At 71.2% G+C, this 55,481-nt stretch carries 50 protein-coding genes; 30 read left to right on the forward strand and 20 right to left on the reverse strand.

The window, feature by feature from the left end; translation table 11 throughout:
• Nucleotides 1-120: 120 nt before the first annotated feature.
• The 3 genes from AC2D8W_RS20145 to AC2D8W_RS20155 form a co-directional block, all read right to left on the reverse strand.
• Nucleotides 121-1,590 carry a UdgX family uracil-DNA binding protein gene (locus tag AC2D8W_RS20145; protein ID WP_484673037.1) on the reverse strand — a complete coding sequence of 490 codons (1,470 nt, stop codon included), beginning with the start codon at nucleotides 1,588-1,590 and terminating at the stop codon, nucleotides 121-123.
• Nucleotides 1,590-2,813, reverse strand: coding sequence for a putative DNA modification/repair radical SAM protein (locus AC2D8W_RS20150; protein WP_484673038.1), 1,224 nt, complete (start codon nucleotides 2,811-2,813; stop codon nucleotides 1,590-1,592). The genes AC2D8W_RS20145 and AC2D8W_RS20150 overlap by 1 nt, the downstream gene beginning before the upstream one ends.
• Before the next feature lie 70 nt (nucleotides 2,814-2,883).
• The gene (locus AC2D8W_RS20155; protein WP_484673039.1) at nucleotides 2,884-4,497 is read right to left on the reverse strand and encodes an SUMF1/EgtB/PvdO family nonheme iron enzyme; all 1,614 of its coding nucleotides are present in this window, start codon (nucleotides 4,495-4,497) and stop codon (nucleotides 2,884-2,886) included.
• A 249-nt stretch (nucleotides 4,498-4,746) separates the two neighbouring features.
• Between AC2D8W_RS20155 and AC2D8W_RS20160 the strand changes: the two genes are divergently transcribed.
• A complete protein-coding gene (locus AC2D8W_RS20160; protein ID WP_484673040.1) occupies nucleotides 4,747-6,768 on the forward strand; it encodes a hypothetical protein in 2,022 nt (673 codons plus the stop codon).
• A 107-nt stretch (nucleotides 6,769-6,875) separates the two neighbouring features.
• Entirely contained in the window at nucleotides 6,876-10,256 is a 3,381-nt protein-coding gene (locus tag AC2D8W_RS20165) for a carboxyl transferase domain-containing protein (RefSeq protein ID WP_484673041.1), read from the forward strand.
• 7 nt (nucleotides 10,257-10,263) lie between these two features.
• Here AC2D8W_RS20165 and AC2D8W_RS20170 read toward each other — a convergent pair whose 3' ends face one another.
• Both AC2D8W_RS20170 and AC2D8W_RS20175 read right to left on the reverse strand, forming a co-directional pair.
• Nucleotides 10,264-11,280, reverse strand: coding sequence for a hypothetical protein (locus AC2D8W_RS20170; RefSeq protein ID WP_484673042.1), 1,017 nt, complete (start codon nucleotides 11,278-11,280; stop codon nucleotides 10,264-10,266).
• 80 nt (nucleotides 11,281-11,360) lie between these two features.
• Complete coding sequence (locus AC2D8W_RS20175; RefSeq protein ID WP_484673043.1) at nucleotides 11,361-11,804, reverse strand: winged helix-turn-helix transcriptional regulator; 444 nt, start codon at nucleotides 11,802-11,804, stop codon at nucleotides 11,361-11,363.
• A 70-nt stretch (nucleotides 11,805-11,874) separates the two neighbouring features.
• Here AC2D8W_RS20175 and AC2D8W_RS20180 point away from each other — a divergent pair, with 70 nt between their 5' ends.
• From AC2D8W_RS20180 to AC2D8W_RS20200, 5 genes are all read left to right on the forward strand, one after another.
• Nucleotides 11,875-12,606, forward strand: a complete 732-nt coding sequence (locus AC2D8W_RS20180; RefSeq protein WP_484673044.1) for an SDR family oxidoreductase — start codon at nucleotides 11,875-11,877, stop codon at nucleotides 12,604-12,606.
• Nucleotides 12,606-13,217 carry a DsbA family protein gene (locus tag AC2D8W_RS20185; RefSeq protein ID WP_484673045.1) on the forward strand — a complete coding sequence of 204 codons (612 nt, stop codon included), beginning with the start codon at nucleotides 12,606-12,608 and terminating at the stop codon, nucleotides 13,215-13,217. The genes AC2D8W_RS20180 and AC2D8W_RS20185 overlap by 1 nt, the downstream gene beginning before the upstream one ends.
• A gap of 105 nt (nucleotides 13,218-13,322) precedes the next feature.
• Complete coding sequence (locus tag AC2D8W_RS20190) at nucleotides 13,323-14,453, forward strand: hypothetical protein (RefSeq protein WP_484673046.1); 1,131 nt, start codon at nucleotides 13,323-13,325, stop codon at nucleotides 14,451-14,453.
• Between the two features lie 174 nt (nucleotides 14,454-14,627).
• On the forward strand, nucleotides 14,628-15,035 hold the full coding sequence (locus tag AC2D8W_RS20195) for a PAS domain-containing protein (RefSeq protein ID WP_484673047.1): 408 nt from the start codon (nucleotides 14,628-14,630) through the stop codon (nucleotides 15,033-15,035).
• On the forward strand, nucleotides 15,026-16,852 hold the full coding sequence (locus AC2D8W_RS20200) for a PAS domain-containing protein (protein WP_484673048.1): 1,827 nt from the start codon (nucleotides 15,026-15,028) through the stop codon (nucleotides 16,850-16,852). Before AC2D8W_RS20195 ends, AC2D8W_RS20200 begins: the two co-directional genes overlap by 10 nt.
• Here the strand turns inward: AC2D8W_RS20200 and AC2D8W_RS20205 are convergent.
• Entirely contained in the window at nucleotides 16,824-18,419 is a 1,596-nt protein-coding gene (locus AC2D8W_RS20205; RefSeq protein ID WP_484673049.1) for a phytoene desaturase family protein, read from the reverse strand. The two genes, AC2D8W_RS20200 and AC2D8W_RS20205, sit on opposite strands and share 29 nt — an antisense overlap.
• A gap of 79 nt (nucleotides 18,420-18,498) precedes the next feature.
• Between AC2D8W_RS20205 and AC2D8W_RS20210 the strand changes: the two genes are divergently transcribed.
• The 11 genes from AC2D8W_RS20210 (at nucleotide 18,499) to AC2D8W_RS20260 (ending at nucleotide 30,846) form a co-directional block, all read left to right on the forward strand.
• Entirely contained in the window at nucleotides 18,499-19,377 is an 879-nt protein-coding gene (locus AC2D8W_RS20210; protein WP_484673050.1) for a transglutaminase family protein, read from the forward strand.
• A 151-nt stretch (nucleotides 19,378-19,528) separates the two neighbouring features.
• On the forward strand, nucleotides 19,529-20,143 hold the full coding sequence (locus tag AC2D8W_RS20215; protein ID WP_293479195.1) for a DUF6134 family protein: 615 nt from the start codon (nucleotides 19,529-19,531) through the stop codon (nucleotides 20,141-20,143).
• Between the two features lie 208 nt (nucleotides 20,144-20,351).
• Nucleotides 20,352-21,509, forward strand: a complete 1,158-nt coding sequence (locus tag AC2D8W_RS20220) for an MFS transporter (RefSeq protein ID WP_484673051.1) — start codon at nucleotides 20,352-20,354, stop codon at nucleotides 21,507-21,509.
• A gap of 271 nt (nucleotides 21,510-21,780) precedes the next feature.
• The gene (locus AC2D8W_RS20225; RefSeq protein WP_484673052.1) at nucleotides 21,781-23,112 is read left to right on the forward strand and encodes an MFS transporter; all 1,332 of its coding nucleotides are present in this window, start codon (nucleotides 21,781-21,783) and stop codon (nucleotides 23,110-23,112) included.
• Nucleotides 23,113-23,199: 87 nt separating this feature from the next.
• Complete coding sequence (locus tag AC2D8W_RS20230; protein WP_484673053.1) at nucleotides 23,200-24,702, forward strand: DUF7125 family protein; 1,503 nt, start codon at nucleotides 23,200-23,202, stop codon at nucleotides 24,700-24,702.
• Entirely contained in the window at nucleotides 24,699-25,859 is a 1,161-nt protein-coding gene (locus tag AC2D8W_RS20235; RefSeq protein ID WP_484673054.1) for a sensor histidine kinase, read from the forward strand. The genes AC2D8W_RS20230 and AC2D8W_RS20235 overlap by 4 nt, the downstream gene beginning before the upstream one ends.
• A 31-nt stretch (nucleotides 25,860-25,890) precedes the next feature.
• A complete protein-coding gene (locus tag AC2D8W_RS20240; protein ID WP_484673055.1) occupies nucleotides 25,891-26,658 on the forward strand; it encodes a prolipoprotein diacylglyceryl transferase family protein in 768 nt (255 codons plus the stop codon).
• On the forward strand, nucleotides 26,606-28,009 hold the full coding sequence (locus tag AC2D8W_RS20245; RefSeq protein ID WP_484673056.1) for a radical SAM protein: 1,404 nt from the start codon (nucleotides 26,606-26,608) through the stop codon (nucleotides 28,007-28,009). The genes AC2D8W_RS20240 and AC2D8W_RS20245 overlap by 53 nt, the downstream gene beginning before the upstream one ends.
• A gap of 147 nt (nucleotides 28,010-28,156) precedes the next feature.
• Nucleotides 28,157-28,456, forward strand: coding sequence for a hypothetical protein (locus AC2D8W_RS20250; protein ID WP_484673057.1), 300 nt, complete (start codon nucleotides 28,157-28,159; stop codon nucleotides 28,454-28,456).
• A gap of 314 nt (nucleotides 28,457-28,770) precedes the next feature.
• Nucleotides 28,771-29,352 carry a GNAT family N-acetyltransferase gene (locus AC2D8W_RS20255; RefSeq protein WP_484673058.1) on the forward strand — a complete coding sequence of 194 codons (582 nt, stop codon included), beginning with the start codon at nucleotides 28,771-28,773 and terminating at the stop codon, nucleotides 29,350-29,352.
• Between the two features lie 186 nt (nucleotides 29,353-29,538).
• Nucleotides 29,539-30,846, forward strand: coding sequence for an ammonium transporter (locus tag AC2D8W_RS20260; RefSeq protein ID WP_484673059.1), 1,308 nt, complete (start codon nucleotides 29,539-29,541; stop codon nucleotides 30,844-30,846).
• Nucleotides 30,847-30,949: 103 nt separating this feature from the next.
• Here the strand turns inward: AC2D8W_RS20260 and AC2D8W_RS20265 are convergent, their stop codons facing one another.
• The 6 genes from AC2D8W_RS20265 to AC2D8W_RS20290 are packed head-to-tail and all read right to left on the reverse strand — an operon-like array spanning nucleotide 30,950 to nucleotide 35,535.
• The gene (locus tag AC2D8W_RS20265) at nucleotides 30,950-32,026 is read right to left on the reverse strand and encodes a Glu/Leu/Phe/Val dehydrogenase dimerization domain-containing protein (RefSeq protein WP_484673060.1); all 1,077 of its coding nucleotides are present in this window, start codon (nucleotides 32,024-32,026) and stop codon (nucleotides 30,950-30,952) included.
• Between the two features lie 60 nt (nucleotides 32,027-32,086).
• A complete protein-coding gene (locus AC2D8W_RS20270) occupies nucleotides 32,087-33,106 on the reverse strand; it encodes an alpha/beta fold hydrolase (protein ID WP_293485570.1) in 1,020 nt (339 codons plus the stop codon).
• 49 nt (nucleotides 33,107-33,155) lie between these two features.
• The gene (locus AC2D8W_RS20275; protein ID WP_484673061.1) at nucleotides 33,156-33,803 is read right to left on the reverse strand and encodes a glutathione S-transferase family protein; all 648 of its coding nucleotides are present in this window, start codon (nucleotides 33,801-33,803) and stop codon (nucleotides 33,156-33,158) included.
• Complete coding sequence (locus tag AC2D8W_RS20280; protein WP_293485566.1) at nucleotides 33,800-34,063, reverse strand: DUF3253 domain-containing protein; 264 nt, start codon at nucleotides 34,061-34,063, stop codon at nucleotides 33,800-33,802. Before AC2D8W_RS20280 ends, AC2D8W_RS20275 begins: the two co-directional genes overlap by 4 nt.
• Nucleotides 34,063-35,211 (reverse strand): acyl-CoA dehydrogenase family protein, encoded by a 1,149-nt coding sequence (locus AC2D8W_RS20285; RefSeq protein ID WP_293485564.1) that lies wholly within the window; start codon nucleotides 35,209-35,211, stop codon nucleotides 34,063-34,065. Before AC2D8W_RS20285 ends, AC2D8W_RS20280 begins: the two co-directional genes overlap by 1 nt.
• A 27-nt stretch (nucleotides 35,212-35,238) precedes the next feature.
• Nucleotides 35,239-35,535 (reverse strand): hypothetical protein, encoded by a 297-nt coding sequence (locus AC2D8W_RS20290; protein WP_293485562.1) that lies wholly within the window; start codon nucleotides 35,533-35,535, stop codon nucleotides 35,239-35,241.
• 111 nt (nucleotides 35,536-35,646) lie between these two features.
• Here AC2D8W_RS20290 and AC2D8W_RS20295 point away from each other — a divergent pair, with 111 nt between their 5' ends.
• Both AC2D8W_RS20295 and AC2D8W_RS20300 read left to right on the forward strand, forming a co-directional pair.
• A complete protein-coding gene (locus tag AC2D8W_RS20295) occupies nucleotides 35,647-36,114 on the forward strand; it encodes a PaaI family thioesterase (protein ID WP_484673062.1) in 468 nt (155 codons plus the stop codon).
• A gap of 2 nt (nucleotides 36,115-36,116) precedes the next feature.
• On the forward strand, nucleotides 36,117-37,145 hold the full coding sequence (locus AC2D8W_RS20300; protein ID WP_484673063.1) for an MsnO8 family LLM class oxidoreductase: 1,029 nt from the start codon (nucleotides 36,117-36,119) through the stop codon (nucleotides 37,143-37,145).
• Here the strand turns inward: AC2D8W_RS20300 and AC2D8W_RS20305 are convergent.
• The 5 genes from AC2D8W_RS20305 to AC2D8W_RS20325 form a co-directional block, all read right to left on the reverse strand.
• On the reverse strand, nucleotides 37,142-37,954 hold the full coding sequence (locus AC2D8W_RS20305) for a hypothetical protein (protein WP_484673064.1): 813 nt from the start codon (nucleotides 37,952-37,954) through the stop codon (nucleotides 37,142-37,144). The genes AC2D8W_RS20300 and AC2D8W_RS20305 overlap by 4 nt on opposite strands.
• Entirely contained in the window at nucleotides 37,954-38,589 is a 636-nt protein-coding gene (locus tag AC2D8W_RS20310) for a glutathione S-transferase family protein (RefSeq protein ID WP_484673065.1), read from the reverse strand. The genes AC2D8W_RS20305 and AC2D8W_RS20310 overlap by 1 nt, the downstream gene beginning before the upstream one ends.
• A gap of 2 nt (nucleotides 38,590-38,591) precedes the next feature.
• Entirely contained in the window at nucleotides 38,592-39,482 is an 891-nt protein-coding gene (locus tag AC2D8W_RS20315; RefSeq protein WP_484673066.1) for a TSUP family transporter, read from the reverse strand.
• 52 nt (nucleotides 39,483-39,534) lie between these two features.
• Complete coding sequence (locus tag AC2D8W_RS20320) at nucleotides 39,535-40,815, reverse strand: NupC/NupG family nucleoside CNT transporter (RefSeq protein ID WP_293485550.1); 1,281 nt, start codon at nucleotides 40,813-40,815, stop codon at nucleotides 39,535-39,537.
• A 181-nt stretch (nucleotides 40,816-40,996) separates the two neighbouring features.
• The gene (locus AC2D8W_RS20325) at nucleotides 40,997-41,800 is read right to left on the reverse strand and encodes a hypothetical protein (protein ID WP_484673067.1); all 804 of its coding nucleotides are present in this window, start codon (nucleotides 41,798-41,800) and stop codon (nucleotides 40,997-40,999) included.
• 255 nt (nucleotides 41,801-42,055) lie between these two features.
• On the opposite strand from AC2D8W_RS20325, the gene AC2D8W_RS20330 reads away from it, so the two are divergent.
• From AC2D8W_RS20330 to AC2D8W_RS20355, 6 genes are all read left to right on the forward strand, one after another.
• Complete coding sequence (locus tag AC2D8W_RS20330) at nucleotides 42,056-43,198, forward strand: ABC transporter permease (RefSeq protein WP_293485546.1); 1,143 nt, start codon at nucleotides 42,056-42,058, stop codon at nucleotides 43,196-43,198.
• Nucleotides 43,195-43,947 (forward strand): ABC transporter ATP-binding protein, encoded by a 753-nt coding sequence (locus AC2D8W_RS20335; RefSeq protein WP_484673068.1) that lies wholly within the window; start codon nucleotides 43,195-43,197, stop codon nucleotides 43,945-43,947. The genes AC2D8W_RS20330 and AC2D8W_RS20335 overlap by 4 nt, the downstream gene beginning before the upstream one ends.
• A gap of 5 nt (nucleotides 43,948-43,952) precedes the next feature.
• Nucleotides 43,953-44,921, forward strand: a complete 969-nt coding sequence (locus AC2D8W_RS20340) for an HlyD family secretion protein (protein ID WP_484673069.1) — start codon at nucleotides 43,953-43,955, stop codon at nucleotides 44,919-44,921.
• Between the two features lie 189 nt (nucleotides 44,922-45,110).
• Nucleotides 45,111-46,016 carry an SDR family NAD(P)-dependent oxidoreductase gene (locus AC2D8W_RS20345; protein ID WP_484673070.1) on the forward strand — a complete coding sequence of 302 codons (906 nt, stop codon included), beginning with the start codon at nucleotides 45,111-45,113 and terminating at the stop codon, nucleotides 46,014-46,016.
• Between the two features lie 203 nt (nucleotides 46,017-46,219).
• A complete protein-coding gene (locus AC2D8W_RS20350) occupies nucleotides 46,220-47,593 on the forward strand; it encodes an MFS transporter (RefSeq protein ID WP_484673071.1) in 1,374 nt (457 codons plus the stop codon).
• Nucleotides 47,594-47,603: 10 nt separating this feature from the next.
• Nucleotides 47,604-49,031, forward strand: a complete 1,428-nt coding sequence (locus tag AC2D8W_RS20355) for an MFS transporter (RefSeq protein WP_484673072.1) — start codon at nucleotides 47,604-47,606, stop codon at nucleotides 49,029-49,031.
• A gap of 4 nt (nucleotides 49,032-49,035) precedes the next feature.
• Here AC2D8W_RS20355 and AC2D8W_RS20360 read toward each other — a convergent pair whose 3' ends face one another.
• Nucleotides 49,036-50,181, reverse strand: a complete 1,146-nt coding sequence (locus tag AC2D8W_RS20360; protein WP_484673073.1) for an Mrp/NBP35 family ATP-binding protein — start codon at nucleotides 50,179-50,181, stop codon at nucleotides 49,036-49,038.
• Between the two features lie 128 nt (nucleotides 50,182-50,309).
• Between AC2D8W_RS20360 and hflK the strand changes: the two genes are divergently transcribed.
• The 3 genes from hflK (at nucleotide 50,310) to AC2D8W_RS20375 (ending at nucleotide 52,761) form a co-directional block, all read left to right on the forward strand.
• On the forward strand, nucleotides 50,310-51,473 hold the full coding sequence (gene hflK, locus AC2D8W_RS20365) for an FtsH protease activity modulator HflK (RefSeq protein WP_293485533.1): 1,164 nt from the start codon (nucleotides 50,310-50,312) through the stop codon (nucleotides 51,471-51,473).
• Nucleotides 51,470-52,381 carry a protease modulator HflC gene (gene hflC, locus AC2D8W_RS20370; protein ID WP_293485531.1) on the forward strand — a complete coding sequence of 304 codons (912 nt, stop codon included), beginning with the start codon at nucleotides 51,470-51,472 and terminating at the stop codon, nucleotides 52,379-52,381. The genes hflK and hflC overlap by 4 nt, the downstream gene beginning before the upstream one ends.
• 101 nt (nucleotides 52,382-52,482) lie before the next feature.
• A complete protein-coding gene (locus AC2D8W_RS20375) occupies nucleotides 52,483-52,761 on the forward strand; it encodes a UrcA family protein (protein ID WP_293485529.1) in 279 nt (92 codons plus the stop codon).
• Nucleotides 52,762-52,786: 25 nt separating this feature from the next.
• On the opposite strand, the gene AC2D8W_RS20380 is transcribed toward AC2D8W_RS20375, so the two are convergent.
• Both AC2D8W_RS20380 and serB read right to left on the reverse strand, forming a co-directional pair.
• Complete coding sequence (locus AC2D8W_RS20380; protein ID WP_484673074.1) at nucleotides 52,787-53,446, reverse strand: HAD family hydrolase; 660 nt, start codon at nucleotides 53,444-53,446, stop codon at nucleotides 52,787-52,789.
• 55 nt (nucleotides 53,447-53,501) lie between these two features.
• The gene (gene serB, locus AC2D8W_RS20385; protein ID WP_484673075.1) at nucleotides 53,502-54,392 is read right to left on the reverse strand and encodes a phosphoserine phosphatase SerB; all 891 of its coding nucleotides are present in this window, start codon (nucleotides 54,390-54,392) and stop codon (nucleotides 53,502-53,504) included.
• Here serB and miaA point away from each other — a divergent pair.
• The gene (gene miaA, locus AC2D8W_RS20390) at nucleotides 54,391-55,320 is read left to right on the forward strand and encodes a tRNA (adenosine(37)-N6)-dimethylallyltransferase MiaA (RefSeq protein WP_484673076.1); all 930 of its coding nucleotides are present in this window, start codon (nucleotides 54,391-54,393) and stop codon (nucleotides 55,318-55,320) included. The genes serB and miaA overlap by 2 nt on opposite strands.
• The last annotated feature ends 161 nt before the right edge of the window (nucleotides 55,321-55,481 follow it).

The following is a 55,481-nucleotide window of genomic DNA, read 5'->3' on the forward strand; positions in this document are numbered from 1 at the left end:
GCGGCTCGATCTTCGCCCACTGCTCGTCGCTGAACCAGAATTCGTTGCTCATGATCCACCTCCGCAGAGCTTGAATCACGATTTGGCAAACACCATCAACAAGCTGATCGAGTTTTCACCCTAAGCCGCCAGCGCCCAGGCGAACTTCAGGTCCTCCACGAACGCGTCGAACGCCTCCTGCTTGGCCTTCGCGTCCGGCACGCGCAGCAGGAAGGACGGGTGGTAGGTGACCACCCCCTGCGCCTGGTCGGGCAGTTGCAGCGCCTGCTGCCGCGCCTTGCCGATGGGCATGGCCTTGCCGAACACCGAGAGCACGGCGGTGGCGCCCAGGCAGACCACCACCCGCGGGCGGACGATCCGCCGTTCGGCGTCCAGCCACCAGCGGCAGGCGGTCACCTCGCCGGGGTTGGGGGTCTTGTGCAGCCGCCGCTTGCCGGTCAGCTCGTGCTTGAAGTGCTTCACGGCGTTGGTGACGTAGGTCTCGGTGCGCGGGACGCCGGCGGCGGTGAGCGCGCGGTCGAACATCTGGCCCGCAGGCCCCACGAACGGACGACCGGCGAGATCCTCCTGGTCGCCGGGCTGCTCGCCCACGAAAAACAGCCTGGCCCGTCCAGGCCCCTCCCCCGGCACGCCCTGGGTCGCGTCCTTCCACAGGTCGCAGCGGCGGCAGTGGTCGACCCCGGCGGCGATCTCCTCCAGGGTGACGGGCGCCTGGCCGTCGTACGGGGCGTCGCGGCTGGCGCGGACGGCGGCCTTCACCACGCGGCGACTGGGTTCGGTGGGCGCGGAACGGACCATGTCGCTCGTGCGGGCCTCGGCCTGGGCGATCAGTTCCGGAATGAGGGCGGCCTCGGGCAGGTTCCGCCAGTAGCGCTTGGGCATCTCCTTCTGCATCGCGGCCACCTTCAGGCGCGCCGGGTTGAAGATCGAGGCGTAGTAGGTCTTCCAGTAGTCCTCGAGCGCGTCCTCGCGCGGCGCATCAGCGGGGTCCGCGCCGGGCGTGGCGGCCAGCTGCTTCAGATCCCAGTGCACGCACACGTCCGGAGTCAGGATCGAGAAGCGCATGTTGGCGAAGCGCTTCACGAAGAACGGCGCGGTCGATTCCGTCACCCGGTGGGCCGGCTCGAACCAGGCGACATAGGCTTCCCCCTCCTCGTCGTGCACCAGCCGGAAGCGGACGAAGGCCTTCATCTTGTGCGCCGCGCGGCTCACTTCCCGCGCGTATCCGTTGGCCCGCGCCACCTCGAGGTCCGACAGGATGTGCAGGAGGTCGGGCTCGTCCTTCAACCGCCAGAGCAGGCGGTAGAGCAGGTCGAACCGCTCGTCCGACCGGTGTTGGATCACCTGCCGCGCCAGGTCGACGAAGGGCTTGGGGACAGTGAAGGCCGGCGGCGCCGCAGCCGGGGTCGGCGGTGCGGCCCCCTCGCAGACGGCCACGCCGCCGGCGGACGTCGGGGACGCGAACAGATCCGCCGCCCCGTCCACGGTCCAGATCGCCTGGGACGGCGGGACGCCCTGGGCGCGCAGGTCGCGGGCCGCCGCGCGCCAGCCGTCGAAGTCGGTCTCGTGGGCCAGCCGCACCACCGGCATCAGAACAGCTCGAGCTGCTTGGGCTCGACACGGGCGCGCAGGTTCGCGCGGTCGGTCAGGGCGCCGGGCGACCAGTCGGCGGCGACCAGGAAGGGCTTCAGCTTGGCGAGGCTGCGTGAGAGTCTGCCGATGTCGGCAAGCTCCAGCCGCTTGTAGCGGCGCACCTCGAGGATGCGGCCCACCGCCTTCACGCCCAGCCCCGGCACGCGCAGCAGGCGTTCGCGGTCGGCGGTGTTCACATCCACGGGGAAGTCGCCGCGGTGCTTGAGCGCCCACGCCAGCTTGGGGTCGATCGCCAGGTCCAGGTCTTCGTCCTCGCCCGCGATCTCCGACCGGGAGAAGCCGTAGAAGCGCATCAGCCAGTCGGCCTGGTAGAGCCGGTGCTCGCGGATCAGCGGCGGCCGCTGCAGGGGCAGCCGCGAGGTGGCGTCCGGAATGGGCGAGAAGGCGGAATAGTAGACGCGGCGCAGGCCATAGGCGCCGTACAGCCCCTCGGCCCGCTTCAGGATCGCCCCATCCGCGGCCGCGTCGGCGCCCACGATCATCTGGGTGGACTGTCCGGCCGGGGCGAACCTGGGCGCCCGCGTCCGCCGCCCCTTCTCCTTCGACGCGCTCTCCGAAACCCGCACAGCGCCCATGGCCTTCTTGATGCCGACCACGTCCTTCTCGGGCGCGAGGCTCGCCAGGCTCTCGTCCTTGGGCAGCTCGATGTTGATGGAGACGCGATCGGCGTAGAGGCCCGCCTCGTTCACGAGCGCCGGCGACGCCTCGGGGATCACCTTGAGGTGGATGTAGCCGCGGAAGTCATGGACCTCGCGCAGCGTGCGCGCCACGCGGACGATCTCCTCCATGGTGTAGTCGGCGTTGCGGATGATGCCCGACGAGAGGAACAGGCCCTCGATGTAGTTGCGCTTGTAGAAGCCGAGCGTGAGGTCGACGACCTCGTCCACCGAGAACCGCGCACGCGGCGTGTTCGAGCTGATCCGGTTCACGCAGTAGGCGCAGTCGTAGACGCAGAAGTTGGTCAGCAGGATCTTCAGCAGGCTGATGCAGCGCCCGTCCGGCGCATAGGCGTGGCAGATCCCCATCCCGCCATCGGTGGAGCCCACGCCCTTCCCGCCCATGGAGTCCCGCTTGCGGCTTCCCGACGAGGCGCAGGAGGCGTCGTACTTCGCGGCGTCGGACAGGATGGCAAGCTTGCGCTTGAGCGTCAGGGCGACCATGCCCGGACCGTAATGTTCCAGTTTTGTTCACGCAAGCGCGGCCGTGGTGTTTCTTTCGCCGGGTGCGGCGTCAGGGCAAGGCGCGGCCCTCGTCCGGGTCGAGGTCTCGGGCGACGCGCAGGCCCACGTCGGCGCGCACCTTGTCGTCCGGCACGGGGAAGCGGTTCGCAAGGCGCAGTTCGGCCGGGGCGCTTTCGAAGGAGCCGCCGCGCAGCACGCGCGCCTTGCAGCGGGCCGCCGTCTCGGGCGCGACACAGGCCGAGGTCCACTCCCACACGTTGCCCTCCATCTGGGCCAGGCCGAAGCCGTTCGCCGGATAGCCGGTCACCGCCTCCGGGTAGCCGCGGTAGGGCAGCACGGGAGAGCCGCGATAGCGGGCGGAATGATCGTAGTTCGCCTGGCTGGGCGTGATGTCGTCGCCGAAGGTGAAGGCCGACGAGGCGCCGGCGCGGGCGGCGTATTCCCACTCCTCCTCCGTCGGCAGCCGGTACGCGCGGCCCGACCGGGCCGATAGCCAGGCGACGTAGGCCTGGGCGTCCTCGTACGAGATGTGGGTCGCCGGGATCAGCGGATTGGGATTGTCCTTCGACCAGTTCGGCCGCTTGCGGCACGCGCCGTCCAGCTCGCAGGCCGCCCACTCGCTCAGGGTCAACTCGAAGACCGCCAGCGCGAACGGCTTCGCGACCCGCACGGAACGGACCAGGGGCTCGTCGCGGCCCCGGGCCTCCTCGCTGGCCGGCGAGCCCAGGAGACCGTCGCCCGCCGGCACCACGCGCATCCAGGGACAGTTGGCGCAGTCGTAGAAGCGCTGGCCATCGGCCTGCGGGCTGCAGCTGACGAAGCACGGCGGATCGCCCTGCAGACCGTAGTCGAACGTCGGCTTCTGCCAGGCCTTCGCCCCCGACCCGAGCGCCACGCGGTCCGAGACCCGCTTGAAGACGTCGGCGACGTTCTGCGACGGGCGGCGGATCTCCTCGGCCAGGATGCGGCTGAACACGCCGGAGTCGAAGGCGAGCTGATCCGGGCTGGTGGAATAGGCCACGAGGTAGCCCTGATCCGGCCGCCGCTGCGCGGGGGCGTAGCGCGTCAGGCCCTTGGAGCCCGTCGGCGCGGCCGCCGTGGCGACGTCGATGCGCAGGCCCTTGGACGCCTCGGCCTCGGCGGGCGGCGCGGCGAGCGGGCTGCGGCACATGTCCAGGATCACCACCACCGTGCGCGCGCCCGCGCCGAGGAGCTGGTCGGTGATGGCGGTGCGGGTGACGAGGCCGGGCTGGACCTCGGCCCCCTGGTCGATGGGGAGCAGCGCGCCGTTCCCGCCGCTGCCGAGGGTCACGCCGTGGCCGGAGAAGTAGACCACCCCGAAGGCCTCGTCGCCCGCGCGCGCCAGCGCCGCCGCGAAGTCGGCGAGCTCCTGGCGAAGCTGGGCGTCCGTCAGGTCGCGGCGCGGCCGCACCGCGCCGGCCCCGGAGGCGTCGACGAACTTGGCCGTCGTGAGCGCGGCGGCGATGGCGTCGCCGTCCCTGGCCGCGTTGGGCAGGGCCGGCAGGGTCCTGTAGCCGCTGTTGGCCACGACGAGGGCCAACCGGGGCGGCGCTGCGGCCTGGGCGGCGCCCGCAGCGCCGCACCATACGGCAAGCCCCATCACGAGCGACGCCAGGGCGCGCCACACCGCTTCGCAGAACATCGATCCCCCAAGTCCCCGCAGCCCCTGATCGGCCGCTCTACTTCACGTGACAAGCAACAAACAACCCTGTCGCAACGTCAACCCTTTCTGACCGCAATCATCGTTAACTTCTGAGTCACGAATACAATCATAACTCTGATATGCGAACTTCGCGCAGGTCGCTAATTTGAAGAAGACCCTACAATCGGTTATTTCAATGTCGCGCCCGTCAGTATAGCGCGTCGCCCCTCTTGCTTTGGGGGCACTCTCATGGATCTCAGTAAGCGGGCGCTTGGCGCCTGCGTCGCCGCATGCGGCCTCACCGCAGGCGGAGCGGCTCATGCGCAGTTCTTCGACCTGGACGTGAAGACCCAGCACAGCGCGTACGCGCCGGGGATGCCGCAGGTCTACTCCAGCACCGCCACCACACAGTCCAACGGCCAGCCGACGGTGTTCGGCGGCGCGGCGGTGACGCAATGGTCGCTGGAAGGCTTCTTCCTCAACGGCGCGCGGGCCAACGGCGTGACCCTCGGGCCAAACGACCCCACGATCCAGCAGGTGCTGGCGTCCGAGCCGAACGCCCGGCTTATTCCCGGCTCGCCCGGCCGCAGCCACAGCCTGGCGATCCGCGCGGAATCCGTGAGCGCCCTGACCGACGCGACCTTCGACGTCGAGAACTTCGACCTGGTCAGCCGGTGCCGCGTGAATCCCGCGTTCAACGACCGTCTCGGCCTGCCGGCGGGGGCCGTGGTCAGTCCCTGTGACTCCGTCGACTCCACGCTCAAGCTGAACGGGCTCACCTTCCGCCTCACCTCCCCGGAAAACTCGATCGCGCTCAGCTTCGCCATTCCGGAAGTAGGCTATGCGTTCACGGCCAGCCCGAACGTGGCCACCGGCCTCGACCCCTTCGTGGATCGCGCGGATTCGCGGCGCGAGCTGGACCGCAACTTCTTCGCCAGCGGCAAGGCCCCGATCGTCGTCGCGCGCCTGCTGGGCCAGCCCGACGGCTTCGTCCTGCGGGCGGGTGAGCTGCCGAACCTCGGCGACGCGCTGACCGGCTCGCTGACGGTCGACGGCAAGACCCACACCTTCGGCGTCGCGAACCCGGGCCAGCTGCTGGCGTACGCGATCGCCAACCGCAACTCGAGCTTCGAGACGTTCGGGATCAACTACTCGGGCTCCTGCCAGCGGGATGGCGGCGTCGTCACCGGGACCTGCAGCGCGGCCAGCGCCGTGCTGAACATCGTCGGCATCGAAGTCCGGGCCGAGTCGGCGGCGAACAACCCCGACGTGAGCTTCACGGCGCCGGACCTGGGCCTGAGCTTCACCAGCAGCGGCGCCGACAGCCGGGCCAATGCGCTGGGCGACTTCCTGGAGTTCGCCGACGAGAACGCCGACCGCGGCAAGATCACGGCGGCCTATGCGCGGTACCTGGCGCAGAACACCCCGAACAACCCGCTGGTGGGCAATCCCTTCTCGGCCCAGGGCCAGCTGACCCGCGGCTCCCTCGACCTCGACAGCCCGTCCGAAGCGCTGGATGAGACCAGCGGCAAGGACGGCGGCCGCGGGCGCGAGCCGGACACCTCGGGCTGGATGGTGGGCGGCCGGGCCGGCCACCTGTCGGCCGGCGGCGCCGACGCGCAGTTCGTGGACGGCCTCTTCGAGCGCGGCTTCCGCCTGCGCGAAGGCAGCCGCATGCGGCTGAAGGTCAGCATCCCGGTGAGCTACATCGACTACGGCTCCAACCGCGGCGGCGAAGGCGGGCGCACCGCCACGCTCGGCCTGCGCACCACGGTGGAGGTCCCGCTGATCGACGGGCGCTGGGTGGTCGAGCCGACCGCGAGCGCGGCGGCCTTCTATTCCGACAACGAGGTGTCCTCGGGCGCCCTCTACCTCGTCGGCGTCTCCAGCCGCTACAAGCTGGCGCCGGTGGGCCGCGGCCACCTCATCCTGGGCAACGCGATCACCTACTCCTCGAGCCTGAAGATCGAGGCCGGCGACTTCGAGACCCCGAAGATCCAGAACACCGCGCTGCGCAACGGGATCGCCTACCAGGTCCCCTTCGGCCGGGTCCTGGGCCGGCAGGGTACGGTCCGCGCCAGCTACACCTACACCCACCTGCTGGGCGACGAACTCTTCGTCGACAAGTACCACGAGGTGTCGCTGAGCTACGGCGTGGGCTCGCGCGAGGCCTCGGTCCGCCAGATCGGCGAGACGCTGCGGCTTGGCCTCAGCGGCGCCTTCGGCCACGACTTCACGGCCGTGTCGCTGACCGCGGGCTATCGCTTCTGAGCCACGCGGGGGCGGCGCGGCGCGCCGCCCCCGCTTGGCGCCTTCGAACAACTGTTCGACAGTGGGGCCCGGAGGCCGCCGGCAGAGCGGCCGGAGGAGGCGGGCCTGTGTTCAAGCGTGTTCTGATCGCAAACCGGGGCGAGATCGCGGTGCGGATCGCACGGGCGGCGGCGGCGCTCGGCGTCGAGAGCGTCAGCGTGCACTCGGCGGCCGACGCCCGGGGGCTGCACACCAAGGTCGCCACCGAGACGCGGGCGATCGGCGGGCCCGGCGGTGACGCGGTCGCGCCCTACCTGGACATCGAGGCCCTGATCGCCGCGGCGACGGCGTCCGGCTGCGACGCGGTGCATCCCGGCTACGGCTTCCTCTCTGAGAATGCGGCGTTCGCCCGCCGCTGCCTGGCCGAGGGGCTCACCTTCATCGGCCCGCCCCCGCCGGCGCTGGAGCTGTTCGGCGACAAGGTGAAGGCGCGCGGCCTGGCGGCGTCCCTGGGCGTGCCCACGGTGGCGGGCAGCGCGGGCGCCCTCGCCTCGCCGGACGAGGCGGCGCAGGCGGCGGGCGCGATCGGCTATCCCGTGATGCTGAAGGCGGCGGCCGGCGGCGGCGGCCGCGGCATGCGCCGCGTGGAACAGCCGGGCGAACTGGCCGAGGCCTTCGCGCGCTGCCAGAGCGAGGCGGCGGCGGCGTTCGGCGACGGATCGGTTTTCCTCGAGAAGCTGGTCGTGCGGCCGCGCCACGTCGAGGTCCAGGTGCTGGCCGACGCCCAGGGCGGGCTCGTCCACCTCTGGGAGCGCGACTGTTCGGTCCAGCTCCGCAACCAGAAGGTCGTGGAGATCGCGCCCGCGGCGGGCCTCGAGCCTGGCCTGCGCCGCCGCATCCTCGACGACGCCCTGCGGCTGGCCAAGGCCGGCGGCTACGTCAACGCCGGGACCGTCGAGTTTCTGGTCAGCCCCGAGACCGGCGAGCACTTCTTCATCGAGTGCAACCCGCGCATCCAGGTGGAGCACACGGTCACCGAGGAGGTCACCGGCGTCGACCTGGTGGAGACCCAGTTCCGGATCGCCGCCGGCGCGACCCTGGCCCAGCTCGGCCTGTCCGAGCCGCCCGCCGCCCGCGGCTACGCGGTCCAGGCGCGGGTGACCGCCGTCGGGGCCGGATCGCTGGACGGCTACAAGGAGCCGACGGGGCCGGGCGTGCGGGTGGACAGCTGCGGCTACCCCGGCCTGACTCCGCCGCCGCAGTTCGACCCCATGTTCGCCAAGGTGATCGCCCGGTCCGCCTCGGACGGCTCCCTGGCCTCGGCCGTCCAGCGCTGCGGCCGCGCGCTGGCCGAGTTCCACATCGCGGGCCTGCCCACGAACCTGGGCCAGCTGCAGGCGATCCTCAACGAGCCCTCGGTGGCGGCCGGCGACGCGCGCACGACCCTGCTGGCCGAGAAGCCTGAGCTGGCCTCGCCCATGACGCGGCTGAAGGCGTCGAACGCCGCCGGCCTGATGGCCCAGCCGTCCGGCCCCGCGGCGCGACGCGCCGAGCCCGCCGCCGCGCCGCCCGCCTTCCCGCTCGACGAGGGCGAGGAGGGCGTCGAGGCCCCCATGAGCGGCGCCGTGGTCGAGGTTTCGGTCGCCGAGGGCGCGGTCGTCGCGGCCGGGGATGCGCTGATGGTGGTCAGCGCCATGAAGATGGAGACCACCGTGACCGCGCCCAGCGCCGGCACGGTCACCCGCCTCGCCGCCCTGGAGGCCGGCTCGCCCGTGGCGGCGGGCCAGGTGGTGGCGGCGCTCCGGCCGGCCGCCGGCCAGCACGCCGGCGAGACCCGCACCTACGGCGAGGACAGCTGGGCGCCGGTCATGGCCCAGGTGGCGGCCCTGCAGCAGATCGCCCACGACCGCTTCGGCCCCGACACGCGCGACCCCGGCGTGATCCGCCAGCGCAATCGCCAGAAGCTGACCTGCCGCGAGCGGATCGACCTGCTGCTGGACGGCGGCAGCTTCCGCGAGGTGGGCAGCCTCGCAGGCTTCGCCAGCTACGACGCGGACGGCGGCATCGCCGACTTCACGCCGGCGAACCACGTGGGCGGCTGGGGCGACGTGGACGGCCGGCGCACCATCGTCTGCGCCGACGACTTCACCTCGCGCGGCGGCCACGCCGACGGCGCGATCGGGCAGAAGAGCCGCTACCTCGACCAGCTCAGCCTCGACTTCCGCTGCCCCTCGGTGCGCCTGCTGGACGGCTCGTCCGGCGGCGGCAGCGTGGCCGCGATGGTGCCCAAGCAGGAGGGCGGCGAGCAGAGCGCCGCCAAGGAGAGCTCGGGCGCGATCCAGGCCGGACGGCCCCGGGTGGCCGGCGGCGGCGGCTCGTTCCTGCCGGGGCATCTCGGCTCGGAGATGTACGCCCAGCAGCTCTCGAGCGTTCCGGTCGTCAACGTGCTGCTGGGGAGCGTCGTGGGCATCGGCGCGGCCAAGGCGGTGCTGGGCCACTTCTCGGTGATGGTGCGCGACATCGCCCAGCTGTTCGTGGCCGGCCCGCCGGTGGTGGCCCACGCCATGGGCTACGACGTGACCAAGGAGGAGCTGGGCGACTGGCGCATCCACTGCCGCAACGGCGCGGTCGACAACCTGGCCGAGTCCGAGGCCGAGGCGGTGGCCCAGACGAAGCGGTTCCTGAGCTACCTGCCCCCGAGCGCCTGGGACGCCCCGCCGCGAACCGCCTGCGACGACCCGGCCGACCGGCGCGAGGAGGAGCTCTTCACCCTCGTCCCGCGCAAGCGGACCACCACCTTCGACATGCGCCGCGCCATCCGGCTGATGGCCGACAAGGGCAGCTTCTTCGAGATCGGGCCGCTCTGGGGATCGGACCAGATCACCGGCCTCGCGCGCTTCAACGGCATTCCCGTGGGGATCATGGCGTCCGACAGCCGCCACGAAAACGGCGGCGCGCTGACCGCCGACGGGTGCGACAAGCTCAAGCGCCTGTCCGACCTCTGCGACCTCTTCCACCTCCCGATCGTGAACCTGGTCGACAATCCGGGCTTCGCGGTCGGCGTCGAGCACGAGATGGCCGCCACCATCCGCAAGGGCGGCGAGTGGATGATCGCCTTCAGCCAGGTGAGCGTGCCGATCTTCACGGTCATCATGCGCCGCAGCTTCGGCGTCGCGGGCAACAACTACGCCACGCCCAAGGCCGCCGCGTCGGCGCGCGTGGTCTGGCCGGCGGCGGACGTGGGCGGCATCCCGCCCGAGGGCGGAATCGAGGCGGCCTACAAGCGCCAGCTCGCCGAGGCCGCCGACCCCGCCGCCCTGCGCGCCGAGATCGAGGCCCGGATCGAGAGCGTGCGCGGCCCGGTGGGCCCGCTCAACCGGTTCCAGATGGAGGAGATGATCGACCCGCGCGACACCCGCCGCTGGATCTGCGAGTGGGCCGAGAACGCCTGGCGCGTCGTCACCCAGCCCAGCCGCCTCGTCCCCCGCCCTCTGGGCTGGCGGCCCTGAGGACCCCTCAGGGGGCGGGCTTCGCGGCGGCCCTGGCGGTCTCGGCTTCCTGCACGCGGGCGCCGCGCAGGATGTTGGGCAGCGAGTAGTTCCCCTCGTGGCAGGCGTACTCGTAGATCGGTCCGGCCGCCGGGCGGAACGGCAGCTCGGCGCGCCAGGGCTTCGAGAACGTGACCGGGTCCTCGACCGTGAACTCGTAGAGGAACATGTCCCTGGCCTTGCGCGTGAACCGCTCAATCACCTTGGCCTGCGGCGAATAGGCGAAGCCGCCGGTCAGGCCGCCGACATAGGCGCCCTTCGGGTTCAGATGGGTCGTCTCGACCACCAGGGTGTCGCCCTCCCACCAGCCGACCGAGTCGCCCATCCAGGGCGTGACCGACGGGTGCGGCCGGCTGCGGTCCGTCAGGCGGATGATCCGCACGTCGTGGTTCATCTCGACGTAGATCGCCACGTGGTCCTTCGTCTGGACGATCTGGTAGTGGCTGTTGAAGCCGCCGTTCAGCATCGGCGGCCCTTCGATCAGGCCGATCGAGGTGAGGCATCGCTCCTCGTTCGGACGGGCCTCGGGATCGGCGTAGCCCTTCGACCTGTCCCAGGCGTCGGTGGCCGCCTTGCCCGCGGGCGTCAGGGGCGGACGGCCGTCGGCCGGCTCGACGATCAAGGACGAGCGGGGCTGCCCGTCGATGCGTGCCAGCCGCAGGTCCATCTCCAGCACGTCGGCCTGGGGCGCGTTCTTGACGACGGGCGGCGCCGGCAGGTTCGGATCGACATGCTCGGCCAGCAGATCTCCCGCCATCTTGCGGAAGCCCTCGAGCATCATCGCCTCCTCCTGCGGCGTGGCGACCAGCCCCTTGAAGATCGGCGGCCGCACCAGCCAGGTGAGCGAGGTGTTGGTCCACACGCCCTGCAGGTCGGGGTGGCCGTGGGGCGTCCGCGGGACCTTGTAGGGCTCGGCCGTGCGGGCGGCGTCGGCGGCGCCGGCCGCCAGCGCCAGGACGAAAAGGAGAAGGGTGGCTTTGCGCATGCCCGGAACAGTCGGTCGTGCGGCCGCCGGGAGCCATGACGCGCCGGTTCAGACGCTTGATCCTGCGTAACAGCCGCGCGTCAGCGCGACGCGCGGACCTCGACGTCGCGCGGCCCGACGGCCTCGCCGCATTCCGAGCAGGCCAGCACCGGATGGAAGTCGCAGCCGCAGGCCTTGTGCCGGTGGATCATCGGCGGTCCCGCATCGCCGGCGTAGTGGACGTCGCCCCAACGGACGATCGCCATCATCACGGCGTGGAGCCCGAGCCCCTTGTCCGTGAGCCGGTACTCGTGGCGCACCGGCCGCTCCTGGTAGGCCTCCTTCCGCAGGACGCCCTCGTCCACCAGCGTCTTCAGGCGGTCGGCGATGATGCTGCGCGAGATTCCGAGGCGACGCTCGAAGTCCTCGAACCGCCGCACGCCCAGGAAGCAGTCGCGCAGGATCATCAGGGTCCATCGGTCGCCGATCACCGCCACGGTTCGGGCGACCGAGCAGTCCTCTCCGGCGAGTTCGGCCCAGCGCATGGCGCAAGTCTCCCATTGACTGGGTTCGGATTCAAGACGAAGTTCGTTCGAAATTCGAACGGAGTATGCGATGTCGAAGGGCGCATGCCTGGTGGTGGGAGTCGGCGACGGCCTTGGCGGGGCGATCTCGAAGGCCTTTGCGGCCGAGGGCTACGCGGTGTGCATGACCCGACGCCCGCGCAACCTCCCCGAGCTCGAGCGCATCGCCGGCGAAATCCGCGACGCGGGCGGCGAGGCGCATGCGTTCGGCGTCGACGCCCGCGAGGAGGAAGAGGTGGTCGCCCTCTTCGAGCGCATCGAGCGCGAGATCGGGCCGCTGGAGGTGGTGGTCTTCAACATCGGGGCGAACGTCCGCTTCGGCATCCGCGAGACCACGGCGCGGGTCTTCACCAAGGTCTGGGAGATGGCCTGCTTCGCCGGCTTCCTCGCGGGCCGCGAGGCGGCGAAGCACATGGTCCCGCGCGGCCGCGGCACGATCCTCTTCACCGGCGCCACGGCCAGCGTGCGCGGGCGCGAGGGCTTCTCGGCCTTCGCCGCCGCCAAGCACGGCCTGCGCGCGGTGGCCCAGAGCATGGCCCGCGAGCTGGGCCCGCAGGGGATCCATGTGGCCCACATCGTGGTCGACGGCGGCATAGACGGCGTCTTCATCCGCCAGAACCGCCCGAACGCCGACGAACTGCTCGCCGAGGACGCGATCCTGCGCCCCGAGGAGATCGCGCAGAGCTATGTGGCCGTGCACCGGCAGGGCCGCTCGGCCTGGACCCACGAACTCGACGTCAGACCCTGGAAGGAGAGCTGGTGATGGCTCAGATCGACTTCATCTTCGATTTCGGCAGCCCCAACGGCTACCTCTCGTGGAAGGTGCTGCCGCAGATCGCGGCGCGGACCGGCGCCACGCTCAACGTCATCCCCTGCCTGCTGGGCGGCATCTTCAAGGCCACCAACAACCGCTCGCCCATGGAGGCCTTCGGGCCGGTGAAGGGGAAGATGGCCTACGAGAACCTGGAGACGCAGCGGTACGTGAAGAAGCACGGGCTGACCGCGTTCCGGATGAACCCGCACTTCCCGGTCAACACCCTGACCATCATGCGCGGCCTGGTCGCCGCCCGGCGCATGGGCGTGGGCGAGGCCTACCTGGAGACGGTGCTCGCGGCCATGTGGGAGCGCGGGCTGAAGATGGACGACCCCGAGGTGATCAAGGTCACGCTCGACGGCGCCGGTCTCGAGGGAGCGGCCATCCTGGCGGCCACGCAGGATCCGGAGGTCAAGGCCGAGCTCGTCGCCAACACGGAAGCCGCCGTCGCCCGCGGCGTCTTCGGCATCCCGACCTTCTTCGTCGGGGACGAGATGTTCTTCGGGAAGGATCGGCTCGGCCAGGTGGAAGAGGCCGTCCTGGAGGCGCAGGGCGCATAGGCGGACCCCTTCGCCGTCCGGGCGGCCGACGAACCGTCGCAAGGCCGGCTGCGCTTGTGCTTATACTGCGGCGAAGCGGTCCGTGGGGGACTGCGGAGCCCGCCCATGAACACCGCCACGCCAGAGGTCGACGCCCGCGCGCCCGGTGAGTTCGAAGACCCTGACGCGGGCTGGGCGAACGACGACATCCTCTTCACCAAGCCGGCCCGGATGGCGCTGGGCGCGAAGCACCCCGCGGCGCTGCGCGTTCTGGACTGGCCCGAGCTTCGCGCCCTGTTCGGCAAGCACGAGGCGCCTGCGAACCGGCACGGCCGGGCCGACCGCCGCCTCGGCGCGATCTCGGTGGCCGCGTCGGTCGGCGGCCTGGTCGTGGGCGCCTTCTCGCCCCTGGCCCCGCCGGCGCTGCAGCCCGTGGCCGGCGGCGCCGCCCTGGCGCTCGCCGTCGGCGGCATCGGGCTGGCGCTGTTCCACTGGCTGGGCGCGCACTCGCGCTCCCGGTGGCTCGCCCACCGCTTCTGGACCGAACAGGCCCGCGCCCTCTATTTCCAGACGCTGGTCAACAACCTGGACCTGGTGGCCCGGGCGATGGTCGACGACCAGGCCTTCGCCGAATGGAAGGTGGCGCGCGCCCGCGCCCTCGACGCCCTGCCCAGTCCCGAGGTGATGCCGGCGCAGCTCGGCCGGCTGGCCGGAGACCCCCGGCCGGAGGAGGCCTGGGTCCTGCCCGAATGGCGCACCGCCTCGGTCATTCCCGAACCCTCGCCCGGCCTCGAGCTGCTTCTCGACATCCTGCGGCGCAACCGGTTCGGCATCCAGCTCGCCTACACCGACGGGAAGCTGGGGGCGTCGCTTCGCGGGCCGCGCAGAAGCTCCGAAGCCGTGCGCATCGGCAGCGACATCCTTCCCGCCGCCGCCGTGGTGGCGGCCGCCCTCGCGGGGGGGCTGATGCTGTTCGGCGTGCCGGCGTCCTCGACCGCCGTGAAGGCCCTGCTGGGCCTTGCGGCCAGCGGGGCGGCCGTCGCCATGGGCCTCAGGCTCCTCAATGACAGCCTGCTCCTCACCGACGATGCGGGCCGCTACGCTTGGTACTCGGCCGCCGTGCTGCAGGCCCGGGCCCGCTTTGACGCCGGCGGCCTCGCCGAGAAGGTGGAAGCGCTGCGCGACATGGAGATCGTGGCCTACCGCGACCTTCGCGCCTTCGTCGCCGCCCACTGGCGCGCGCGCTACGTCCTCTAGGAAGCTCGGAGCCTTCCCATCAGGATCTCGGGCGTGGAGCTGGGCCTGGCGTTCGCCGGGACGAACCGGAGTTGTCGAAATCGCGGGTCTCGGGCGCCCCTCGGTTGCTCACGAACGTGTTTCTGGTCGCGCGGGGACAACCGGTGGTATCGCTCAGGTCTGCATTCGGGTTGAATGAGTTCTCCGCCGCGCCAGGCGGCGAAAGGCTCACGGCGGGCCAACGGAGCGCCTCCACTGATTGTCCTGAACGACGCGGCGGTCCAATCAACCGCCGGCCTTGGCTTCTACGAATGGCACGTCGCCGAGGATCGCCTGGTCTGGTCCGCGAGCCTTCTGCACATCTATGGCCTGACGCAGACTCCGAGGGGCGAACGGGGCTTCTCGAGCCTGTTGCACCCGCAGGATCGGCCGCGGATCGAGGCGCAGACGGCGGCGTATCTCGGCTCCGGGGCGGACAGCTACAGCCACGAATTCCGCATCGTCCGCCCCGACGGGGCCATACGCCGGATCCTCGACCGCGGGCTGATCGAGCGTGACGCCAGGGCCGGGTCCGCGTCATTCGCGGCGTCAACGTGGACCTGACGGGGACCGACCCCGGCGAGCAACCCACGGGCGACGCGGCGGCCCAGCACTTCGCCGAACTCGAGGCGCTGTACGCGCAGGCGCCGCTTGGCCTCGGACTGCTGGACACCGAGCTGCGTTTCGTCCGTCTCAACGGCGCCCTCGCCGAGATGAACGGATTCTCCGTGGCCGAGCACCTGGGGCGCAGGGCCTGGGATCTGCTGCCCGACCTGCGTGCGACCGCCGAGCCCGCGCTGCGCCATGTCCTGGAGTCGGGCGCGCCGCTGCGGGATGTGCCGATCCGGGGCGAAACCCCCGCGCGGCCCGGCCAACAGCGCGAGTGGCGGGAACACTTCTACCCCATCCGTACGCCCGGCGGCGACGTGATCGGCGTGGGGATCGTCTGCGAGGAAGTCAGCGACCGCATGGTGGCCGAGCGCGCGCTGATGGAGAGCGACGCACGCTTTCGGGCGCTGTCCGACAGTTCGCCCATGATGGTCTGGGTCACGGAAGCCGACGGCGCGTGCACCTTCCTCAGCTCGTCGTGGTACGAGTTCACCGGGCAGACGCCGGAGGAGGCGCTCGGGTTCGGCTGGCTGAACGCCGTGCATCCGGACGACGCATCCGAAGCCGAGCGGATCTTCATGGAGGCGTCGGCCCGCGGCGAGGCCTTCCAGCTCGACTATCGCTTGCGGCGAAAGGACGGCGTCTACCGCTGGGCGATCGACTCCGCGAAGCCCCGCTGGGCGCTGGACGGCGCGTTCGCCGGGTTCGTAGGCTCCGTGATCGACATCAGCGACCGAAAAGAGGCCGAGCAGCGGCTCCAGGCGTCGCACGACACCTTCCGCCGGCTCGTCGAGAGCTCCCCCTTCGGCATCTACGCGGTCGACGCCGACTTCCGCCTGGCCCAGGTGGGCAAGGGCGCCCAGAAGGTGTTCGAGAACGTCCGGCCGCTGATCGGGCGCGACTTCGCCGAAGTCCTGCGCCTGATCTGGCAGGAACCCTTCGCCAGCGAAGCGATCGCGCACTTCCGGCGCACGCTGGAGACCGGCGAGCCGTACCATTCTCCCAGCACCGTGGAACGGCGCGCCGATCTCGACGCTACCGAGGCGTACGACTGGAAGCTGGAGCGCGTCACCATGCCGGACGGCCGTCCCGGCGTCGTGTGCCACTTCTACGACCTGTCCGAGCGGCAGGCCTACGAGGACAAGATCCAGTACCTGATGCGCGAGCTGAACCATCGCGCCAAGAACATGCTGACGCTGGTCGACGCGGTGGCCAAGCAGACGGCGGCGGCGGGCCCCGAGGACTTCCTCAGCCGCTTCAGCGACCGCATCCAGGCGCTCGCGGCGAGCCAGGACCTGCTCGTGCAGACGGAATGGAACGGCGCGAGCCTCTCCGCCCTCATCCGCAGCCAGCTGCTGCACTTCAGCGACCTCGTCGGCCAGCGCATCCTGCTCGACGGGCCTGACATCGACCTGCCGCCTGCGGCCGCGCAGTCCCTTGGCATGGCGCTGCATGAGCTCGCGACCAACGCGGCGAAGTACGGCGCGCTCAGCAACGACGTCGGGCGCGTGGCCATCTCCTGGCGTCTCGCCCAGGTCGATGGGCAGCCGTGGTTCTCGATGGCCTGGATCGAGAGCGGCGGACCGCCCGTCCGCCCGCCCGGCCGCCGGGGCTTCGGCGCCCGGGTCGCCGGCGTGATGATCGAGCGGGCGTTGGCCGGAAAGGTCTCGCTGGACTTCGCCCCAACCGGCGTGACGTGGACGCTGGGCTGTCCCGCCGCCGTGGTGTCGGAAGTCCAGGTCGTCAGAACCGACGGCGGCGGGCGTCCCTGAGGATTTCGCGGGCGGCGTTGCGTCCCGGCGCGCCCGTGACGCCCCCGCCCGGGTGCGTCCCCGATCCGCACTGGTAAAGGCCGCGCACCGGCGTGCGGTAGTCGCCGGCCCCCAGCACGGGCCGCGCGGAGAACAGCTGATCCAGGCTGAGCTTGCCGTGCATGATGTCGCCGCCCAAGAGACCGAAGGTGCGCTCGAGGTCCAGCGGCGAAAGCACCTGGCGCCCGATCACCGACGCCGCGAAGCCGGGCGCATGCCGCTCGACGGTGGCGATCATCAGGTCCGCGACCTCGTCGCGATGGTCGTCCCAGGACCGCCCGCCGGGCAGGTCCGGCGCCACATGCTGGCAGAAGAGGCTGGCCACATGCTGGCCGGCCGGCGCGAGCGTGTCGTCCAGGGTCGAGGGGATCAGCATCTCGACGATGGGGTCCTTCGACCACCCGTGCTCGCGGGCGTCCACGAACGCGCGGTCCATGTAGGCCAGGCTGGGCGCGATGATGATGCCGCCCGTCATGTGGTCGCCCGGCTCGGGCGCGACCGAGAAGCGGGGCAGCTCGGAAAGCGCCACGTTCATGCGGAAGGTCCCCGAGCCTGACCGGTAGCGCGCGACCCGCTCCCGGAAGTCCGCAGGCAGGACTCCCGGGTCGAGCAGCCGGCCGAGGGTCAGCTGCGGGTGCAGGTTCGAGACGACGGCGCGGGCCTTGAGGATCTCGCCCGACGACGTGACCACCCCGCTCGCCCGCCCTGCCTCGGTGAGGATCTCGGCCACGGCCACGTCGGTGCGCAGCTCGACGCCCCGCTCGCGGCAGCAGGCGGCCATGGCCTGGGTGATCGCGCCCATGCCGCCGATGGCGTGGCCCCAGGCGCCCTTCTTCCCGTTCACCTCGCCGAAGACGTGGTGCAGCAGCACATAGGCCGTGCCCGGCGTGTAGGGGCTCGCGTAGTTGCCGACCACGCCGTCGAAGCCGTAGGCCGCCTTGATCGGCGCGCTCTCGAACCAGCCGTCCAGCCAGTCGCCCGCCGACTGCGAGAACAGGGCCAGCAGGTCGCGCTTGGCGGTCAGGTCCAGCTTCGACAGGCGCCGACCCAGCACGGCGCTCTTCAGGAGCTCGGGCAGCGCCTGCGCGAGCCCGCCCTCGACGAGGTTCGGCGGGGTCTCGATCACCAGTTCGCGCAGCACGTCGGCGATCCGGTCGAGGCGGTCCCAGTAGGCCGGCAGCCGCTCGGCGTCGCGGGCGGAGAAGCGCGCCGTCTCCGACAGCGTGACCCCCTCCCCCACGAAGAAATGGTCGCCGTCCAGGGGCAGGAAGTTAGCCATGCGCCGCTCGACGACCTTGAGGCCGTGGCGATGCAGATCCAGCTCCCGGATCACCTTCGGGTTCAGGAGCGAGACGGTGTAGCTCGCCACCGAGTTGCGGAAGCCCGGGTGGAATTCCTCGGTCACCGCGGCGCCGCCCAGGACGCCGCGCCGCTCGAGCACGCTCACCTTGAGCCCGCCTGCCGCCAGGTAGGCCGCGCAGGTCAGCCCGTTGTGGCCGCCGCCCACCACGATCACATCGCACGTCATCGGCGCCGGATGACATGGCCAAGGCGAAGCCGCAACCGCCGCCCGCGGAACCCCCACCCGCGCCGCTCATTCCCGCACGATGGCAAGGCTCCGGATACGACACGAGACCCGCTACGCTTACGAGCGCCCGGTGTCCTTCGCGCAGCACCGCATGCTGCTGCGGCCGCGCGACAGCCACGCCATCCGCGTCGTCGACGCGGTGCTCACGGTCTCGCCGCCGGGCGAGATGCGCTGGGTCTACGATGCGCTCGGCAATTCGGTTTGCAACTTCACCCCGCGGGGAGAGGCGCGCGACCTCTCCATCGTCAGCGAGCTTTTGATCGAGCGGTTTCCGGCGCTGCTCTCCGACCTGCGGGTCGAGGATCCGCAGACCGCCACCCCCATCGTCTACGCGCCGTCCGACCGCGCCGTCCTGTCGCCCTTCATCGAACCGGCCACCGACGATTCCGAGGGCGACCTGCTGAAGTGGCTGCGCGACCAGGTCGCCAACCCCCATGAGCCCGCGCTCGACTTCCTGCTGCGGCTGAACCAGACGATCCACGACAACTTCGATTACGAGGCCCGGGACCTCGGCGCGGCCCAGGATCCCGGCCAGACGGTGAGGCTGGCGGCCGGCACCTGCCGCGACTTCGCCTGGCTGATGGTCGAGGCGCTGCGCCGCCTGGGCTACGCCGCCCGGTTCGTGACCGGCTACATCTACTGCCCGGGCGCGGGCGCCGTCCGGGGCTCGGGGGCGACGCACGCCTGGTGCGAGGTCTTCCTGCCCGACCTGGGCTGGACGGAATTCGATCCCACCAATGCGCTCGCCGAGAGCCAGGACCTGATCCCGGTGGCGGTTGCGCGCACCCCGGCCGAGGCGGCCCCGATCGCCGGCGCCATCTACGGCGACCCGGGCTCGGCGCACCTCACCGTCCAGGTGGATGTGCGTCCCTCCGATTCGCTGCAGGCCGCCGCCTGACCTTCGACCGGGCGCGACGGCGCCGCGCGTCCTGAGACGAACCCCCTGCCCCAATGGCCACGGCGCAGCTATAAGCCGCGTCCGGAGCACTGGATCGGTGCGTAGATGCCACTAGATTTACCGCGAGCGGGTGAAGGTAGAGGTTGCTGGAATGTCCGATCGGCTGCTGATCGCGCGACGTGAACTGATCCTGGGCGGCGCCTGGCTCGCGATGGCGCCCGGCACGGCGCTGGCGGCGCCCCCGCCGCGGCTCGCCTTCCAGGTCTTCCGGAACGGGACGCGCGTGGGCGAGCACGTGATCGTCTTCTCGGGCGACGACAACGCCCGGACCGCCACGACCAACGTCTCCATGACGGTGAAGGTCGGGCCCGTGCCGGTCTACAAGTACAAGCACCAGGCCGTGGAGCGCTGGGTCGACGGCAAGTGGTCCAGCATCGACTGCACCACGGACGGCAACGGCAAGATCACCAAGGCCTCGGGCCGCGCCATGGGCGGCTATGTGCAGATCAACGGCCCCGCGGGCGCCGTGCGCGGGCCGGCGAACGCCGCGCCGCTCAGCCACTGGAACCAGGCCAACTTCGGCCGCCCCTTGTTCAACCAGCAGGAGGGCAAGATGCTGCGGGTCACCGCCACCCAGGTGAAGCCGGGCCACTGGCAGATCCGCGGCGAGGCCGAGATCGACGACTTCTACGACGCCCAGGGCAACTGGCTCGCGCTGCGGGGCAAGCTCGAGGACGGCTCGCGCCTGGAATACAAACGGATCTGATCCATCGCGGCCGGCGAAGCCGCGGCGCAGCATCCGCCTTGCGCAACGGCGGCGGCCGCGTGCATTCTGCGCCCACGATGTGTCCCGCCTTCGAACGCCTCAGGGGCTGAGCGTCCCCGTCGAGCCCAAGGGCCGCCCGCCCACGCGGGATCGCGCCCGCACGCGCACATCGTCTGCCTGACGCAGACCAGCCTAGGCGTTCCCTGCCATGAGCTTCTTCTCCAATGAGGCGGTCAATCGCCTCAACCTGCATTCCACCGTCATCGCCCTGGCCGCCGGAGCCGGCGGCATCTTCATCCTGGTCTTCCTGCTGCGCGCCGGCGTCTCGCCGCCGCTGGTGCTGTGCGCCATGGCCGCCATGGTCGGCGGCCGCTTCCTGCTGCGCCCCATGGTGCTGCCCCTGGCGCGACGCATCGGCCTGCGGCGCACGCTGATCACGGGCACGGTCCTGGAGGCCGCGGTCTTCCCGCTGCTGCCGCTGGTGAAGGGCCCGGACGCCGTCTTCCTGGCGGTCGTCCTGATCGGACCGGTCGGGAGCGTCCTCTACTGGACTTGCTACCACGCCTATTTCGCCAGCGTGGGCGACGACGAGCATCGCGGCGGCCAGGTGGGCGTGCGCCAGGCGCTGACCGCCGTCGTCAGCATCGTCGCCCCCCTCATAGGCGCCTACGCCCTGGCGTTCGGCGGGCCCTGGTTCGCCTTCCTGCTGGCCGCCGCGATCCAGGTGGCGGCCGCCGCGCCCCTGATCGGCGCGCCCGAGGTCCCCATTCCGCCCGAGTCGCCGGGCGGCCTGAAGGCGGCGTGGCCAGGCATGCTGCTGATGGCCTGCGACGGCGTGTTCGCCGGCGGCTACCACTACGTCTGGCAGATCGCCCTGTTCGCCTCCCTCGGCGAGAGCTTCACGGCCTACGGCGGCGCCATGGCCCTGGCGGCGCTGGTGGGCGCGGCGTTCAGCCTGTGGATCGGGCGGCACATCGACGCAGGGCGCGGCCGGTCGGCGATCGCCATCGCCCTCGTGGTCGCCCTCGCCGTCCTCGCGCTGCGCGCCGGCAGCGTGGGAACGCCCTGGCTGGCCGTGACCGCGAACGCCCTGGGCGCGCTGGTCGAGGCGGTCTGGATCCCGGCGCTCATGGCCCCGATCTACAACCTGGCCAAGGCCGCGCCGTGCCCGCTGACCTTCAACGTGGCGACGGAAGGCGGCTGGGACGTGGGCTGCGGCGTGGCGTGCCTCGCCGGCGCGGCGATCATCGCGGCGGGCGCAACCTACGCCGCGCCGATCCTGATCGGCCTGGCGGGCGTGCTGATGGCGTTCTCGCTGCTCTGGCGGCGCTACGGACGCGTCGAGGCCGAGGCGGGCGTGGGCTGACACCCCGGACAGCGGGGCCGGCGGCGGACGTTCCGCGCCGGCCCCGGCCCCCAGCCCCGACACCGCGGTGAACTATCGGCGCGGCGCCCGATCCAGGAAACCGGACTCCCCCCGCGCGCGAACCCCCCTCGCCCGCGAAAGCGCTTCCCAGGGGCGTACGGCGCGCTCTAGCATCAGGCCTGGACCGTCCATCACCGGACCGGACCTTCGAAACATCCGCCACTGTGGGGAGGGGCCGGAGCGGGCGACAAGTCCGCGCGGCCGGAGCAACTTGGACGCCAAGCTCGAGGACAGCGACGACAAGGCGCTGATCGCCGCCCAGGCCGGAGGCGACGACCTGGCGGCGCGCGAGGCGGCGTACGAGAAGTTCGTCTGGGACAACCTGCGCCGCAACTACCTCGGCAACTACCTGCACGGCATGCTGGGGATGACCGGCTTCCGGCTGGTCAACGCGCCCACCTTCCTGCCGACCTACCTCTTCGCCGTCTCCGGTTCGAACACCATCGTCGGCCTGGGCCTCGCCCTGCAGCAGCTGGGCGGGATCATCTCGCCTATCTTCGGCGCCACCAAGATCGAGCACCGCACCAAGGTCATGCCCGCGGCGGTCCTGATGGGCAGCCTGGGCCGTCTTGCCGTGCTCGGCATGGGCGTCGCCGGCTTCTTCCTCTCGGGCCAGCCGCTGGTCTGGGCGCTGCTCTTCTTCATCCTCATGTTCGGCATCTTCATGGGGGCCCAGCGCGTCGTCTTCAGCCTCCTGATGTCCAAGGTCATCCCGATCAGCCGGCGGGGGCGCCTGCAGGCCTGGCGCAACGCCACGGGCGGGGCCATCGCGGCGCTGCTCGCCTGGGTGGCCGGCCGCTACTTCGTCGAGCCGAACCTGTTCGGGAACGGCTACGGCACGACCTTCATCTTCGCCTTCCTGCTGACCAGCGCCGGCCTCTGGGCGCTGCAGATCCTGCTTCGCGAGCCCGAGCCGCCGACGGTGCGCGCCGAGGCGAGGTTCCGCGACCGCCTGCGGGAATTCCCAGCCCTCATCTCCCAGGACCGCGCCTACGGCTTCTTCCTGCTGGTGCAGATGCTCGCGACCTCCGCGCGGATCGCCACCCCGTTCTACATCCTGCACGTGGGCAAGGTGATCGGAGCCGACGGCGCGACCCTGGGCCTGCTCTCCTTCGCCTTCCTCGGAGCCGACACCGCCTCGAACCTGATCTGGGGCTACCTGGGCGACAAGACGGGCTTCCGGCTGGTGCTGATCGTCGCCATCGCCGGCTGGGTCGGCGCGACCCTGATGCTGCTCAACCTGCACGAACCCGTCTGGATCTTCGTGGCGTTCGCCGTCCTGGGCGCGTCGCTCAGCGGCTACATGATGGCCGCCAACACCATGATCCTCGAGTTCGGCGACCGCGACGACCTGCCGATGCGCATCGCGGTCTCCGCCACGGCCGAGAGCATCACCGCGACCGCCGGTCCGCTTGTCGGCGGCCTGGTCGCCGAGGCGTACGGCTACGACGTCGTCTTCCTCGCCTCACTGGGATTCCTCGCCGCCGCATTCGTCATCCTCGTCCTCGCCGTGCGCGACCCGCGGACACGCCGCGTCGCCTGACGCGACGCACGCGCGGAACCGCAGCGCTTCATGTGCATTTCGGGCAAGGGTGGGGGCTCGAGCCTCAGGCTGAACCAGTGAGTAACAATGGGCGCCATCGCTGCGGACGCGCTCCAGGAAGATGCTTCAACCGGCATCCCCGGTCTCGATGAGATCCTCGGCGGGGGCCTCAAGCGCCGACGGGTTTTCCTCTTCGAGGGCAGCCCCGGCACCGGCAAGACGACGGCCGCGCTGAGCTTTCTCCTGGCGGGGGCGGCGGCCGGCGAACGGACGCTCTATGTCACCCTGTCCGAAACCGAGGACGAGCTTCGCGACACGGCGGCCTCCCATGGTTGGGACCTGACCGGCATCGAAATCTTCGAGCTGGCCCCGCCCGAGAACCTGCTCGATGAGCGCCAGCAGCAGAGCCTGCTGTACTCGTCGGACCTTGAACTGGGCGAGACGACCCGCATGATCCTCGACGCCGTCGAGCGCGTGGAGCCCAGCCGCGTTGTCATCGACAGCCTCTCCGAGATCCGTCTCCTGGCGCAGGGCTCGCTGCGATACCGGCGCCAGGTGCTCGCGCTGAAGCACTACTTCGCCAAGCACAACGCCACCGTGGTGCTCCTCGACGACCTCACCGCCGAAGCCTCGGACAAGACGGTGCACAGTGTGGCGCACGGCGTCGTCCGGCTGGAAGAACTGGCGCCGGAATACGGCGCCGAGCGGCGCCGGATCCGGGTGACGAAGTACCGCGGACGCAAGTTCCGCGGCGGCTTCCACGATTTCACCATCCGCAGGGGCGGCCTCGACGCGTTCCCTAGGCTGGTGTCTCTCGAGCACAAGACCAGCTTCGATCGAAGTCCCATGCCGAGCGGGGAAGCGGGGCTAGACGCGCTCCTGGGCGGCGGCGTCGAGCGGGGCACGAGCTGCCTCATCCTCGGCCCTGCCGGCACCGGCAAGTCGCTGCTGACGCTGACCTTCGCGTTGGCGGCGATCCGGCGCGGAGAGCGCGCGGCGCTGTTCATCTTCGACGAGGAGATCGGGCTGCTCGTGGAGCGGACGCGACGCTTCGGCTTCGACATCGACGGCCTGCGCGAGTCAGGCGACCTGATCATTGAGCAGATCGACGCCGCGGAGCTGTCACCGGGCGAGTTCACATCGCGGGTGCGTCATTGCGTGGCGCAGTCGGGCGCCCGGACGATCGTCCTGGACAGCCTCAACGGCTACCAGGCCGCGATGCCCGAGGAACACTTCCTGCTGCTTCATATGCACGAGCTTCTGCAGTTCCTGAACCGGCAGGGCGTCAACACATTCCTGACCGTCGCTCAGCACGGCCTCGTGGGCGAAATGCGCTCGCCGGTGGACGTGACCTACCTCGCCGACACCGTGCTGCTGCTGCGCTACTTCGAAGCGCACGGTCAGGTCCGCCGTGCGATCTCCGTGGTGAAGAAACGAGCGGGCGGACACGAACGAACGATCCGTGAGTACGACATCGACCATCGTGGCATAGTGCTGGGGGCGCCGCTGACGCAGTTCCAGGGCGTGCTGCGAGGCGTTCCCGTTTTTGTCGGCGAATCGGGCGGACTCCTGGAAGGGCGGGACGCGTGACCGAATTCGACAGTTCGGGGTCGGAGCGGGCGCTGGTGCTTACGCCCTTCGGACGCGACGCCGCAGTCGCCGCGACCATCCTCGAGGAGTCCGGGATCGCTACGCGTGTGTGCGCCGACCTCCCCGAGCTGTGCGCGGAGTTCGAGAGCGGCGCGGGCCTCGCATTGATCGTCGAGGAGATTCTCCAGGACGAAGACTACACCACACTCGTCCGCTGCATCGACGAGCAGCCGGCCTGGTCGGACTTTCCGATCGTGGTCCTTGCGCGCCGCGGCGGCGGCCTGGAGCGGAACCCCGCGGCGATGCGCTTCACCGAAGCGCTGGGAAACGTGAGTTTCCTGGAGCGCCCTTTCCATCCCACGACGCTGGTCAGCGTGGTCCACACCGCGCTTCGCGGGCGCCGTCGGCAGTACGAGGCGCGCGAGAGGATGGAGTTCCTCCGCGATGCGATCAGCCGCCAGGAGCAGGACCAGCAGCACCTGCGTCTGATGGTCAACGAACTGAACCACCGCGTGAAGAACACGCTCGCGACCGTGCAGTCCATCGTCGCTCAGACGCTGCGCACGGGGACGTCCCCGATTCAGACCCGTGACGCGCTCACCTCCCGCATCGTGGCGCTCTCCAAGGCGCACGACGTGCTCACCAACGAACAGTGGTCGGGCGCGGACCTGCTGGAGATCGCCGCCCAGGCGACGCTGCCGTTCCGCATGGGGCTGGGCGAGGAGCGCATCCGCATCTCGGGACCCCGAGTGTGGGTGCCGCCGAAGACCGCAATCGCCATCGCGTTGGCCGTCCACGAGCTCGCCACGAACGCCATGAAGTACGGGGCCCTCTCCGTTCCGGAAGGCCACGTCGAGTTCACCTGGACGGCGGCGCGCGGGCGCGGGCGGGAGTTGACGGCCACCTGGCGCGAGGTCGACGGCCCGCGGGTCACCGCGCCGGCGCGCACCGGCTTCGGCACGCGCCTGATCGAGCGCGGCCTGGCGTCGGACCTGAACGGCGAGGTGGTGATCTCCTACCCGGCCGACGGCGTGGTCTGCACGATCCGAGCTCACCTCGACCCGCACGCCGAACCGGCCGCCATCCCAACTCCGCCGCTCGCGCCCTGCCCCGCTCCCGATCCCGGCCCCCACGAGGCGGACGCCCGCCCGGCTTGAGCCCGGGCGATTCCGCTGACCTGATGGCGGGATGATCCACGTTCCGACCGCGGCTTGGGCGCACGCGCTGTTCGACATCGCCGCCTGGGGCGCGGGGTTCGGCCTGTCGCTCGTCCTCCACCGATGGCGCCTCGGCGCCCTCGCGTCCGAGGTCGCGGGCAAGGTCGGCGGCGGCTACTTCGCGGCGCTCGCCGCCGGCGCGGTCCCGGGCGCGTGGCTCGCGGGAGCGCTGAACAGCCTGCGCGGCGCCGAACCCGCCCTGTCGCACAGCGTCGTGGGCGCCCTGGCCGGGGCGATCGTCGGCGTGGAGGTCTACAAGGCCGTCCGAGGGGTGCGCGGTTCGACCGGGGGTGTCTTCGTGGGCCCCTTCGCGCTGGGGGTGGTCATCGGCCGCTTCGGGTGCCTGTTCGCCGGCACGATCGATGGGACCTTCGGCGCGCCGACCGGCCTGCCTTGGGGGGTGGACCTCGGCGATGGGATCGGCCGCCATCCCGTGCAGGTCTACGAGAGCCTCGCCATGACCGCCTTCCTGGCGCTCTATCTCGAGGGGCTGGCCCGCCGCCGGGCCTGGGCCATGCGGCGTGGGTTCTACGCGCTCTGCATGGCCTACGGCGTCACGCGCTTCGCCTGGGAGTTCCTGAAGCCCTATCCGCCGGTGCTCGGTCCGTTTAACGTCTTCCACATCCTGAGCGGGGGGCTCGCCGTCTATGGATGGTTCTTCTGGCGCCGCAGCCTCGCCGACGAGCGTGCGCAGGGCGGCGCCGTACGTCTTCCTGGCCCAGACCACCAGCCTTTGTGAGACGTGCCTCGCGCTAATCCCTGCAAAGATCGTCGCCGAGGGCGACGCCGTCTTCTTCCAGAAGCGCTGCCGCGAGCATGGCGTGCAGAAGACCCTCATCGCCGACGACCTCGGCTATTGGAAGGCCCAGCGCGACTGGCTGAAGCCGGGCGACCGACCGCTCGCGGTCGCCACCCGCACCGAGCACGGCTGCCCCTACGACTGTGGCCTCTGCCCCGACCACGAGCAGCACTCGTGCCTGGCGATCGTGGAGATCAACGAGGCCTGCAATCTCACCTGCCCCGTCTGCTTCGCGGACTCCTCGGTCAGGCGCGGCGGCCACAGGCCGCTGGCCGAGGTGGAGGCCATGCTGGACGTGATTGTGGCGGCCGAGGGCGAGCCTGACCTCGTGCAGCTCTCGGGCGGGGAGCCCACCATTCACCCCGATTTCTGGGCCATCCTTGACGCGGCGAAGGCGCGCCCGATCCGCCACCTGATGGTCAACACCAACGGCCTGGCCATCGCCCGCGAGCCGGGCTTCGCCGAGCGTCTGGCCGGCTACATGCCCGGGTTCGAGGTCTACCTGCAGTTCGACAGCCTGAGGCGCGACGCGCTGATGGCCCTGCGCGGCGCTGACCTGACCAGGGTGCGGGTCGAGGCGCTGGAGGCGCTGGAGCGCCACAACATCTCCACCACGCTGGTCGTCACGCTGAAGAAGGGCGTCAACGACGACGAAATCGCCGACATCGTTCGCTTCGCCCTGGGCTGGCGCTGCGTGCGCGGCGTGACGTTCCAGCCGATCCAGGACGCCGGCCGCAACGACGGCTTCGACGCGCGACGCCATCGGATGGTGCTGACCGAGGTGCGACGCCGGATCGCCGAGGCGGGCGTCTTCGCGCTCGACGACCTGATCCCCCTGCCATGCAATCCCGACCAGATCTGCATCGGCTACGGCCTGCGCAACGGGCGCGAGGTGCGCCCCGTGACGGCCATGCTGCCGCGTGAGCTGTTCGTAGCCGCCGCGCCCAACACGGTGACGTTCGAGAGCTATCCCGAGCTGCGCGAGAAGGTTTTCGAGCTCCTGTCGCTGTCGACGGCGCAGGGGAACACCTCGGAGAAGCTCGCCTCGCTGCTGTGCTGCCTGCCGGAGGCGGCGGTGCCGCAGGAGGTCGCCTACGAGAACACCTTCCGCGTCGTGGTCAGTCAATTCCTCGACCGCTTCAATTTCGATCTGGGCACGGTGAAGCGCAGTTGCGTCCACTTCGTGCAGCCCGACGGCCGCATCATCCCCTTCGACACCTACAACACCTTCTACCGGCCGGGCGCGGCAGGCGCAGCGGCGCTGGCTCGGGGACGGCGCGATGAAGGGTAGATGGGATCGCGAAGACGCCCGCTGGAGCGGATACTTCGGCGAGGATCCCCACGTCCGCTCATTCTCGTTCTTCGGCCTCGCGCCCATCGCCTTGGGGATTTGGGTGTTTGCCGACGGGCTCAGATGCGTTCGTGAAAGCCGAGATCCATGACTCAGCGCAGCAACCCCGTCCGTGGCTTCTTCGGCATGATGCTGATTGCGGTCGGCGGCCTGATGGCCGGGCTCTGCGGGCTCTGCACCGGTGTCTTCGTCTTCGGCGGTCTCTTCGGCGGCCGGGGCGACGTGTTCGGCGGCGGCGATGTGGCGATCCTGGCGCTGGCCATCGGGGGCATCCCTACCGTGATCGGGGTCGGCCTGCTCTACATCGGCCGCTCCATGCTGCGCGATTCCGCCTCCCCGAAACCGGTCGTCGGCCTCGACGAGCCGCCCGGCGGCTCCGCGACCTGACGCCGGACTTCCACACGCGCCGCCGCTGCCGGTTCCGGTTTCGCGACTCCTCCGACACAGAGAGCAGATGGCGTCTTGGACGAGGCCCTGGCAGCCTCTGGGCTAGCTGACCCTGGCTGTGCTATGGCCGCGTCAATGGTCCGCGCCGGCGCAAATCCGTCCCGCTGCAACGAAGCCACCCTCGTGGGGCTCCGGGACGGCCGCGTGCGCGCGATCTAGCCTTCCCCTCCAGAGCCCTGCCGGATCGGCCGGGGCTCGTGCGGACCACAGGAAGGCGCTCCCCGGCTTCCGGCATCTTTCGACCAGGATCGAAAATGACCGAGATGCGAACCCCTCTGCCCCCCACGCCGACGCTGGAGACCCGGCGGCTCGTCCTGCGCCCCCTGCGCGAGGACGACGTTCCCGCGATCCAGCGGATCTTCCCGCAGTGGGACGTCGTCCGCCACCTGAACGCCCAGGTGCCGTGGCCCTACCCCGACGACGGCGCCGCCACGAACATGGCCGACTGCCTCGCCCAGCGGGCGCGGGGCGAGAAGATGTTCTGGGCCATCACCCTCCGGGGCTCGGACGAGCTGCGCGGGCGCATCGACCTGTGGCCCGGCGACGAGACGACGCGGGACAATCGCGGCTTCTGGCTCGATCCGCGGCTCCACGGGCGGGGACTGATGTTCGAGGCCGCCGAGGCGGTGACCCGCTACGCCTTCGAGGTCCTGGACTGGCCAGAGCTGTGGCTGACCAACGCCCAGGCGAACCACGGCTCGCGCCGCATCAAGGAGAAGCAGGGCGCGCAGCTCATCGACGTGACGCCGAACGTCTATGTGAGCGGGCCGGGCTTGCGCGAGACGTGGCGGCTGACCCGCGAGGCCTGGCGGGCGAGGCCGGGCCACAGCGCGTGATTGCCCAGCATTTCGGCACGACCTGCCCGAAAAATCGGCGATCCGCGATTGAAGTCCGGCGTCAACCCGGCGCCTGTCCGGCGGGCGGTCGACCGGGCGTCTGCCCACGCCCTATGCAGGGCTTGCCCGGCGCATAGGCAGATTGGCGGATCAACCGCCGGCGGCGCGGGCGAAGGGGACGATCCGATGCGCCGTGCGATGGGGCTGGCCGGACTTTCGACGCTCGTTTTCGCGGCAGGCGCGGGCATCGCCCACGCCCAGGCGGCGGCGCCCGCCGCGCCGCCGGCCGCCGATCCCGCCAACACCGCCTGGATCCTGGCGGCGACCGCGCTGGTGCTGTTCATGACGCTGCCCGGTCTGGCCCTGTTCTACGCGGGCCTGGTGCGGTCGAAGAACGCGCTCAGCGTGATGATGCACTGCGTGGCCATCGCCTGCCTCGGCTCGGTGCTGTGGCTCCTGGGCGGCTACAGCCTGGCCTTCTCGGGTGCGAACCCGATCGTCGGCGACCTGGCCAAGTTCGGCCTGCCCGGCGGCCGCGAAGCGGTGTCGGGCACGCTGCCCGAGACCGTCTTCTTCGCCTTCCAGATGACCTTCGCGATCATCACGCCGGCCCTCATCGTCGGCGCCTACGTTGAGCGGATCAAGTTCGGCGCGGTCCTGCTTTTCTCGGGCCTGTGGCTGCTGCTGGTCTACGCGCCCGTCTGCCATTGGGTGTGGGGCGGCGGCTGGCTCGCCGGCCTCAAGGTCATGGACTACGCCGGCGGGCTGGTGGTGCACGCCACGGCCGGCATCTCGTCGCTGGTCGCCGTGGCCATGCTGGGCCCGCGCGACGGCTTCCCGAAGGAGCTGCACCCGCCGCACAACCCCGGCATGACCATGATGGGCGCGGGCATGCTCTGGGTCGGCTGGTATGGCTTCAACGCCGGCTCGGCGCTGGCGGCGGACGCCGCGGCCGGCTCGGCCCTGGTGGCCACCCATCTCTCCGCCTCGACCGCCGGCCTCGTCTGGGCGGTGATCGAGAAGATCCGCTTCGGCCGCGCCAGCATGGTGGGCGTGGTCACGGGCGTGGTAGCGGGCCTGGCCACCGTCACGCCGGCCTCGGGCTTCGTGGGACCGGTCGGCGGGGTCGTCCTGGGCGCGCTCGCCAGCGTCGTCTGCCTGCACGCCGTCGAACTCGTGAAGCATCGCCTCAAGCTGGACGACAGCCTCGACGTCTTCGCCGTCCACGGCGTGGGCGGCATCCTGGGGACGCTGCTGGTGGCCGTGCTCGCCTCGCCGATGTTCGGCGGCGCCGGCTATGCGGAGGGCATGGACATGGGCGCCCAGGCGGGCGTGCAGGTCCTGGGCGTGGCCGCGGTCTGCGCCTGGTCGGCGGTCGCCTCGGCGGCGATCCTGTTCCTCTGCCGCGCGACGGTGGGCCTGCGCGCCTCGCCCGAAGCCATCGAGGACGGCCTCGACATGTCCACCCACGGCGAGCGGGCGTACCAGAACTAGCGCTGCGTCCGCCCCGCCGCCGCACTTCACGGCAGAGATCGCGCGGACGTTCGCGTGGCCCGTCTTCCAGAGCCGATCAGCGCCTGAACACGGCCGCCGGCCCTCAGGCGGCCGCCTGCCGGGCCGAGGCGCCCAGGATGCGGGCGCGAGCGATCTCGTTGGCGACCTCGTGGCTCGGCCGGCGCTCCACCCGGGCCTGCTCCAGCACCTCCTCCAGGGTGAGCGCCAGGCGGTCGAGCTTCTGGTCGACCCAGGCCGGATCGAAGGCCTCGCCACGGTCCAGCGCGCGGATCTCGCCCGCCACGTTGATGATGCCGCCGCCGTTGATGACGTAGTCCGGCGCGTAGAGGATCCCGCGGCGGAAGAGCTCCAGGCCGGCCTCGGCGTCCGCCAGCTGGTTGTTGGCCCCGCCGGCGATGATGCGGGCGCGGATGCGCGGCAGGGTGTCCAGGCTGACGGCGCCGCCCAGCGCGCAGGGGGCGAAGACGTCCACGTCGGCGTCGAAGATCGCGGACGGCGGCACGATCTCGGCCCCGGTCTCGGCGGCCACGCGGCGCAGCGCCTCGCCGTTGACGTCCGTCAGCACGAGCCGGGCGCCGGCGGCGTGCAGCTTCCTGGCCAGGTAGCCGCCGACGTTGCCGACGCCCTGGATCGCCACCCGCACGCCGTCCAGCTCGCGGTTCAGCGCGCGGCGGACGCAGAGGCGCACGCCACGGAACACGCCTTCGGCGGTCACCGGGCTGGGGTCGCCGGAGGCGGCGGGGTGCCCCTCGAGGCCGGCGACGTAGCGGGTACGCCGGCGGGCGTGCTGCAGGTCGGCGACCGAGACGCCGACGTCCTCGGCGGTCCAGTACTTGCCGCCGACGTCCTCGACCGCCCGGCCGAAGGCCTCGAACATGGCCGGAGTTTTCTGGGTCCGGGAATCCCCGATGATCACGCTCTTGCCGCCGCCCAGGTCCAGGTCGGCCATGGCGTTCTTGTACGACATGGCGCGGCTGAGCTTCAGCGCGTCGTCCAGGGCCTCCGCGGCGCTGGCGTAGGGCCACATCCGGCAGCCGCCGGCGGCCGGCCCGCGGGCGGTGGAGTGCACGGCGATGATCGCCTTTAGGCCGGATTTTTCATCCGAAAAGGCGTGGACGCCTTCATGACCCTCGAACGCGGGAGAATCGAACAAGGTCATGCTGCGAACTCTGCACCTGGGGGGAGGATTTTCGCGGGATGTACGCTCCCGCGGGCCATCTCACAACCCCGCGGCGCGCCGGGAGGTGTCCAGGGTGTCGCGGGCGCCCGGGATCGGCGGCGCGTTGGACGGCAGCGGGGCCTGGGCGTCGCGGATGAAAGCCAGGATGTCGGCGATGACCACCGCCCGCTGGCGATCGCGGGTCAGAAGGTGATGCCCGGCGGCGTAGTAGGCCGAGCGGTCGGAGGCCTTGAGCCCCTTCGCCGCCTTGAACGCCGCGTTCTTCGGGATGATGTCGTCCTTGGCGCCGTACAGGTAGAGCGTCGGCGCCTGGTCGTCGCCGATGGCGTCGGCGGCGCGGTCCATCAGCTTCACGAGGCCGTAGAGGGTGTCCGACCGCGCGCCCCAGATCATCAGCCGGTCGCGGCCCATGGCGATCAGTTCCTCGCGGTTGTCGGTGGGGTAGATGCGCGAGGTGAGCCAGCGCGGCGGGGTGTAGACCTTGGCGCCCGTGAAGTTGGCCGCCAGCCAGAGCAGCGTCTTGTTGGGCAGGGGCTGGGAGTCGAACCCCCAGACTCCCGGCGCCGAGAGGATCAGCCGGTCGGCGGCGGGCGGGTTGTCGGAGGCGAAGGCGAGCGCGGCGACCGATCCGCCCATGCTCTCGCCCACCACCGCGATCTTCGCGCCGGGATGCCGGGCGCGGGCCAGGGCGACGACGGTGCGAAGGTCCTCGACCATGAGGTCCTGCCCCGCCCAGACCCCGCGCATCGGCGAACGGCCGAAGCCCCGCTGGTCGTAGGCGATGGTGGTGACGCCCTCGGCCGCCAGGGCCCCGCCCAGGAAATGGAAGGCGTTGGCGTAGTCGTTCATGCCGTGGACCGCGACCACCACCGCCCAGGGCTCCCCCGTCGTCGCCGGCCAGGTCGTCAGGCCCAGCTTCGCCCCGTCGAACGAGACGACGGCGTCGGCGCGCAGTTCGGGCCCCGCGAAGCCGGCCGGCGGCTGCAGCGCCGTCTGCCGGAGCATGGGCGCGCACGCCGAAAGCGCGAACAGCAGGAGGACGAGGGCGAGGCGCGTCATCGTGGCGGTCGACTATAGGCGCCTCGCCGGAGCGGAAAAGGCGGGTGGGCTAGGCCCGCTCCACGCCGAACATGCGGAACTCCTGCTCGCACCAGCCCGCGAACGACGGACGGCCCAGGACGGCGGCCGCGTGCGCCGCGACCTTGGGATAGCGCGCGGCGTCCGGCCTCACGCCGATGAGCGCCAGATTCTGGAACGGGCTCGCCACCGCGAGGTCGGCCAGCGTCAGGCGATCCTCTATGAGGAAGCCCGAGGCCGGGATCTGGCCCTCCAGATAGTCGAGGATCGGCGGCAGCTCGGTCGCCTCGGCGGCGTCCGCGGCGGCGAGGTCGCCCTCGCGCCCCATCACCCGCGGCGCGACGAAGCGGTTGAAGAACATCTTGCCGATGGTCGCCACCATCATCGTGTCGGCGAACTCCTCGAACCAGATGGTCCGCGCCCGGGCCTTCGGCTCGGTCGGGATGAGGTTGGGCTCGGGCTGGACAGCGTCGAGGTAAGTGATGATCGCCGTGGAGTCGGCCAGCATGAAGTCGCCGTCCTGGAAGGCCGGCATCTTGCCGAACGGGCTGGCGAGCCTGAACTCGGGCGGACCGCCGCCCATGCCGGCTGCGACCAGCTCCAGCGCCATCCCCTTCTCGGCCGCGAACGCCAGGGTCTTGCGCACGTAGGGGCTCGCGGAATTGCCGTAGAGTTTCATGAGTTTGCTCCGTCATCCGGCAGCGGCAGGCGCATGCGCCAGACGCCCTTGAAGGTCTCGGGATCGGCCGGCTTGTTGTGCCGCAGGATCACGATCCGGCCGGCGCGCGCCAGGCCCACGGCCACGGCGCGCACCTTGCCGAGCTCGCGCCGCCAGCCGGCGGAATCGACCGCCCGGGCCACGTCCTCGGGCGAGACCGACTTGCCGGGCGGCAGCTTGTCCAGGAGCTCGAGGATGGCCGCTTCGACGGCGGCGCTCATCAGCCGCCCCGCTTCAGCGTCTCGCGGGCGATGATCACCTGCTGGATCTGGCTGGTGCCCTCGTAGATCCGGAAGATCCGGACGTCCCGGTAGAAGCGTTCGATGCCGTAGTCCGCGATGTAGCCGGCGCCGCCGAAGATCTGCACCGCCTTGTCCGCCACCCGGCCCACCATCTCGGAGGCGAAGTACTTGGCCGCCGCGGCCTCCATGGTGACGTTCTGGCCCGCGTCGCGCTTGCGGGCGGTCTCCATCGTCAGCGCCTTTGCCGCCAGCGCCTCTGTCTTGCAGTCCGCGATCATGCCCTGGATCAGCTGGAAGCTGCTGATGGCCTGGCCGAACTGCTTGCGATCGGAGGCATAGGCCACGCAGTCGGCGATCAGCCGCTCGGCCACGCCCACGCACAGCGCCGAGATGTGCAGGCGGCCCTTGTCGAGCACCTGCATGGCCACCTTGAAGCCCTCGCCCTCGGCGCCGATGCGGTTCTCGGCCGGCACGCGGACGTTGTCGAAGAAGACCTCCGACACGGGCGCGCCCTGCTGGCCCATCTTCTTCTCGGCCTTGCCGACGGTGACGCCGGGCGCATCGCGCTCGACGAGGAAGGCCGAGACCCCGCCGCCCCCCGGCTTGTTCGGGTCGGTGCGGGCCATGACCGTGAAAAGGTGCGCCCGGGCGGCGTTGGTGATGTACCGCTTTGCCCCGTTGATCACGTAGTGGTCGCCGTCGCGCACGGCGCGGGTCTGCACGGCGCCGGAATCGGACCCGGCCTCGGGCTCGGTCAGCGCGAACGAGGTGATGATCTCGCCCGAGGCGATGCCCGGCAGGTACTTCTCCTTCTGGGCTTCGGTCCCGAACATCACCAGCGCCTGGCTGCCGATGCCCACGTTGGTGCCGAAGGTCGAGCGGAAGGCCGGGCTGGTCCGCCCCAGCTCGACGACGACCAGGCACTCGTCCTCCATGGAGAGGTCCAGGCCGCCGTACTGTTCAGGGATCGACAGGCCGAAGAGACCCAGGCCCTTCATCTCGTCGACCACGTCCTGCGGCATGGCGTCGTCCTCCGCCACCTGGGCCTCCAGGGGGCGGAGCCGCTCGGTGACGAAGCGGCGGACGGTGTCGATCAGCTGGTCGCGGGTCTCGGCGTCGAGCGCCATGCGGGCAGTCCTTCCGAAGTGTGGCGTCTAGTGGCAGGTGAAGGTGGGCGGCTTGGGCTTCAGCAGGTCCTTGCCGGTGCTGTCGTAGCGTTGCCGCCAGGTCTCGACCCCGATGTTGGGACGCGTTTCGCAGGACTGGACCGGCTGGCGGTGCTTGCGCTTGGCCCACGCCGGCACGCCGTTCGCGTCGACGGCCTGGGACGCGGGCAGCGGCGCGGGCTTCGCCGGGCCGCCCTGCGCGGACGGCGGCGGCGCGACCGGCGCCGTCCCGTCGGCCGGCGGCTGGGCGGCGGCCAGGATCATCGCGGCGATGAGGCTCAGCATGTTGTGCGGCCTTGCATGACGGCCCCCCGATGGGCTGTAAGCGGAGCGTCAAACTAGTGTTCGAACCTGCGCCGGGCAAACGGTTCGCGTGGGGCGCGCGCGGGAGGGGTTATGGACGGCGAAGCCGCGGACAACAGCTACGTCTCGAAGCTCACGATGGTGACCGAGGGCGAATGGAAGGGCTGGCGCTGCTATCCCGGAGGCGACCCGTTCGAGGACCTCGCCGGGCCGTTCTACTTCCGCTTCGACGACGACGGCCGCCCGGTGTGCGCCTTCCGGGCCGAGCACAAGCACATGAACGGCGGCATGTTCATGCACGGCGGCTGCGTGATGACCTTCGCCGACTTCTCCCTGTTCGTGCTGGCCCGCGACGCCATCGAGGGCAGCCAGACCGTCACCGCGACCTTCAACTGCGAACTGGTGGGCACCGCCCGCATCGGCGACCTGGTCGAATGCCGCGGCGAGGTGGTGAAGGCCGGCAAGAGCATGGTCTTCGTCCGGGGCCTGATCACCAATGGCGACGAGCCCGTGGCCAGCTTCTCCTCCGTCCTGAAGAAGACCCGCCCGAGAGGGAACTGAGGATGGCCGCGCCAGCGACGAAGCTGTCGGTCCTCGACCTGTCGCCGGTGACGGGAGACGCGACCCAGGCTCAGGCGGTGCGCGAGACGCTGGACGTGGCCCGCGCGGCGGAACGGCTGGGCTACCACCGCTTCTGGGTCGCCGAGCACCACAACATCGCGGGCCTGGGCTCGCCCAACCCCGAGATCCTGATCGCGGCGCTGACGCAGGTCACCTCGACCATCCGGCTCGGGTCGGGCGGGGTCATGCTGGTCAACTACTCGCCGCTGAAGGTGGCCGAGACCTTCATGGAGCTGGAGGCGCTGGCGCCTGGCCGGATCGACCTGGGCCTGGGCCGCGCGCTCGGGGCGGACGCCCGCACCGGCGGGGCTCTGCGCTCCGTGGGGTCCGACGCCTTCCCGCAGTACTTCCAGCTGCTCTCGGCCTGGCTGCTGGACGCCGGCGGCAAGGTCCCGATCCCGCAGGGCCACCCGATCCACGACATCAAGGCCAATCCCTCGGGCCCGTCGCACCCGGACGTCTTCCTCCTCTGCACGTCGGAAGAGAGCGCGGCCTTCGCGGGGGTGATGGGCGTGGGCCTGGTCTTCGCCGAGTTCATCGCCCGGCGCGAGGCGACTTCGTCGATCGCCGCCTACCGCGAGGCCTTCCGCCCCTCGGCGTTCCGCAGCGAGCCTTGGGCGGGCACGGCGGTGGTCGCCTACGCCGCGGAGACGCAGGAGGCCGGCTGGCGGGGCGATGCGCTGCGGCGGGCGTCGACCGTCTCGATGCTGTCGGGCCGCCGGCGCCGCTTCGGCGACGTCGACGAAGCCGAGGCCTTCCTCCGCGAATGGAAGGACACCCCGCTTCTCGCCGACGTGGAAAGCCGCAGCATCGCGGGCGACGCTGCGGGCGTGCACGCCCAGCTGCGGGCGAAGGCCGGACGGGCGGGCGCCGACGAGGTGTTCGTGATGGCCACGGGGCCGTCGCTGGCCGACCGGATCACCTCGCTGGAGCTGATCGCGGCGCAGCACGCCGCCCAGGCCGCCGCCTAGTCTGCGACCTTCCAGACGCCGCCTTCGCGGGTCGCGGTGGCGTATTCGCGCGGTCCCAGGAAGACCACCGCCGTCTGCTCCCGGACCACCACGCGCTTCACGGCCTTGAGGCGCGCGATCAGCTTCGGGATCTCGCGCTTCGCGAGCGCCAGGGTCTCCGGCGAGAACCCGTCCAGGCCAGCCGCGGACTCCGCGGTCGAAAGCGATCGCGCGGCCGCCATGTCCCCGCGAGCCAGCGCCTGGGCCCGCGCCAGCACGGCCTGGGCCGGCTCCGACGCCGCGGCCGCCGGCCCCTTCAGGTCCGCCACGAGGCGGTCGCGGAACACCGGCGCGCTGAACGTCGCGGCCAGGGTCTCGCTCGCCTCCTTCCGAAGCGCGCCCACGATCCGTGTCGGCGAGACCTCGAGCCGATCCCAAAGGCCCTCGGTGTTGGTGATGGAGATGTTCGCCAGCGAGGCGCCCGGCTCGGGCCGTGCGAGCACGGTGACCACCATCCCCGTGCGGTCGGCTGGATCGAACGACAGCAGGACGCCCCTCACCTGCCCCTGGGCGGCCATCCACCAGATCGGCGGGAAGGCCTGGCCGAACAGCGCGCGGGCGGGCACATCGCGGTCGGTGAGCGCCAGCCGGATCTCGCGGTCGGAGTCCAGCAGCCCTTCGGTGTTGTCCCGCTCGACCGCCACGGCGTGGGTGAAGCCGACCTCGCCCTCGTCGTCCCGATACCCGCCGGCGACGACGCCCGGGTCGATGGCGAAGGCGGGGCGCGCGGCCAGCGCCACGCCCAGGCCGAGCACCGTCCGCCGCCGCATCAGGCCGGCGCCTTGCGCGGCATCCCCGCCGCGGCCGCGGGCCGCGCCCGCATCGCCTCGGCCCAGCGCGCGACGTGGACGAGGTCATCGGGCAGCTGGAACCTGATCATCCGGCCGAAGTCGAGCCCGATGAACGCCACGATGTCGGCGATCGTGACCCGGTCGGCGGCGATCCAGTCGCGGCCGGCCAGCCGCCCGTCCAGGAACCGGAACGCCTTCGTCGCGCCGGCGAGGCTGTGCTCGCCCACGGCCGGAACCTGGGCCTCCAGCGCTCCCATGGCCGGGTGGGTGTGCCGCACCCCGATCATCATCGGCGTGGCGACCATCATCTCGACGCGCCGCAGCCACATCTCGATCACCGCCTCCTCCTCGGGCGTGCGGCCGAACAGGTTGGGCTCGGGATATCTCGCCTCCAGATACCGGCATATGGCGATGCTCTCGGTCACGCAGGTCCCGTCGTCGAGCTCCAGCATGGGCACGTTCGGCAGGCCGGCCTTGGCCAGGTATTCCGGGGTCTTGTGCTGGCCCTGGAACAGGTCGACCGGGACGATCTCGACGTCGGCGACGCCCTTCTCGGCCATGACCCATCGGACGCGGCGCGGGTTGGGCGCGAGCGGCGTATCGTAGAGCTTCATCTTCAGCCTCCTGCGGCGGGCTTTGCCGGGGCCGCCGTCGCCGCCTCGTTGCGCAGCGCCGACCACAGCAGGGTCGCCGCAGCGTACAGCACCACCACGATCACCAGCCAGCGCAGCGGCTCGACCGGCAGCGACTTGACCAGCAGCGCCGCCACCAGCACCGCCGGGATGCCGCCCAGCGACAGGCCGAGCGGGATCCGCAGGTCGACCTGCGCCGTCCTGATGTAGCGCACGCAGGCGCCCGCCGCGGCCAGGGCGCCGCCGCCGGCCATGATGGGGAAGCACAGCCGCGGATCCATGCCCATGAGGCTGAGCATGACGAGCATGGGCGCGTAGTGCCCCACGCCGAAGCTGACGAGCACGCCGAAGACGAAGCTGGCCGCGATGGCGATCGCCGTCAGCCCCGGGGGCAGGGACCGGGCGGCGCCGCCGACAGGCATCATCTCGAGGTTGGCCAGGGCGTAGAAGACGGCGGCGAGGATCAGCGCGCCCGCCACCACTGCCTGCACGACCCGCACCGGCGCGCGGGTGGCGAGGCCGACGCCCACATAGGTTCCCACGGTCAGCGTGACGGCGCAGCCGACCAGAAGCACCGGATCGATCCCGACCCCCAGCAGCACCAGGAAGATCAGCGCCTGGACGAAGGTCGGCGGCGTGTGGCCGATCAGCATCGTCGCGGGGATCAGACGGTCCGGGACATGCCGGCGGAACCTCAGCCACGCGGCGGTCGGGGCGAACGAGCCGATGCCCAGGGCGTCGAAGAAGTTGGTGACGGCGCCGACGACGATCGCCTCGGGCGGGGGCCTCACGGGATTGGCGCGCAGCGCCTGGACCATGGCCCAGACGAAGGCCGCGATCCCGACGGCGATCGCGGCGATCAGCAGTGCGAGCATGCACCCTTCCCCCCGCCGGCACGCTGCCCCGCCGCCGCCGGCGAGGCAAGGCTCAGCCGAACAGGTCGTGCGGCAGCAGTCCCACGATCGAAGCCGTCAGGCAGGTGGCCAGGAAGCCGGCCATCATGGCCTTCCACACCATGCCGACGATCTCGTTGCGCCGTTCGGGAACGAGGACCGAGAAGCCGGCCAGGTTGATGCCCACCGAGGCGATGTTGGCGAAGCCGCACAGCGCGTAGGTCATCAGCACGCGGGTGCGGGGCTCCATGGCCTCCAGCGGCATGTTCCCCATGCTGATGAAGGCGGTGAACTCGGTGAGCACCAGCTTGACGCCCAGCAGCGAGCCCGCGGTGGGCGCGTCGGCCCAGGAAACCCCGATGGCCCAGGCGAGCGGCGCGAAGATCACGCCCAGGCCGGCTTCCACCGAGAGTTGGTAGCCGACCGCGTCGCCGACGGCGCCCAGGATCTTGTTCACGATGGCCACCAGCGCCACGAAGACGATCAGCGTGGCGGCGACGTTCATCACGATCTGGAGGCCGTCCGTCGTGCCCTTGATCAGGGCGTCGATCGAGCTGTCGTACTTCTTGGCCGCCAGCGGGTCATAGGTCTGGGCCTCCTCGATGGCGGCGTCGCGCGGCACGATGATGCGGGCGAGCAGCACGCCGGCCGGCGCCGAGACGATCGAGGCCGTGAGCACGTGCGCCGCGGCGTTCGGCAGCACGCCGCTGAGGATGGTCGCATAGGCCACCATGGTGGAGCCGGAGACGCAGGCCATGCCGACGGCGATCAGCATGAACAGCTCCGAGCGCGAGAGGCTGGGCAGGTAGCTGCGGATGAAGATCGGGCCTTCGACCTGCCCCATGAAGACGGTGGCGGCGGTCGCCAGGGCGGGCGGGCCGCGCAGGCCCATCGTCCGCTCGAACACGACCCCGAAGGCCTGGGTGATCCAGACCAGGATCTTCCAGTGCCACAGCAGCGCGGCCAGCGCGCAGACCACCAGGATCACCGGCAGCACCCGGAAGGCGAAGACGAACAGCGAGCCCGGGTCGGTCAGCGCATAGGGCTGGTTGGGCGTGCCGGCCAGGAAGCCGAAGACGAAGGCTACGCCGGCCTGGGTGGACGTCGCCAGGCCGTCCACGACGACGCCGACGCCCTGCAGCGCGGCGCGGACGGCCGGCAGCCCGAACAGCGCCAGGACGAGCAGGCCCTGCACCGCCATGGCGCCCAGCGCCAGCTTCCAGGGGAACCGCGCCCTGTTCTCTGACACGGCCCAGCAGATGAGCAGCACGAGCGCGATGCCGACGAGGCTCTGGGCGTTCTGCGGACCGAACATTCATCCCCCGACGCACGCCGCGACTCCGCGGCCGTCCGCGTCAATCGACGCCGAAAGCGCGGCGCGCGCAAGGGCAGCGTGACCGCAGCGCTCTGCGCCGGCGGCGGGCGCCGGAATCTGTCCCGGCCGTGGGCGGATCTGCCTGCGCAACCCTCTCCTGATCGCGCCGGGTCGGCGGCCGCTAGGCGGTGGTCGAGGCGATGGAGCCCTGGCGGTAGGGCGCGGCCGTCGAGGGCGCAGCGGGCATGGCGTCCAGGGCCGCCCTCGCGGCCTCCGAGAGGCGGACCTCGTCCTGCGGCGCAGCGCGGCCGAAGACCTGGAACACCGCCTGGGTCCATTCGGGCGAGTTGTTGTCGCTGCGCATGGATAGGCGCAGCGCAGCGGCGAACTTCGGGTCGGCCGCGGCCCTGGCCTGGGCGGCCTTCTGGTCCAGGGCGCCGTTCGCGCCGACGACGCCCGCGTCCTTCATGAAGGCCACCACCCGGGCCTGGGCGTCCATGTTCGCACGCCAGGCCGAGGGGTCCGCGTAGGGCTTGGTCCCGTTGCGGTCCGCGACGTTGATGGTTGTCCTGAACAGGAGGTCCCGGTCCGACGCCGACAGGTCGTCGAAGCGGGCGGCCACCGCCTCCAGCGCGGCGCCCGGGCCTCCGGCCTGCCGCGCGGCGTTCATCGCCTGGACGAAGTCACGACCCAGGTCCTGGGCGCGCCGGCCGATGTCGCTGTCGTACGTGGCCCGGTCCAGGACCTTGCGGCGGTCGGGATCGATGCCCGCCAGGTCGCCGCGCGCCGACATCGCCTGCAGCGCCTGATAGGCCTCGACGCGCTGGGCCTCCGCGGTCCTGCCGCTGGTGTCGTTCACCGCCGCCGACAGCCGGTCGAACTCCGCCATCCGCGTCGCGTAGTCCGCAGACGTGACGCCGCCCGTCGCCCGCACCGGGGTGACGGGGATCGGATAGGCGGCGCTGGCGACAGACGTGACGTACATTCGGGCCGTGGCGGACCTCGCAGTTGGACGGCATCCTTGCCCGCGAAGGCCTAAGGAAATCCTGCGAAGCGCCGGCGACGTCCGGCGGATTACGAAGGTTTAATCGGCCGGGCCGCATCCGCTGAATTCGCCAGCAGCCTCTTAGGGTTGAGCGCGGTTCGCGCGGCGACCCCGGCCCTGCCTTACGGCGATGTAACTGGCCTACGTAGACCGCCGCGCCGACACCCACGCTCGATGTGAGGGCGGTTCGTCACGATGTCTCTGGCGCTTGCAACTCTGCTGTACGAATGGCGCCGGTACACGGCCGCCATGGTGGCGCTCGCGGTGGCGGGGCTGCTGATCCTGGCGCAGGTGGGCATGTTTACCGGCATCGTGCGGGGCGTCACCGCCACGCTCGACCGCAGCCGCGCCGACATCATCATCATGCCGCCGAAGATGGAGAGCCTGATCAACTCGGGCGGCGGCTCCCTGCCCCAACGGCTCCAGCCGCAGCTCTACATGCATCCCGAGGTGGTCGAGGTGGCCGCCTGGGACATCGAGGGCGGGCGCTGGGTCAACCGGCCCAAGGACGGCAAGAAGGCCGTCACCACCTTCGTCGACGTCAACATGGTCGACACCCGCCCCGGGGCCGTGACCCTGCCGGTGGACTTCAGCGAGGAGACGCGCCGCGCGCTGATGGAGCCCTACGCGGTCGCCATCGACGAGAGCCAGCTCGGCCGCCTGGGCGTGAAGCTGGGCGACGAGGCGTCGCTGAACGGCAAGACCGTCCGGGTCCGGGCGATCCTCACCGGCTATCCGAACATCAACAACGCCTCGATCACCGTCTCGCGCGACACCCTGCGCCTGCTGGGGATGGTCCAGAAGAACGGCAAGACCGGCCCGCTGATGGTGCGCCTGGCCGACGCCGCGCGGGCGGACATCGTCCGCGACCAGCTGAACCGCGACGCCAAGGGCGCCTACCGCGCCTGGACGCGCGCCGAGCTCGCCGAGGCCAACGAGGGCGCCCTGCTGAAGGAGCAGATCATCGGCCTCTTCCTGTCGTTCAGCGTCGTCATCGGTTTCGCCATCGGCTGCGCGATCACCTCGATGACCCTGCGCGGGGCCATCCTCTCGAGCATCAAGGAGTTCGCGAGCCTTCGGGCGCTGGGCGTGCCGATGAGCGCGCTGCGCGGCATCGTGTTCGAGCTCTCGCTCTGGGTCGGGGTCGCAGGCCTCGCCTTCACAGCCCTGCTCACGGTCGGCGTCTACCTGCTGGCGCAGAGCGGCGGCGTGCCCATGGGCTTCCCGCTGGCCTGGGACATCGGCGTCGCCGTGCTCCTCCTCTTCATCGCCGGCGCCTCGGGGCTCTTCTCCCTGGGCGTCCTCAAGAAAAGCCAGCCCGCGGACCTCCTGCGATGAACACCAACAAAGCGGCCATCACGGCGCAGGGCCTCTACAAGCGCTTCAAGACCGGCCGCACCCACATCGAGGTGCTGAAGCGGGTCGACTTCGACGCGCTGCACGGCGACGTCACCATGGTCATGGGCCCCTCGGGGTCGGGCAAGTCCACCCTGGTGGCCGCGCTGTCGGGCCTGCTGAAGCCGGACGACGGCGGGGTCGTCGGCATGGGCCAGGACCTCTGGAGCCTCAAGCCCACGGCCCTCGACCGCTTCCGGCTGGACCACTGCGGCTTCATCTTCCAGGGCTTCAACCTGTTCTCGGCCCTGACTGCGGTGCAGCAGGTCGAGATCATCCTGAAGTACAAGGGCGTGCCGCGCCGGCAGGCGCGCGAGAAGGCCGCCCAGGCGCTGAGCGAGGTGGGGCTGGAGAGCAAGCTGCACCAGCGGCCCTCGGAGCTTTCTGGCGGCGAGAAGCAGCGCGTGGCCATCGCCCGCGCGCTCGCCAAGGACCCGCAGCTGATCTTCGCCGACGAGCCCACCAGCGCCCTCGACGGCGAGAACGGCCAGGTGGTGATCAAGCTCCTGCACCGCGCGGCCAAGCAGCACGGCGCGGCCGTGATCTGCGTCACCCACGACCCCCGCCTCGAGACCTATGCGGATCGCGTCATCCACCTCGAGGACGGACAGATCCTCAGCGATCGGCGCACCGAACATGCGGCCAACGTTTCCGGCGCCGCCCACCGACAACCCGCGCTCGTTGGAGCCTGACCCTCATGCCCGCCCTGTTCCGCAACCGCTTCGTCTGGATCGCCCTGGTGATCGTCGCCCTCGCCGGCGGCGGCGCCCTGTTCATGCAGGGCCAGGCCAAGGCCAAGAAGGCCGAGGCCGCCAAAGCGGCCGCCAGCGTCAAGCCCAGCCCCTACGCCGCCATCGCCAACGGCAAGGCCGACGTCGAGGGCGGGATCATCCAGGTGGCCGCCCGGCGGGCCGGCGTGGTCCGCGACGTGCTCGTCCAGGAGGGCGACGACGTGAAGGCCGGCCAGATCCTCGCCCGACTCGAGGACGACGAGCCGCGCCTCGCCTCCCAGAGGGCGCAGGCCGAGGTGCGTCAGGCGCGCGCCGCCCTGGCGCTGTTGGACGTCCAGCGCTCGGCCGCCCAGCGTGAGCTTCGCCGCCTGGAGGGGCTGGCCCCGTCCAACTTCGTCGCCGCCCAGAAGCTCGACCAGGCCCGCGACGGCGTGCGGGAGGCCGAGGCCAGGATCATGGCGCAGCAGGCCGTCGTGGCCACCGCCGAGGCGCGCCTCAGCGAGGCCCGCTACGACCAGGAGCTCTCGATCATCCGCGCGCCCGCCGACGGCCGCATCGTGCGCCGCTACGCGAACCCGGGCGCCGGGGCCTCGACGCTGAACGTCTCGAACATGTTCGACCTGGAGCCGAACGCCGGCCGCATCGTGCGCGCCGAGATCGCCGAGGGCGCCCTGCCCTTCGTGGAGATCGGCCAGCGCGTCCAGATGTCGCCCGAGGCCGACCCGACCAAGACGTTCCCCGGCAAGGTGCTGCGGCGCGCGGCCGTCTTCGGCGCCCGCAAGCTGCAGTCCGACGACCCCACCGAGCGCACCGACGACCGCGTCGTCGAGGTGGTCGTGGACTCCTCGGGCGCGCCCTTCCTGATCGGCCAGCGCGTGCTGGTGAAGTTCGTCCGCACGCAGCAGGCGGAAGCTGCGACTCCGCCGAAGAGCTGAGCGTCCTGACCTCCCCGGGGTCCGCGTCCCTACGGACTCTCCCTGCAGTCGGCCCCCGGGGAGGCCTTTTCCAGGCCTCTCGCCCGTCCCCTGGCGCCGGCGCCCTGGGGACGCCGTCAGCTTGACGGCGCCCTGCGGCGTGCGCACAACGCGCGCCGAATTCGAACACCTGTTCCAAGGGGATCTGAGATGGCGGACATCCGCTTCGACGGCAAAGTGGCGATCGTGACCGGCGCGGGCGGCGGGCTTGGCCGACAGCACGCACTGGAGCTGGCCCGGCGCGGCGCGAAGGTCGTCGTCAACGACCTGGGCGGCTCGGTCGACGGCTCGGGCGGCGGCTCGGACGCGGCCAACAAGGTGGTCGAGGAGATCAAGGCCGCCGGCGGCGAGGCGATCGCCAACGGCAGCTCGGTGACCGACGACGCGGGCGTCGCGCGGATGGTCAAGGACGCCATGGACGCCTGGGGGCGGATCGACATCCTCGTCGCCAACGCCGGCATCCTGCGCGACAAGACCTTCGCCAAGATGGAGCTCGGCGACTTCCAGGTGGTGGTCGACGTGCACCTCATGGGCACGGTGAAGCCGGCCAAGGCGGTCTGGGAGATCATGCGCGCCCAGAACTACGGACGCATCGTGGTCACCACGTCCTCCACCGGCCTCTACGGCAACTTCGGCCAGTCCAACTACGGCGCGGCCAAGCTGGGCCTGATCGGCTTCATGAACTCGCTGAAGCTCGAGGGACAGAAGAACAACGTCCACGTCAACGCCATCAGCCCCGTGGCCGCCACGCGGATGACCGAGAACCTGGGCATGCCGCCCGAGGTGCTGGCGCAGCTGAAGCCCGAGTTCGTGACGCCGGGCGTCGTGTTTCTCTGCTCGGACGAGGCGCCGACCGGCGCGATCCTGACCGCCGGCGCGGGCGCCTTCGCCCTGGCCCGGATCGTGGAGACCGAAGGCGTCGCCATCGGCCCCAAGGCCACCGTCGAGGACATCCGCGACAACTGGGCCAAGATCGCCGACCCGGCGGGACAGCAGGCCTACCTCAACGGCGGCGAGCAGACCGGGAAGTTCTTCCGCAAGCTGCAGGGCGGCTGATCGGCCGCCCCGACCCCGCGGTCCGCAGGCGGCAGGGCATCCCTTTCAGCGATGTAACCTGAATCCGCTTGCGGGCTTGGCCACGCTCACGCCTAACTCGTCCGCGAAGGCGTCCGTCGAAGAGGCGCGGCGCAGGGGAGCAAGGTCAGGTGTCGACTTCAGGATCAGGCGCGGCGGGCGGGCCCCTGTCTTTCGCGCGAGTGATGGTGTTCGCCAGCGCGTCGATTCCGATCGGGGCCCTGGTCCTGGCCGCCACGGTGCACCTGCCCCGGTACTTCGCCTCCGAGCTGGGACTGTCGCTCGCGGTGGTCGGCACCGTCTTCGCCCTGGTCCGCTTCATCGACATCCCGATCGACACCGCCATGGGCCTGGCCATGGACCGGACCCGCACGCGCTTCGGCCGCTACCGGGTCTGGATGGCGGCAGGCGCACCCGTCCTGATGCTGGGCTTCTACATGCTGCTGTCGTCGAACCCGGGCGTCGGCGCGCTCTACCTCGGCGTCTGGCTCCTGATCATGTACCTCGGCTATTCGGGGGTGTTCCTGTCGCACCTCGCCTGGGCCGGCCGCCTGGCGTCGACCTACAAGGAGCGCTCGCGCGTCTTCGGCGCCTTCACGGCCCTCGGCGTCGTGGGATCCATGGCCGTGCTGCTGATCCCCATCTTCATGAGCCAGCAGGGCTACAGCGACGCCGAGGGCGTGCGCGCCATGATCTGGTTCATCATCGGCAGCGCCGCCGTGACCTGCCTGCTCGTGGTGCTGACCTCGCCCGAGCGGATCGCCCAGGACCATCCCGGTCACTTCACGCTCAAGGACTACGCCCAGCTGCTCACGCGCGGCAACGTGGTCCGGCTCCTGGCCGCCGACCTCCTCGTCACCCTCGGCCCCGGCTGGATGGCCGCGCTCTACCTCTTCTACTTCAAAGACAGCCGCGGCTTCGACACCGCCGCCGCCAACCTCCTGCTGCTGATCTACGTGGCGGCCGGCTTCGTCGGCGCGCCGTTCGCGGCCTGGCTGGCCAACCGGCTGAGCAAGCACGTGGCGTTCCTGCTGGCCACCACCGCCTATTCCCTGGGCCTGATGGCCCTGCCGTTCTTGCCGCGGGGCAACTTCGCGATCTTCGCTCCGCTGATGTTCGCCGTGGGCGCCATGGCCGCCGGCTTCACCGTGATGATCCGGGCGATCTGCGCCGACATCGCCGACGAGCTGCGGCTCGACAGCGGGCGCGAGTGGATGGGGCTGATGTACGCCGGCATCACCGCCACCTCGAAGCTGGCCTCGGCGGCGGCCATCTTCCTCACGTTCAACGTGCTCGCCCTGGTCGGCTACAAGGTCGGTGTCGGCGTCTCCAACACGCCCGAGGCGATCCGGGGGCTCGAGCTGGCCTACATCGTCGGCCCCATCGTGTTCGTGATGGCCGCCGGGGCCTGCTTCATCGGCTACAAGCTCTCGGCCGAGCGGCACGCCGAGATCCGCCGCCAGCTGGAGCTCCGCGACGCCAGCGTCACCGATCCGGCCGCAGCCGCCGAGGCGCTGACCGGCGTCGACCTCGGCCCCGCCGGCAGTCGCCCGTCCTAGTCCGGACCGCATGGCGCGCCCCATGGCCCAGGCCGGTTCTTCGCCCCAGCGGCTCTCGCTCGGCCTGTCCCTCGCGTTCGCCGCCACCAGCCTGCCGCTGAGCGCGCTGGGGATCGCCGTCTCGGTCCATCTTCCGGCCTACTTCGCGGCCAGCCTCGGCGTCGAGCTGGCGGTGGTGGGCGCGGCCTTCGCGCTGGCCCGCGCCATCGACGTGCCCATCGAGCCGGCCCTCGGCCTCGCGATGGACCGCACCACCACGCCCTGGGGCCGGTACCGCGTCTGGACCCTGCTGGGCGCGCCGTTCCTGATGGCCGGCCTGTTCCTGCTGCTGCAGGCCGACAGCTCGGTCGGCACGGGCGGCCTCGTGGCCTTCCTGCTCGTCATGTACCTCGGCTCGTCGATCCTGCTCCTGTCGCACTCGGCCTGGGCCTCGACCCTCGCCGCCACCTACGACGACCGCGCGCGCCTGTTCGGGGTGATGACCGCGGTGGGGGTGGCCGGCGCGGTCAGCGTGCTGCTGTTCCCCATCGTGATGGAGCAGCTGGGCTACACCGACGCCGAAGCCATCCGGGCGATGATCTGGTACCTGATCGCGCTCGCGCCCATCGCGGTCCTGCTCGTGGTCTGGCGCACGCCCGAGCGGGTGATGCGCGATGCGCCGGGCGTCCGCTTCCGCCTGCGCGACTACGTCGAGCTGGTCTTCGACCGCAACATGTTCCGGGTGATCGTCGCCGACCTGGCGCTGGGCCTGGGGCCGGGGTGGATGGCCGCGCTCTACCTCTTCTACTCGCGCGACTACATGGGCTTCACGTCGGGCCAGGCGAACATCCTGCTGCTGATCTACTTCATCGCCGGGATCGCCGGCGCGCCGAGCCTGGCCTGGCTCGCCACCCGGATCGGCAAGCACCGCGCGGTGATCGCCGCGGCCGCCGCCTATTCGCTGCTGCTTGTCACCCTGCCGCTGTTGCCGAAGGGCGTCCTGCTGGCCTCGGCGCCCACGCTCTTCTTCACCGGCTTCTTCGCGGCCAGCTTCAACGTGCTGACGCGCGCCATGACCGCCGACGTGGCCGACGAGATGCGGCTTCGCCAGGGCAAGGAGCGCGGCGGCCTGCTCTATGCTCTCACCACCTTGACCAACAAGATCGCCGCCGGGATCGGGATCGCGCTGACGTTCTGGGTGCTGGGCCAGACCGGCTACGACCCGAAGGTGGGCGCCGGCAACACGCCCGAGGCGATCACGTCGCTCATGCTCGTGTTCGTCGGCGGGCCGATCGTCTTCGTGTCGCTGGGCGCCCTCAGCCTGCTCGGCTACGGCCTCACGCCCGCCCGGGCGGCCGAGACGCGACGGCAGCTCGATGCGCGCGAGGCGGCGATGCTGGCGGCCGCGGGCGTCGAGAGCCTCACCGGCGAAGAACGCCCCCCGCCGCGCAGGGACTGACGGCTCAGCCGCCGACCTTCCCGGCCAGGGCCAGGAAAGCCTGCGCCGCAGGGCTTTCGGTGGTGTGGGCCACCAGCGGCCGACCCAGGTCGCACGCCTCGCGCAACGCAACCTCGATGGGGATTTCCGCCAGCAGCGGCACGCCCAGCCGCTCGGCCTCGGCCTTGGCGCCGCCGGAGCCGAAGATCGGCACCTTCGCCCCCGAGGAGTCGGCGAAGTAGGCCATGTTCTCCACCACGCCCAGGATCGGCGCGCCGGTCCGGTCGAACATCGCCGCCGCCCGCCGCGCGTCGATCAGCGCGATCTCCTGCGGCGTGGAGACGATGACCACGCCGTCGATCTTGAGCTTCTGGACGAGGGTGAGCTGGATGTCGCCGGTTCCCGGCGGCAGGTCGATCACCAGCACGTCCAGCGGTTCGGCCTCGCTGCCCCAGTTGGAGTTCAGCAGCGTCCGGAGCGCCGACGAGGCCATCGGCCCGCGCCAGATGTTGGCCGTGCCGGGCTCGACGATGAAGCCGATGGACATCACCTTGATGCCGTGGGCCTCCATCGGGTTCAGGCGCTTCTCCTCGTCGAAGGTGGGATCGCCGTCGATTCCCAGCATGGTCGGCGCCGAGGGGCCGTAGATGTCGGCGTCCAGCAGCCCCACGCGCTTGCCCAGGCGCGCCAGGGCGGCGGCCAGGTTGACCGAGACCGTGGACTTGCCGACCCCGCCCTTCCCGGACGCTACGGCGATCACCCGGTTCACGTGCGGCGGCTTCACCGCATCGACCATCGGGTGGAGCTGCGCCTGGGGATCTTCGGCTACGCGGGCCCGGGGTCGTGGGGCCTCCGAGCCGGCCGCGGGCGCCCGGCGCGGCGACACGCGCAGCTGCGGCGTCGAGGGAGCCTGAAGCTCGGTCGTCAGGACCACCTGGGCGAGCTCGACGCCGTCGGTCTCGGCCAGCACGCCCTCGGCCTTGTCGCGGACGGGCCGGTAGAGGTCGATGTCGGCGGGCGCGACCTCGAGCATGAACGCCGCCCGCCCGCCGCGCAGGACGAGGCCGCGCACCAGGCCCGCGCTGGTCAGGCCCTTGCCGGACTTCGGATCGATCACCCCGTCGAGGGCCTGCAGGATGGCCGTCCGATCGGGGCCCGGAGGTTCGCTCATGCCGCCCTGGTCTTGCTATCGAGTGGGTGGGGGCCCCATATCCGGCTGACAGCGTCGGTTTACAAGCCCGCAGGGGGCGGAACTGCCGTCGGAGAGTTGAGACCCGCTTTGAGCACGCGCGCCGGCTGATGCCCTGGAACGACAACGCCAACCCGGGGCCATGGGGTTCCCCGAACAACAACGATGACCGCAGGGACGGCCCCCGCCGCCCCCAGGGCGGCGGGCCGCGCCGGCCGGGCGGGCCTGATTTCAACCGCGGCTTCGAGCAGCTGAACGAGCGCCTGCGCGGCATGTTCGGGGGCGACGGCGGTCCGCCGAATCGCCGGCTGCTGTCCCTCATCGGCGGCGGCATCGTCGCCGTCTGGGTGGCCTCGGGCTTCTACCTGGTGCAGCCGAACGAGCAGGCGGTGGTGCTCACCTTCGGCTCCTACTCGCGCATCGAGAGTCCCGGTCCGCGCTACCACCTGCCATTCCCCATCGAGCGGGTGGAGAAGGTGCCGGTCACCAGCCTCAAGCGCACCGACGTCGGCGGCGCCGCGTCGGCCGGTGGCGAAGCCGCCGCCGAGAGCCTCATGCTGACCGGCGACGAACAGATCGTGGACGTGGACTTCAGCGTCACCTGGCGCATCGCCGACCCGGCCCGCTACCTCTTCGCCACCCGCGATCCGGAGGCCGCCGTGAAGGCCGTGGCCGAGAGCGCCATGCGCGAGGTCGTGGGCCGCACCGAGCTGCAGCCCATCATCTCCACCGGGCGCGGCCAGGTTCAGCGCCAGACGGCCGAGGTCATGCAGCGCGCGCTCGACGGCTGGGGCGCCGGCATCAGCATCGTCGAGGTCCAGATCCGGGCCGCCAACCCGCCCCCCGAGGTGGTGGCCGCGTTCCGCGACGTGCAGAGCGCCGAGCAGGACGCCGACTCCGCGGTGAACGAGGCCAACACCTACCGCAACCGGGTCGTGAACGAGGCCAAGGGCGACGCCGCCCGTATCACCCAGGCCGCCATGGGCTATCGCGAGCAGGCCGTGCGCGAGGCGCAGGGCGAGGCCGCCCGCTTCAACCAGATCTACACGGAGTACCGGCGCGCGCCCGGCGTCACCCGTGACCGGCTGTACATCGAGAGCATGCAGCGCATCCTGCAATCGTCGAACAAGGTGGTCATCGACGCCAAGGGCGCGACGGCGCCCATCATCCTGCCTCCGGACGTGTTCCGCCCGCGCGACGCCGCCGTCGCCCCGGCGCCGCAGCCGCAACCGCCCGCGCCCGCCGCGGCCACGACCGGGAGGAGCGGCCAATGACCCTTTCGACGCGCCAGATCGCCTACGTCCTTCTGGGGCTGGCGGCGCTCTTCCTGATCACCAACGCCTTCTTCGTCGTCGACCAGCGCCAGCAGGTGATCCTGGTCCGGCTGGGCGATCCCGTGGGCGTGATCAATCCGCCGGGCCGCGACCAGGCGGGCCTTCACATGAAGGTGCCGCTGATCGACGACGCCATCCGGCTCGACCGTCGCAATATCGCCATCGAGGCCGACCAGGAGGAGATCATCACCGCCGGCCAGCAGCGCCTCGTGGTGGACGCCTTCCTGCGCTACCGCATCTCGGACCCGGAACAGTTCTATCGCACCCTGCGCGACGAGCAGACGGCCCGCGACCGCATCGAGCGGCTGCTCAACTCGTCGCTGCGCCAGGTGCTGGGCTCGGCCACCTCGACCGACATCATCTCCGGCCGCCGCGCGCAGCTCATGCAGCAGGCGCGGGCCGACATGGCGCGCCGGGCCCAGGCGTCGCGCCTGGGCATCCAGGTGATCGACGTGCGCATCAAGCGCGCCGACCTGCCGAGCCAGAACCGCGACTTCGTGTTCCGGCGCATGTCGACGTCCCGCCAGCAGGAGGCCGCCCAGCTCCGCGCCCAGGGCGAGCAGCGCAAGCGAGAGATCATCGCCGAGGCCGACAAGGAGGTCGCGATCACGCTGGCCACCGCGCGCGAGCAGCAGGGCCAGATCATGGGCGAGGGCGACGCCCTGCGGACCCGCATCTTCGCCCAGAGCTTCGGGCGCGACCCGTCGTTCGCGGCGTTCTTCCGCTCGATGCAGGCCTACGAGCGCAGCTTCGCAGACGGCCAGACCACCCTGGTGCTCTCGCCCGACAGCGCGTTCTTCCGCTACTTCGAGCGGGGTCCGACCGGCGGGGCGGCGACGCGTCGCTAGCGGCTAATTCGCCCGCCAAGCGTGGCCTTGGAATGGCTTGACGTGATATTCCCGGCGCGCAACGAATGCGCCTTACAGGCGTAAACTGCCGGAGGGTCACGATGCCAAGGCTCGCGTGGATGGCGACGGCGCTGGTCGTGGCCGCGGCGCCCGCCGTGGCGCAGCCGCGCAGCTACCTGATGCAGCCGGTGCCGCTGGCCGACCTGGACGTGGCCAGCAAGTCCGGCGAGCGGGCCATGACGCGCCGCCTCGCCGCCGCGAGCCGCGAACTCTGCGCCCACATCCGCTCGCCGCTGTTCCCGGGCGCGGAGGGACGCGCCTACAAGTGCCGCCGCGACGCCGTCGCCGCCGCCCGAGCCCGCCTGACCCCCCACGCCTGACGGCCGCGCGGCCCCGGACCGAGCGCTACCCGGCGAGCCAGTCCCGCACTTCGTGCAGGTCGCGGGCGATGCGCACGCACAGGGTCTCCATCTCCTCGGTCGGATCCAGCATGTCGGGAACCATGACCGTCATCATGCCCGCCGCGGAGGCCGCGCGGACGCCGTTGTGGCTGTCCTCGAGCGCGAGGCAGTCGGCCGGATCGACCCCCAGCGCGTCGGCCGCCTTCAGGAAGGGCTCCGGGTGCGGCTTGCTGCGCGTCTGGACGTCGCGGGTGATCAGCGCGTGGAAGCGGTCGACGATGCTGTGCGGGCCAAGGCTCATCTCGACGGCCTGCAGGCTGGACGAGGTGGCGATGGCGCGGGGCAGCCCCAATCCGTCCAGGGCGTCGAGGATCTCCAAGACCCCCGTCTTCAGGGCGATGCCCGCCGCCAGTTCCTCGCGGAAGTGCGTGCTGACCGTCGCCGACCAGGCCGCCAGGTCGAAGCCCTCCCCGAAATGATCCAGCAGGATCAGGTCGCTGGCGGCATGGGTCAGGCCGACCATGCGCTGGAAGGTGGCGAACGGCATTTCCGAGCCGATCCCGCCGGCCGCGCGCTGCATGGCGCGGAACACCACCGTCTCGGTGTCGACAAGCAGGCCGTCCATGTCGAACACGACGGCTTTCACGGGGCGCGGCAGGACCATGGGCGCGCGATAGCCCACTCCGCCGCGTCAGGGAACGCCCCTGCCCGCCGCCGGGTCAGTCGGTCGCGAACTCGTCGTCCCGATAGCCCTGGAAGTAGAGCAGCGCGGTGAGGTCCGCGTGGTCCACCTTGGCGTGCGCCTGCGCCGCGACGATGGGCTTGGCGCGGTAGGCGACGCCCAGTCCGGCCGCTTGGATCATCGCCAGGTCGTTCGCGCCGTCGCCCACGGCCAGCGAGGCCGACAGCGGGACGCCCAGGGCCGCCGCCTCGTCCTGCAGCGCGGCCAGCTTGGCCTCCTTGCCCAGGATCGGCTCGCCCACCTCGCCGGTCAGCGCGCCGCCGGCCTCGATCAGCGTGTTGGCCCGGTTCAGGTGGAAGCCGGCCGCCTCGGCCACCCGGCTCGTGAAGAAGGTGAAGCCGCCCGACACCAGCGCGCAGCGGGCGCCGTGCGACGCCATGGTCCGCACCAGCGTCCGGGCGCCGGGATTGAGGCGCACGCGCTCGTCGTAGGCCTGCTGCAGCGCGCGGGTCGAAAGGCCCTTCAGCATGCCGACGCGCTCGCGCAGAGCCCCCTCGAACTGCAGTTCGCCCCGCATGGCGCGTTCGGTGATGGCGCTGATCTCGGCCTTGAGGCCGGCGAAGTCGGCAAGCTCGTCGAGGCACTCGACGTTGATGATGGTGGAATCCATGTCGGCCACCAGGAGGCGCTTGCGGCGGCCGGCGGCCGGCTGCAGGCAGGCGTCCACCGGCAGGCCGTCCAGTTCTGTCGCGACCACCGCCTCGGCGGCCGCGGCCTCGGCGATCAGGGGAAGGTCGTACGCGCCCGGGCCCAGGGGCTTCGGCGCCTTGACGCCCGCGCCCGCGGCTGCGAGCGCTTGCCGGGCGCGTTCGGCGGCGGCCTGCGCGGCGGCGGCGTCGGGGCTGACGAGGGTGAGCACGAGTTCCATGACCGGCCGCATCTGGCTGATCGCCGGGCCCACCGCAAGCGGCAAGTCGGCCCTGGCCCTGACCCTGGCCGAGCGGGTGGGCGGCGAGATCGTCAACGCCGACTCGATGCAGCTCTACGCCGGCCTGCAGGTCCTGACGGCCGGACCGGCGCCCGACGACCTCGCGCGGGCGCCGCACCATCTCTTCGGGACGGTCGACCCCGCCGACGGCTGGTCCGTGGGCCGCTGGCTGCGGGCCTGCCTCGAGACGCTCGAGGGGATCTCCGCGCGTGGGCGCGACGCGATCGTGGTCGGCGGGACGGGGCTCTACTTCCGGACGCTCACGAAGGGCTTGGCCGAGACGCCCGACATCCCCGACGGCGTGCGCGGGGCGGCGGAGGCCGACTACGCCGCCCTGGGCGAGGCCGGGTTCCGCGCCCGCCTGGCCACGGCCGACCCCGCGGCGGCGGCGCGCATCGCGCCGGGAGACCGCCAGCGCCTCGTGCGCGCCTGGGAGGTCTTCGCCGCCACCGGCCGGTCCCTGACCGACTGGCAGGCGGCCGGCGAGCCCGCGCTGGCGCCGGGGCGCTGGCGCGCGCTCGCCCTGGAGCCGCCGCGCGCCGCGCTCTACGCCCGCTGCGACGCCCGGCTGCACCTCATGGCGGCCGCGGGCGCGCTGGACGAGGTGCGCGCGCTTGTCGCCCGCGGCCTCGACCCTCGCCTGCCGGCGATGAAGGCCGTGGGCGTGCGCGAGCTGGCGGCGCATCTGGCCGGCGAGACCAGCCTCGAGGCCGCCATCGCCGCGGCCCAGCAGGAGACCCGCCGCTACGCCAAGCGTCAGATGACCTGGATGCGCGGGCAGATGGGCGACTGGCCACGCATCCATGCGCTCGAGGCGCCGGAACAGTGGAGGCAGTTTCTTGCCCTAGAACCGGCCTTGACGCCCTAGGCGCGGCATGCGACACGCCCAATCCGAACTTTCGCGGGAATTCTCGTGCGCACCATCCTCGTACTCGTAAGGCGACCGTAGCGGACTGACCTCGCCGTCAGGACCGTCCGGTCGCTTGCCCAGGCCCCATCGAGGGCCTTTTTTATTACCTTGAACCAGGC

The organism is Phenylobacterium sp. T106 (assembly GCF_057219735.1).

Excerpts from the sequence above, each read along its gene's own strand:
- AC2D8W_RS20145 (WP_484673037.1), bottom strand. The coding sequence starts at position 1,590 with ATGCCGGTGGTGCGGCTGGCCCACGAGACCGACTTCGACGGCTGGCGC.
- AC2D8W_RS20150 (WP_484673038.1), bottom strand. The coding sequence starts at position 2,813 with ATGGTCGCCCTGACGCTCAAGCGCAAGCTTGCCATCCTGTCCGACGCC.
- AC2D8W_RS20155 (WP_484673039.1), bottom strand. The coding sequence starts at position 4,497 with ATGTTCTGCGAAGCGGTGTGGCGCGCCCTGGCGTCGCTCGTGATGGGG.
- AC2D8W_RS20160 (WP_484673040.1), top strand. The coding sequence starts at position 4,747 with ATGGATCTCAGTAAGCGGGCGCTTGGCGCCTGCGTCGCCGCATGCGGC.
- AC2D8W_RS20170 (WP_484673042.1), bottom strand. The coding sequence starts at position 11,280 with ATGCGCAAAGCCACCCTTCTCCTTTTCGTCCTGGCGCTGGCGGCCGGC.
- AC2D8W_RS20175 (WP_484673043.1), bottom strand. The coding sequence starts at position 11,804 with ATGCGCTGGGCCGAACTCGCCGGAGAGGACTGCTCGGTCGCCCGAACC.
- AC2D8W_RS20180 (WP_484673044.1), top strand. The coding sequence starts at position 11,875 with ATGTCGAAGGGCGCATGCCTGGTGGTGGGAGTCGGCGACGGCCTTGGC.
- AC2D8W_RS20185 (WP_484673045.1), top strand. The coding sequence starts at position 12,606 with ATGGCTCAGATCGACTTCATCTTCGATTTCGGCAGCCCCAACGGCTAC.
- AC2D8W_RS20190 (WP_484673046.1), top strand. The coding sequence starts at position 13,323 with ATGAACACCGCCACGCCAGAGGTCGACGCCCGCGCGCCCGGTGAGTTC.
- AC2D8W_RS20195 (WP_484673047.1), top strand. The coding sequence starts at position 14,628 with ATGAGTTCTCCGCCGCGCCAGGCGGCGAAAGGCTCACGGCGGGCCAAC.
- AC2D8W_RS20205 (WP_484673049.1), bottom strand. The coding sequence starts at position 18,419 with ATGACGTGCGATGTGATCGTGGTGGGCGGCGGCCACAACGGGCTGACC.
- AC2D8W_RS20210 (WP_484673050.1), top strand. The coding sequence starts at position 18,499 with ATGGCAAGGCTCCGGATACGACACGAGACCCGCTACGCTTACGAGCGC.
- AC2D8W_RS20215 (WP_293479195.1), top strand. The coding sequence starts at position 19,529 with ATGTCCGATCGGCTGCTGATCGCGCGACGTGAACTGATCCTGGGCGGC.
- AC2D8W_RS20220 (WP_484673051.1), top strand. The coding sequence starts at position 20,352 with ATGAGCTTCTTCTCCAATGAGGCGGTCAATCGCCTCAACCTGCATTCC.
- AC2D8W_RS20230 (WP_484673053.1), top strand. The coding sequence starts at position 23,200 with ATGGGCGCCATCGCTGCGGACGCGCTCCAGGAAGATGCTTCAACCGGC.
- AC2D8W_RS20240 (WP_484673055.1), top strand. The coding sequence starts at position 25,891 with ATGATCCACGTTCCGACCGCGGCTTGGGCGCACGCGCTGTTCGACATC.
- AC2D8W_RS20250 (WP_484673057.1), top strand. The coding sequence starts at position 28,157 with ATGACTCAGCGCAGCAACCCCGTCCGTGGCTTCTTCGGCATGATGCTG.
- AC2D8W_RS20255 (WP_484673058.1), top strand. The coding sequence starts at position 28,771 with ATGACCGAGATGCGAACCCCTCTGCCCCCCACGCCGACGCTGGAGACC.
- AC2D8W_RS20260 (WP_484673059.1), top strand. The coding sequence starts at position 29,539 with ATGCGCCGTGCGATGGGGCTGGCCGGACTTTCGACGCTCGTTTTCGCG.
- AC2D8W_RS20265 (WP_484673060.1), bottom strand. The coding sequence starts at position 32,026 with ATGACCTTGTTCGATTCTCCCGCGTTCGAGGGTCATGAAGGCGTCCAC.
- AC2D8W_RS20270 (WP_293485570.1), bottom strand. The coding sequence starts at position 33,106 with ATGACGCGCCTCGCCCTCGTCCTCCTGCTGTTCGCGCTTTCGGCGTGC.
- AC2D8W_RS20275 (WP_484673061.1), bottom strand. The coding sequence starts at position 33,803 with ATGAAACTCTACGGCAATTCCGCGAGCCCCTACGTGCGCAAGACCCTG.
- AC2D8W_RS20280 (WP_293485566.1), bottom strand. The coding sequence starts at position 34,063 with ATGAGCGCCGCCGTCGAAGCGGCCATCCTCGAGCTCCTGGACAAGCTG.
- AC2D8W_RS20285 (WP_293485564.1), bottom strand. The coding sequence starts at position 35,211 with ATGGCGCTCGACGCCGAGACCCGCGACCAGCTGATCGACACCGTCCGC.
- AC2D8W_RS20290 (WP_293485562.1), bottom strand. The coding sequence starts at position 35,535 with ATGCTGAGCCTCATCGCCGCGATGATCCTGGCCGCCGCCCAGCCGCCG.
- AC2D8W_RS20295 (WP_484673062.1), top strand. The coding sequence starts at position 35,647 with ATGGACGGCGAAGCCGCGGACAACAGCTACGTCTCGAAGCTCACGATG.
- AC2D8W_RS20300 (WP_484673063.1), top strand. The coding sequence starts at position 36,117 with ATGGCCGCGCCAGCGACGAAGCTGTCGGTCCTCGACCTGTCGCCGGTG.
- AC2D8W_RS20305 (WP_484673064.1), bottom strand. The coding sequence starts at position 37,954 with ATGCGGCGGCGGACGGTGCTCGGCCTGGGCGTGGCGCTGGCCGCGCGC.
- AC2D8W_RS20310 (WP_484673065.1), bottom strand. The coding sequence starts at position 38,589 with ATGAAGCTCTACGATACGCCGCTCGCGCCCAACCCGCGCCGCGTCCGA.
- AC2D8W_RS20315 (WP_484673066.1), bottom strand. The coding sequence starts at position 39,482 with ATGCTCGCACTGCTGATCGCCGCGATCGCCGTCGGGATCGCGGCCTTC.
- AC2D8W_RS20320 (WP_293485550.1), bottom strand. The coding sequence starts at position 40,815 with ATGTTCGGTCCGCAGAACGCCCAGAGCCTCGTCGGCATCGCGCTCGTG.
- AC2D8W_RS20325 (WP_484673067.1), bottom strand. The coding sequence starts at position 41,800 with ATGTACGTCACGTCTGTCGCCAGCGCCGCCTATCCGATCCCCGTCACC.
- AC2D8W_RS20330 (WP_293485546.1), top strand. The coding sequence starts at position 42,056 with ATGTCTCTGGCGCTTGCAACTCTGCTGTACGAATGGCGCCGGTACACG.
- AC2D8W_RS20335 (WP_484673068.1), top strand. The coding sequence starts at position 43,195 with ATGAACACCAACAAAGCGGCCATCACGGCGCAGGGCCTCTACAAGCGC.
- AC2D8W_RS20340 (WP_484673069.1), top strand. The coding sequence starts at position 43,953 with ATGCCCGCCCTGTTCCGCAACCGCTTCGTCTGGATCGCCCTGGTGATC.
- AC2D8W_RS20345 (WP_484673070.1), top strand. The coding sequence starts at position 45,111 with ATGGCGGACATCCGCTTCGACGGCAAAGTGGCGATCGTGACCGGCGCG.
- AC2D8W_RS20350 (WP_484673071.1), top strand. The coding sequence starts at position 46,220 with ATGGTGTTCGCCAGCGCGTCGATTCCGATCGGGGCCCTGGTCCTGGCC.
- AC2D8W_RS20355 (WP_484673072.1), top strand. The coding sequence starts at position 47,604 with ATGGCGCGCCCCATGGCCCAGGCCGGTTCTTCGCCCCAGCGGCTCTCG.
- AC2D8W_RS20360 (WP_484673073.1), bottom strand. The coding sequence starts at position 50,181 with ATGAGCGAACCTCCGGGCCCCGATCGGACGGCCATCCTGCAGGCCCTC.
- hflK (WP_293485533.1), top strand. The coding sequence starts at position 50,310 with ATGCCCTGGAACGACAACGCCAACCCGGGGCCATGGGGTTCCCCGAAC.
- hflC (WP_293485531.1), top strand. The coding sequence starts at position 51,470 with ATGACCCTTTCGACGCGCCAGATCGCCTACGTCCTTCTGGGGCTGGCG.
- AC2D8W_RS20375 (WP_293485529.1), top strand. The coding sequence starts at position 52,483 with ATGCCAAGGCTCGCGTGGATGGCGACGGCGCTGGTCGTGGCCGCGGCG.
- AC2D8W_RS20380 (WP_484673074.1), bottom strand. The coding sequence starts at position 53,446 with ATGGTCCTGCCGCGCCCCGTGAAAGCCGTCGTGTTCGACATGGACGGC.
- miaA (WP_484673076.1), top strand. The coding sequence starts at position 54,391 with ATGACCGGCCGCATCTGGCTGATCGCCGGGCCCACCGCAAGCGGCAAG.
- serB (WP_484673075.1), bottom strand. The coding sequence starts at position 54,392 with ATGGAACTCGTGCTCACCCTCGTCAGCCCCGACGCCGCCGCCGCGCAG.